49 protein-coding genes and 1 pseudogene are annotated in these 57,671 nt (G+C 52.9%); 27 read left to right on the top strand and 23 right to left on the bottom strand.

The window, feature by feature from the left end; genetic code table 11:
- Window positions 1–165: pseudogene (locus ACUHMQ_RS03830) on the top strand (IS5/IS1182 family transposase); the annotation flags it as partial.
- 228 nt (window positions 166–393) lie between these two features.
- Here ACUHMQ_RS03830 and ACUHMQ_RS03835 read toward each other — a convergent pair.
- Window positions 394–3,210, bottom strand: a complete 2,817-nt coding sequence (locus ACUHMQ_RS03835; RefSeq protein WP_445294129.1) for a valine--tRNA ligase — start codon at window positions 3,208–3,210, stop codon at window positions 394–396.
- Between ACUHMQ_RS03835 and ACUHMQ_RS03840 the strand changes: the two genes are divergently transcribed.
- From ACUHMQ_RS03840 to ACUHMQ_RS03855, 4 genes are all read left to right on the top strand, one after another.
- Window positions 3,209–3,370, top strand: a complete 162-nt coding sequence (locus tag ACUHMQ_RS03840; RefSeq protein ID WP_445294130.1) for a hypothetical protein — start codon at window positions 3,209–3,211, stop codon at window positions 3,368–3,370. The genes ACUHMQ_RS03835 and ACUHMQ_RS03840 overlap by 2 nt on opposite strands.
- Window positions 3,371–3,380: 10 nt before the next feature.
- Window positions 3,381–4,370, top strand: a complete 990-nt coding sequence (locus tag ACUHMQ_RS03845) for a FecCD family ABC transporter permease (protein WP_445294131.1) — start codon at window positions 3,381–3,383, stop codon at window positions 4,368–4,370.
- A 197-nt stretch (window positions 4,371–4,567) separates the two neighbouring features.
- Window positions 4,568–4,873, top strand: coding sequence for a hypothetical protein (locus ACUHMQ_RS03850; RefSeq protein WP_445294132.1), 306 nt, complete (start codon window positions 4,568–4,570; stop codon window positions 4,871–4,873).
- A gap of 2 nt (window positions 4,874–4,875) precedes the next feature.
- On the top strand, window positions 4,876–5,850 hold the full coding sequence (locus ACUHMQ_RS03855) for a CapA family protein (RefSeq protein ID WP_445294133.1): 975 nt from the start codon (window positions 4,876–4,878) through the stop codon (window positions 5,848–5,850).
- Between the two features lie 161 nt (window positions 5,851–6,011).
- Here the strand turns inward: ACUHMQ_RS03855 and ACUHMQ_RS03860 are convergent, their stop codons facing one another.
- Window positions 6,012–7,865, bottom strand: a complete 1,854-nt coding sequence (locus ACUHMQ_RS03860) for a M64 family metallopeptidase (protein ID WP_445294134.1) — start codon at window positions 7,863–7,865, stop codon at window positions 6,012–6,014.
- A gap of 680 nt (window positions 7,866–8,545) precedes the next feature.
- Here ACUHMQ_RS03860 and ACUHMQ_RS03865 point away from each other — a divergent pair.
- The 5 genes from ACUHMQ_RS03865 to ACUHMQ_RS03885 all read left to right on the top strand — a co-directional run bounded on the left by ACUHMQ_RS03865 (window position 8,546) and on the right by ACUHMQ_RS03885 (window position 13,625).
- Window positions 8,546–9,868, top strand: a complete 1,323-nt coding sequence (locus tag ACUHMQ_RS03865) for a sodium-dependent transporter (RefSeq protein ID WP_445294135.1) — start codon at window positions 8,546–8,548, stop codon at window positions 9,866–9,868.
- Window positions 9,869–10,111: 243 nt separating this feature from the next.
- Window positions 10,112–10,975: a hypothetical protein gene (locus ACUHMQ_RS03870; protein ID WP_445294136.1), complete on the top strand. Its 864-nt coding sequence runs from the start codon at window positions 10,112–10,114 to the stop codon at window positions 10,973–10,975.
- 247 nt (window positions 10,976–11,222) lie between these two features.
- Window positions 11,223–11,966 carry a hypothetical protein gene (locus tag ACUHMQ_RS03875; protein ID WP_445294137.1) on the top strand — a complete coding sequence of 248 codons (744 nt, stop codon included), beginning with the start codon at window positions 11,223–11,225 and terminating at the stop codon, window positions 11,964–11,966.
- A 285-nt stretch (window positions 11,967–12,251) separates the two neighbouring features.
- A complete protein-coding gene (locus tag ACUHMQ_RS03880) occupies window positions 12,252–13,031 on the top strand; it encodes a substrate-binding periplasmic protein (RefSeq protein ID WP_445294138.1) in 780 nt (259 codons plus the stop codon).
- Window positions 13,032–13,322: 291 nt separating this feature from the next.
- Window positions 13,323–13,625, top strand: coding sequence for a hypothetical protein (locus ACUHMQ_RS03885; RefSeq protein ID WP_445294139.1), 303 nt, complete (start codon window positions 13,323–13,325; stop codon window positions 13,623–13,625).
- Between the two features lie 496 nt (window positions 13,626–14,121).
- Here the strand turns inward: ACUHMQ_RS03885 and ACUHMQ_RS03890 are convergent, their stop codons facing one another.
- Genes ACUHMQ_RS03890 through ACUHMQ_RS03905 form a run of 4 tightly spaced genes read right to left on the bottom strand, consistent with a single transcriptional unit; the run spans window position 14,122 to window position 19,185 of the window.
- Window positions 14,122–14,634, bottom strand: coding sequence for a hypothetical protein (locus ACUHMQ_RS03890; protein ID WP_445294140.1), 513 nt, complete (start codon window positions 14,632–14,634; stop codon window positions 14,122–14,124).
- 10 nt (window positions 14,635–14,644) lie between these two features.
- Complete coding sequence (locus tag ACUHMQ_RS03895; RefSeq protein WP_445294141.1) at window positions 14,645–14,983, bottom strand: hypothetical protein; 339 nt, start codon at window positions 14,981–14,983, stop codon at window positions 14,645–14,647.
- Window positions 14,884–16,953: an RHS repeat-associated core domain-containing protein gene (locus tag ACUHMQ_RS03900; protein WP_445294142.1), complete on the bottom strand. Its 2,070-nt coding sequence runs from the start codon at window positions 16,951–16,953 to the stop codon at window positions 14,884–14,886. The genes ACUHMQ_RS03895 and ACUHMQ_RS03900 overlap by 100 nt, the downstream gene beginning before the upstream one ends.
- Window positions 16,954–16,956: 3 nt before the next feature.
- Window positions 16,957–19,185, bottom strand: coding sequence for an RHS repeat domain-containing protein (locus ACUHMQ_RS03905; RefSeq protein WP_445294143.1), 2,229 nt, complete (start codon window positions 19,183–19,185; stop codon window positions 16,957–16,959).
- Between the two features lie 462 nt (window positions 19,186–19,647).
- On the opposite strand from ACUHMQ_RS03905, the gene ACUHMQ_RS03910 reads away from it, so the two are divergent.
- The 3 genes from ACUHMQ_RS03910 (at window position 19,648) to ACUHMQ_RS03920 (ending at window position 22,300) form a co-directional block, all read left to right on the top strand.
- The gene (locus tag ACUHMQ_RS03910) at window positions 19,648–20,298 is read left to right on the top strand and encodes an energy transducer TonB (protein WP_445294144.1); all 651 of its coding nucleotides are present in this window, start codon (window positions 19,648–19,650) and stop codon (window positions 20,296–20,298) included.
- 273 nt (window positions 20,299–20,571) lie between these two features.
- The gene (gene hemH / locus ACUHMQ_RS03915; RefSeq protein WP_445294145.1) at window positions 20,572–21,660 is read left to right on the top strand and encodes a ferrochelatase; all 1,089 of its coding nucleotides are present in this window, start codon (window positions 20,572–20,574) and stop codon (window positions 21,658–21,660) included.
- A gap of 163 nt (window positions 21,661–21,823) precedes the next feature.
- Window positions 21,824–22,300: a GyrI-like domain-containing protein gene (locus ACUHMQ_RS03920; RefSeq protein WP_445294146.1), complete on the top strand. Its 477-nt coding sequence runs from the start codon at window positions 21,824–21,826 to the stop codon at window positions 22,298–22,300.
- Window positions 22,301–22,407: 107 nt separating this feature from the next.
- On the opposite strand, the gene ACUHMQ_RS03925 is transcribed toward ACUHMQ_RS03920, so the two are convergent.
- Window positions 22,408–24,414 carry a UvrD-helicase domain-containing protein gene (locus tag ACUHMQ_RS03925; protein ID WP_445294147.1) on the bottom strand — a complete coding sequence of 669 codons (2,007 nt, stop codon included), beginning with the start codon at window positions 24,412–24,414 and terminating at the stop codon, window positions 22,408–22,410.
- Window positions 24,415–24,655: 241 nt separating this feature from the next.
- Here ACUHMQ_RS03925 and rpmB point away from each other — a divergent pair, with 241 nt between their 5' ends.
- From rpmB to acs, 5 genes are all read left to right on the top strand, one after another.
- A complete protein-coding gene (gene rpmB / locus ACUHMQ_RS03930; RefSeq protein WP_445294148.1) occupies window positions 24,656–24,889 on the top strand; it encodes a 50S ribosomal protein L28 in 234 nt (77 codons plus the stop codon).
- A 17-nt stretch (window positions 24,890–24,906) separates the two neighbouring features.
- Entirely contained in the window at window positions 24,907–25,062 is a 156-nt protein-coding gene (gene rpmG, locus ACUHMQ_RS03935; protein WP_144280681.1) for a 50S ribosomal protein L33, read from the top strand.
- A gap of 89 nt (window positions 25,063–25,151) precedes the next feature.
- Window positions 25,152–25,523 carry a sirohydrochlorin chelatase gene (locus tag ACUHMQ_RS03940; protein WP_445294149.1) on the top strand — a complete coding sequence of 124 codons (372 nt, stop codon included), beginning with the start codon at window positions 25,152–25,154 and terminating at the stop codon, window positions 25,521–25,523.
- 498 nt (window positions 25,524–26,021) lie between these two features.
- Entirely contained in the window at window positions 26,022–27,704 is a 1,683-nt protein-coding gene (locus ACUHMQ_RS03945) for an MFS transporter (RefSeq protein ID WP_445294150.1), read from the top strand.
- Window positions 27,705–27,827: 123 nt separating this feature from the next.
- Window positions 27,828–29,798 (top strand): acetate--CoA ligase, encoded by a 1,971-nt coding sequence (gene acs / locus ACUHMQ_RS03950; RefSeq protein WP_445294151.1) that lies wholly within the window; start codon window positions 27,828–27,830, stop codon window positions 29,796–29,798.
- Between the two features lie 76 nt (window positions 29,799–29,874).
- On the opposite strand, the gene pnp is transcribed toward acs, so the two are convergent.
- The 7 genes from pnp to rimP all read right to left on the bottom strand — a co-directional run bounded on the left by pnp (window position 29,875) and on the right by rimP (window position 39,245).
- Window positions 29,875–32,010: a polyribonucleotide nucleotidyltransferase gene (gene pnp / locus ACUHMQ_RS03955; RefSeq protein WP_445294152.1), complete on the bottom strand. Its 2,136-nt coding sequence runs from the start codon at window positions 32,008–32,010 to the stop codon at window positions 29,875–29,877.
- 418 nt (window positions 32,011–32,428) lie between these two features.
- Window positions 32,429–32,698: a 30S ribosomal protein S15 gene (rpsO, locus tag ACUHMQ_RS03960; RefSeq protein WP_445294153.1), complete on the bottom strand. Its 270-nt coding sequence runs from the start codon at window positions 32,696–32,698 to the stop codon at window positions 32,429–32,431.
- 95 nt (window positions 32,699–32,793) lie between these two features.
- Window positions 32,794–33,681, bottom strand: coding sequence for a tRNA pseudouridine(55) synthase TruB (gene truB / locus ACUHMQ_RS03965; protein WP_445294227.1), 888 nt, complete (start codon window positions 33,679–33,681; stop codon window positions 32,794–32,796).
- Window positions 33,682–33,697: 16 nt separating this feature from the next.
- Window positions 33,698–34,084, bottom strand: a complete 387-nt coding sequence (gene rbfA / locus ACUHMQ_RS03970) for a 30S ribosome-binding factor RbfA (RefSeq protein WP_445294154.1) — start codon at window positions 34,082–34,084, stop codon at window positions 33,698–33,700.
- 190 nt (window positions 34,085–34,274) lie between these two features.
- Window positions 34,275–37,055, bottom strand: a complete 2,781-nt coding sequence (gene infB / locus ACUHMQ_RS03975) for a translation initiation factor IF-2 (protein ID WP_445294228.1) — start codon at window positions 37,053–37,055, stop codon at window positions 34,275–34,277.
- Between the two features lie 62 nt (window positions 37,056–37,117).
- A complete protein-coding gene (nusA, locus tag ACUHMQ_RS03980; RefSeq protein WP_445294155.1) occupies window positions 37,118–38,590 on the bottom strand; it encodes a transcription termination factor NusA in 1,473 nt (490 codons plus the stop codon).
- A 226-nt stretch (window positions 38,591–38,816) separates the two neighbouring features.
- Window positions 38,817–39,245, bottom strand: coding sequence for a ribosome maturation factor RimP (gene rimP / locus ACUHMQ_RS03985; protein WP_445294156.1), 429 nt, complete (start codon window positions 39,243–39,245; stop codon window positions 38,817–38,819).
- Between the two features lie 252 nt (window positions 39,246–39,497).
- Between rimP and ACUHMQ_RS03990 the strand changes: the two genes are divergently transcribed.
- From ACUHMQ_RS03990 to ACUHMQ_RS04010, 5 genes are all read left to right on the top strand, one after another.
- Complete coding sequence (locus ACUHMQ_RS03990) at window positions 39,498–41,186, top strand: AMP-binding protein (RefSeq protein ID WP_445294157.1); 1,689 nt, start codon at window positions 39,498–39,500, stop codon at window positions 41,184–41,186.
- 189 nt (window positions 41,187–41,375) lie between these two features.
- Window positions 41,376–42,533, top strand: coding sequence for a PilT/PilU family type 4a pilus ATPase (locus ACUHMQ_RS03995; protein ID WP_445294158.1), 1,158 nt, complete (start codon window positions 41,376–41,378; stop codon window positions 42,531–42,533).
- Window positions 42,534–42,548: 15 nt separating this feature from the next.
- Complete coding sequence (locus tag ACUHMQ_RS04000; RefSeq protein ID WP_445294159.1) at window positions 42,549–42,890, top strand: ArsC family reductase; 342 nt, start codon at window positions 42,549–42,551, stop codon at window positions 42,888–42,890.
- A gap of 110 nt (window positions 42,891–43,000) precedes the next feature.
- Window positions 43,001–44,131: a succinyl-diaminopimelate desuccinylase gene (gene dapE, locus ACUHMQ_RS04005; RefSeq protein ID WP_445294160.1), complete on the top strand. Its 1,131-nt coding sequence runs from the start codon at window positions 43,001–43,003 to the stop codon at window positions 44,129–44,131.
- An 8-nt stretch (window positions 44,132–44,139) separates the two neighbouring features.
- Window positions 44,140–44,904, top strand: a complete 765-nt coding sequence (locus ACUHMQ_RS04010; protein WP_445294161.1) for an SDR family NAD(P)-dependent oxidoreductase — start codon at window positions 44,140–44,142, stop codon at window positions 44,902–44,904.
- A 129-nt stretch (window positions 44,905–45,033) separates the two neighbouring features.
- Here the strand turns inward: ACUHMQ_RS04010 and clpA are convergent, their stop codons facing one another.
- Both clpA and clpS read right to left on the bottom strand, forming a co-directional pair.
- Entirely contained in the window at window positions 45,034–47,307 is a 2,274-nt protein-coding gene (clpA, locus tag ACUHMQ_RS04015; RefSeq protein WP_445294162.1) for an ATP-dependent Clp protease ATP-binding subunit ClpA, read from the bottom strand.
- Window positions 47,307–47,615 carry an ATP-dependent Clp protease adapter ClpS gene (gene clpS, locus ACUHMQ_RS04020; protein ID WP_445294163.1) on the bottom strand — a complete coding sequence of 103 codons (309 nt, stop codon included), beginning with the start codon at window positions 47,613–47,615 and terminating at the stop codon, window positions 47,307–47,309. The genes clpA and clpS overlap by 1 nt, the downstream gene beginning before the upstream one ends.
- A gap of 298 nt (window positions 47,616–47,913) precedes the next feature.
- Here clpS and ACUHMQ_RS04025 point away from each other — a divergent pair, with 298 nt between their 5' ends.
- Entirely contained in the window at window positions 47,914–48,117 is a 204-nt protein-coding gene (locus ACUHMQ_RS04025) for a cold-shock protein (RefSeq protein ID WP_072427644.1), read from the top strand.
- A 117-nt stretch (window positions 48,118–48,234) separates the two neighbouring features.
- Here the strand turns inward: ACUHMQ_RS04025 and icd are convergent, their stop codons facing one another.
- On the bottom strand, window positions 48,235–49,482 hold the full coding sequence (gene icd, locus ACUHMQ_RS04030) for an NADP-dependent isocitrate dehydrogenase (RefSeq protein ID WP_445294164.1): 1,248 nt from the start codon (window positions 49,480–49,482) through the stop codon (window positions 48,235–48,237).
- Window positions 49,483–49,640: 158 nt separating this feature from the next.
- Here icd and ACUHMQ_RS04035 point away from each other — a divergent pair, with 158 nt between their 5' ends.
- Window positions 49,641–50,234 (top strand): rRNA large subunit pseudouridine synthase E, encoded by a 594-nt coding sequence (locus tag ACUHMQ_RS04035; protein WP_445294229.1) that lies wholly within the window; start codon window positions 49,641–49,643, stop codon window positions 50,232–50,234.
- Entirely contained in the window at window positions 50,234–51,997 is a 1,764-nt protein-coding gene (gene aceK / locus ACUHMQ_RS04040) for a bifunctional isocitrate dehydrogenase kinase/phosphatase (RefSeq protein WP_445294165.1), read from the top strand. The genes ACUHMQ_RS04035 and aceK overlap by 1 nt, the downstream gene beginning before the upstream one ends.
- Window positions 51,998–52,020: 23 nt before the next feature.
- Here aceK and ACUHMQ_RS04045 read toward each other — a convergent pair whose 3' ends face one another.
- From ACUHMQ_RS04045 to ffh, 6 genes are all read right to left on the bottom strand, one after another.
- Window positions 52,021–52,980: a site-specific tyrosine recombinase XerD gene (locus tag ACUHMQ_RS04045; protein WP_445294166.1), complete on the bottom strand. Its 960-nt coding sequence runs from the start codon at window positions 52,978–52,980 to the stop codon at window positions 52,021–52,023.
- 147 nt (window positions 52,981–53,127) lie between these two features.
- Complete coding sequence (gene rplS / locus ACUHMQ_RS04050) at window positions 53,128–53,508, bottom strand: 50S ribosomal protein L19 (protein WP_445294167.1); 381 nt, start codon at window positions 53,506–53,508, stop codon at window positions 53,128–53,130.
- Window positions 53,509–53,665: 157 nt separating this feature from the next.
- On the bottom strand, window positions 53,666–54,427 hold the full coding sequence (gene trmD / locus ACUHMQ_RS04055; RefSeq protein WP_445294168.1) for a tRNA (guanosine(37)-N1)-methyltransferase TrmD: 762 nt from the start codon (window positions 54,425–54,427) through the stop codon (window positions 53,666–53,668).
- Window position 54,428: 1 nt separating this feature from the next.
- A complete protein-coding gene (gene rimM / locus ACUHMQ_RS04060; protein WP_445294169.1) occupies window positions 54,429–54,977 on the bottom strand; it encodes a ribosome maturation factor RimM in 549 nt (182 codons plus the stop codon).
- A gap of 24 nt (window positions 54,978–55,001) precedes the next feature.
- Entirely contained in the window at window positions 55,002–55,244 is a 243-nt protein-coding gene (gene rpsP / locus ACUHMQ_RS04065; RefSeq protein ID WP_445294170.1) for a 30S ribosomal protein S16, read from the bottom strand.
- A 91-nt stretch (window positions 55,245–55,335) separates the two neighbouring features.
- Window positions 55,336–56,685: a signal recognition particle protein gene (ffh, locus tag ACUHMQ_RS04070; RefSeq protein ID WP_445294171.1), complete on the bottom strand. Its 1,350-nt coding sequence runs from the start codon at window positions 56,683–56,685 to the stop codon at window positions 55,336–55,338.
- Window positions 56,686–56,761: 76 nt separating this feature from the next.
- Between ffh and ACUHMQ_RS04075 the strand changes: the two genes are divergently transcribed.
- Window positions 56,762–57,592, top strand: coding sequence for a cytochrome C assembly family protein (locus ACUHMQ_RS04075; RefSeq protein ID WP_445294172.1), 831 nt, complete (start codon window positions 56,762–56,764; stop codon window positions 57,590–57,592).
- Window positions 57,593–57,671: the final 79 nt, after the last annotated feature.

Here is a 57,671-nt window from a genome sequence, read left to right on the forward strand (position 1 = left end):
AATGCCGATTTGGATAAGTGGTTGTATCGCTACCGGCATTTGGTCGAGAACGCCTTTGCGAGGCTGAAGCATTACCGTGCAGTGGCGTTCCGGTTCGACAAACTGAAACGGAACTATGAAAGCATGGCTGCCATGGCCTGTGGGTTTCTATGGCTACCTATGTGAAACGTCAACAGACCCTAGGTACATGAGGATTTTGAGCAGCACATAAGCCCTGATCACAGCTACGCAGCACGATCGTGAACAGGTTCTAAGAACCTGTTCAAAGTCTTCTGCGCGTCAGCGATACGGCGTTGAAAACACCCTCTGATTGCTCATTTACCATAAGTAAACTCCGCATCCTCGGCTGTTTTTGCCTTGTCTCGCTCTAGCTCGTAAGACTTTAAACAGGTTCTAAGCCAGCTTGGCTAGCTGCGTCTTCAGCTTACCCACCGTCTCGCTGAAATCGGCAAGCCGCTTCCTCTCCTGCTCCACCACTGCCGCAGGGGCTTTATCGGCAAACGCCGGATTAGCCAACTTGGCGGTAGCCTTGACGATTTCTCCTTCGAGGCGCGTAACTTCCTTGCTTAACCGGATGGTTTCAGCAGCCTTATCGATTTCCACCTTCAGCATCAAACGGGTAGCACCCACAACCTGCACCGGGGCATCGTCTTCGGGTAAGTGGCCAACCACCTGCACTTCTGCCAAGCGACCCAGCAACTGCAGATAAGGGCCGAACTCTGCCAGGTCAGCGGCAGCCCCCTCAAGAAACAACGGCACGCGTTGCGATGGGCCCAAGTTCATTTCAGAACGCAGGGTACGCACCGCCATGGTCAGGGCACGGAAGGTCTCCATGCGTGCATTGGCTGCCGCGTTGATCTTATCGGGCTGGGCAATCGGCCACTGCGCCAGCATCAACGACTCTGTCTTCTTTGCGTTTGCAAGTGGCGCTACTGTCTGCCATAGCTCTTCAGTAATAAACGGTGTAATCGGATGCGCCAGACGCAGCGCCACCTCCAACACACGCACCAACGTTCGGCGAGTAGCCCGCTGCTGTGCTTCATTACCGTTCTGGAGCTGCACCTTGGCCAACTCCACGTACCAATCGCAGTATTCGTTCCACACAAATTCGTAGATGGACTGGGCAGCCAAGTCGAAACGATAGGTATCCAACGCTTCGGTTACTTCCAGCTCGGTCTGTTGCAGACGGCCAATGATCCACTGGTCGATAAAGCTGAACGCCAACGGCAGGCTTTCGTCCTGGCCGCAATCCTTGCCATCGACATTCATCAATACAAAGCGGGTGGCATTCCACAGCTTGTTGCAGAAGTTGCGATAACCCTCTGCACGCTTGAAATCGAAGTTCACATTGCGGCCCAACGTGGCGTAGCTGGCCATGGTGAAGCGCAATGCGTCCGTACCGTAAGCTGGAATGCCCTCTGGCAACTCCTGGCGGGTTTTCTTTTCCACCTTGGGGGCAGTTTCCGGCCGGCGCAGGCCCGTGGTTTTCTTGGCGATCAAGGGTTCAAGCGCGATGCCGTCGATCAGGTCGACGGGGTCGATCACGTTCCCCTCCGACTTCGACATCTTCTTGCCTTCGTTGTCGCGCACCATGCCATGGATGTAGACATCCTTGAACGGTACCTTGCCGGTGAAGTGGGTCGTCATCATGATCATGCGCGCCACCCAGAAGAAGATGATTTCGTAACCGGTTACCAGCACGCTGGAGGGCACGAACATCTTCAATTCCGGCGTCGCTTCCGGCCAGCCCATAGTACTGAAAGGCACCAGGGCCGAACTGAACCAGGTATCAAGCACGTCGGCATCGCGGCGCAAGGTCTTGCCTGGGGCCTTCGCCTGGGCTTCGGCCTCGGAACGGGCGACATAGATATTGCCGTCCTCGTCATACCACGCAGGGATCTGATGTCCCCACCAAAGTTGGCGGCTGATGCACCAGTCCTGGATATTGTTCATCCACTGGTTGTAGGTATTAACCCAATTCTCTGGAATAAAACGCACCTGTCCGCTTTCAACCGCTTCGATGGCCTTTTCGGTAATGCTCTTGCCTGTCGGGTCGCCCTCGCCCACCTTGGTCATGGCCATAAACCACTGGTCGGTCAGCATAGGTTCGATCACCGAACCGGTACGATCGCCACGCGGCACCTGCAGCTTATGCGGCTTAACTTCCACCAGGTAACCCTGTGCCTGCAAATCTGCCACCACCGCCTTACGGGCCGCCTTGGTATCAAGGCCAGCGTACGCGGCTGGTAAAGGAATCGACTCAGCCGGCTTGCCATCAAAGCTAAATACTTCGGCATTGGCCAGCATATTGGCTTGCAAGCTCATGACGTTGATCAGGGCGGTGTTATGGCGCTTACCTACCTGATAGTCGTTGAAATCGTGTGCTGGCGTGATCTTGACGCAACCGGTTCCAAAAGCAGCATCGACATATTCGTCCACGATCAGCGGAATCTGCCGCCCTGTCAGCGGCAATTGCAATTGTTTGCCATGCAGGTGGGTGTAGCGCTCGTCGGATTCACTCACCGCTACCGCTACGTCACCCAGCAGGGTTTCCGGACGAGTGGTCGCCACCACGATGGCTTCTTCACTACCCACCACCGGATAGCGGATATGCCACATCTGGCCGTCTTCTTCTTCGCTTACCACTTCAAGGTCCGACACCGCCGTACCCAGCTTCGGGTCCCAGTTCACCAAGCGCTTGCCGCGGTAGATCAGGCCCTGCTCGAATAGCCGTACGAATACTTCAGCCACAGTCTCCGAACGCACGCTGTCCATGGTGAAATATTCGCGGCCCCAATCAACCGAGCAACCCATGCGACGCATCTGACCAGTGATGGTGCCGCCAGACTTCTCCTTCCATTCCCACACCTTGGTGTTGAAAGCTTCGCGCCCCATATCATGCCGCGATATACCTTGCTCGCCCAATTGGCGCTCCACCACGATCTGAGTAGCGATACCGGCATGGTCGGTACCCGGTACCCACAAAGTGTTGTGGCCTTTCATTCGGTAGTAACGCGTCAGGCCGTCCATAATGGTCTGATTAAAGGCATGGCCCATATGCAGCGTGCCGGTGACATTGGGCGGCGGCAATTGGATGCTGAAGGCGGGAGCTGCTGCGTCCATACTTGGCTTGAAGTAGCCGGACGTTTCCCAGTGGGCATACCAACGGCGCTCGATATCACCGGGTTCGAAGCTTTTGGCGAGTTCCATGATGCAGATCTTGTGTGTTTCGGAAGCTGCGGATTATACGGGGAAAAGCGCCCTAGCCGGGCTGCAAGCGCCGGCTCGAATGCATCGCGAAAAATTGGCAGCAGGTAAGACACAGCAAGACCGGGAATTGGCACACGACTTCAGTACCAACAAGGTGTAAGCACCAGACCATGCGGTACCTGCCCCTACCCCGCCATCAAGTACCCAATGCGTTAAGCTTCATCGCACTGGGCTTGCTGTTGTTGGCACTGCTGGCAGCCAGCAGTGGAGAGATTGCTATCCCCATATGGCGTATTCCTGGCCTGTTGTTGGCAGTACCAGCCGATCAAACCGGCCAGACATTACGTTCTATTCTGGTGGATATCCGGCTGCCAAGGATTGTGCTGGCCCTAGTTTGCGGTGCAGCATTGGCCATAGCCGGCAGCACAATGCAAACCGCATTTCGCAGCCCACTGGCTGAGCCAAGTCTGATCGGCGCTTCATCGGCAGCGGCATTAGCGGCATTGCTTGCCGTACGTGGCGTTCCGGATATGGCTGCCTTGCCCGCCGCCTTCGCGGGCAGCCTGGCCGCCATCTGGTTGGCATGGTCCATCGGCCACAGCCGTGGCAGTGCGCAGCTGTTGCTGACGGGCGTGGCAATCAATGCAATGGCCAGTGGTGGTCTGGCTTTATTGGATGAACATGCCTATGTCCCACGCAATGCAGCCCTTTGGGCATGGGGCAGCCTTACAAATGGCAGCTGGGCCAGCCTTGCTTGGCAGGTACCCGCCCTGTGTGCCTGCAGTTACCTTATCTGGCGTGAATACCGTGCGCTGGATGCCTTGATGCTGGGCGACAGAGAAGCTTACCACCTTGGGTTTGACCTGCTGGGTTTACGCCGCCGGCTGCTGGTGTTGACTGCACTTCTGGTCGCACTCACTGCTTCGGTATGCGGCGCATTAAGTTTCGTTGGTCTTGTCGTTCCCAATTTGGCTCGCTATGTCATGGGACCGGGCCATCGCTACCTTATTCCTGCCGCAGCACTGACCGGAGCAGGTTACCTTCTTTGTGTGGATTGGCTGGCCCGCACCGCTTTACCCACCGAGCTTCCCCTTGCCGCACTGCTCAATCTGATTGGTGCACCGTGTCTGCTTTATCTACTGATTAAAAACCGACACTGAGCGCGTCTTTACACCGCCATCCCACGTCAAGCCATAGGGTTACCGGATAATGGCCAGCCTCCGTTATCAAAACCGTGCACGCCATGCTGACCTTACTGTTGCGCCTTTTTCTTTCAGTTTGCATCTGCTTGGCAAGCCAGATCTGCTACGCAGCTGAAGATGTGCGTTGCCACGTTAGTTATGCGGGGAAAACCCATTTGCTGCAGGCCAAACCAACCCCAATTCCCTATCAGGTAGGCACAACAGCCATCGGCTCTTATTTTTTGTTTCGCATTGTGTTCGAAACCACCCCCAAGGCGCTCGCCGCTATCAAGCTCTATACCTATGCCGATCGTGAACAGGGCGCAACCCCGATTCATCAGGCCACTCATCCTTATCCGATCAAGCGCCAACAAGGACGGTATGGTTTTACAGGCTTGCAAACCGTGTACGAGCCGGTACGGGACGGTGAGTTGCAATACTGGTGTGAACTCGGCACCGGTATCACAAACCGCGGGAGGTAATCATGAGGCTGCGGGAATTGCTATGGCTGACCTGTACACTCACCGCCTTGGCAACACAGGCCAACACGGTACGTCTACTCATCGCTGGCGACATCATGCTTGACGATGGTCCTGGCAAGACGATTGCAGCTGGTGGCGACCCACTCGCACCATTCGACGCTTTCTTGCGTGATGCAGATTACCGGATCGCCAACCTGGAATGCCCAATCGCCACGGTTGGCAAGGGGCTCGAAAATAAGATTTTCACCTTCCGTGCGCATCCAAGAGTCGTCGAGAAACTCAAAGGCCGGTTTGATGCCCTGGCGCTGGCCAATAATCATTCTGGTGACTATGGCCGCGATGCTTTCCAGGAAACTATTCAACACATCAGAGCTGGTGGCATCGCCCACTTCGGTGGCGGACGCAATCTGGCCGAGGCGCATAAGCCACTATGGGTAGAACGTAAGGGCTTGCGTATTGCCCTTCTCAGTTACAACGAATTCAAACCTCGTAGTTTTGAAGCCGGCGCCAATCAACCAGGGATAGCCTGGAGCGAAGACAGCCATGTGGTCCAAGACATCGAAGCTGCCAGGGCTGCAGGCGCCGATATCGTCATCCCCTTCATGCACTGGGGCTGGGAGCACGAGACCGAACCCAACAGCCGTCAACAACAATTGGCTCAATTGATGATCGACGCCGGTGCAGATGCAGTAGTTGGGGGGCATCCGCACGTTACTCAAGGCGCTACCCTATATCGCGGCAAACCCATCATATGGAGCCTGGGGAACTTTGTATTTGATGGCTTCACCGAGGGGCCTGGACGTATCGGCTGGCTATTACGGCTTGAACTCGACAAGCAAGGTGTACAGCGTTGGGACACTATCACAGCTCATATGGATGATGCCGGTACCCCGCGTCCGCTATTGAACCACCCTAGCCCGTGCGGAGAACGTGGCAAAGAAGGCATACAGAACTGTTTGAACACACAAACAGACTGACGTGTCTATTTAACTTGCTGGTAGAAACCCGCTCAAAGCCCAGTTCTATTTGATTATTGGCTAGCCTTTGATTCACAACACATGGGCTGTCGATACTAAAAAATCAAATCCCCTGACCTTGTTCGGGTACAGGGGATAAGAAATTCAATTACGTTAAGTATTTATTGCCAGTAGGCAGATGAACGTCCATCCGTGTTAACCCAAGGCTGAGAATACGTACAACGCGAGGGAGCACAAGTACTACCGTAGATAGGATAATTGCCTGACTGGGCGCCATCGATAATTACGGTAAACGTGTAGCTCTGCCCATTAAACAGAACCTTGTCACCGCCCCGATACTGACGATATTCATCAAAAGTACTTGTGGCTTTCGTACCTCCACCGCCCGAAGTACCTCCACCGCCCGAAGTACCTCCACCGCCAGTGCTACCGCCGCCACTACCCGCACTGGTCCAGTAGGCATTTAACCAGCCACCATGTCTAAATGGGCTGCGCTCCCCGCAGGAGGATGGATCACAGGACCCACCCCAGATCCAGTAAGTGCCGCCGGGCTGATTGTTTACCAACAGCGTGAGTGTGTAGCGTTTGCCACCGACTTCGGCAACGCTACCATGCATGTACTTACCACCACTCTCGTACTTGCTGACGTTACCACCGCCAGTACCAGTACCAGTACCAGTACCAGTACCAGTACCAGTACCACCGCTACCCGGCTTGTAGTAGCTATCGATTACTGCACTGGCAATTCGTTCATTCACAACGTGCCAAGGCTGGCCCAAAGTCCGCATACGGGAATTTTCTGTCGGGCGATACATACCCTGGTCACAATAACGGGCACCAGCGAATAAACCCACCGTACCATTAGGTACGCGATTAGTCGGTGTGGGGACTTGTACATTGGCGGGGATCAGATTGCTCCATTTCGCAGCGTAACGCGAACTCTGCAAGGTTGCATTGCCCTCACTTGGCTCATTGCCTTTGTTACAGGTACCGTAGTCATATTCGTCAGCCAAGCGGAAAAGCGTATGGCCTATTTCATGCAAAGCTAATTCGATAGCACTGTCAGCCATGGTCAAAACCGCAGTTCGACCGCCAGAACCACCGTAACGCGTTGTATTAGCCACCACCACTATCAGGTCACGCGCATCTGCAGCAGTTACTGCCCCAACAATATTGAGCACCTTAGTATTGTCAGCGCAGACTAGGCGCTCTATGCCGCTGCAAGCTGCTTCCACTCCTAGGGCAGTATCCCTGCGAATATTCTTATCCAGCTCAGTCACACCGGAATTGTTACTCACCACGTCGACCCGGCGGATATTCATGCGGTCCTGCTTAGACGCAAACAACGGATCAACCAATAGGCCATCTGCCACCTTCTTTGCATCACTCGCCCACTTACCCATCTCGTTGGCAGTATACCCATCACCAATCAATACGATATCCAGCCGGCTGGCAGAAGACCCCGTGTTATGGAGCATCGTTGTAGTTGCTGGTGCAGCATCCATCATCGCTTGTGGTTTATTGATCAGATTATCAATCAGCTTACGGCTGAACTTCGTAGTGGTAGATGTGCCGACTATACTCGCCTCAGCAGCCATCCCAGTATTCGACACACTGCGGACAGGCTTCGATACAAGTTCGATGCGATCCAATTTTGCCGAGGATGGAACTCGCACCTCGAAAGCGGTCTGGGGTTGCAGAATCGGCTTTACCTGCTCAATCTGCCCAGTACTCGGATCAAAGGCTTCAGCATGCAGAACTGCCGGGTTCTCTACTCTGCTGCGGAATATCTCCTTACCCTTGCTATCACGCCCCACAACGTAGATATCCGACGCACTGGCTTTTGCCGTATCGGGTGTCGTGGAGAAATCGCCAGTCTGAGCATGAGTCAACTCATAATCACTTGCGCCACGATTGTTGGTTTGCGTAACTCGTAGCAGTAAGTTATCGGCTGAATGAGCCACCTGACCTAGCACGGCAACTCCCAACCAAAGCGGGATTGAATAATGTTTCATGATGTCCTTCTATCTTAAAATTAATTCAACAAAAGTTATGAACACAGAACGGTCTAGGCAAACTCATAAAAGCTATACACACTTTTTCCACCTGCTATCGATTACCACAATCCATCAGTATTTCTGGGCATAACATCAGCGTATTGCGCAACCAAGTGACCCACCACTTCAAATTAGTTATTTGCAATGACGTACGCCAAACGATCCGACGTAGCTACATGCAAAATCGCGAGGCAGCATATTTTTGATGACATTTGCATGTCAATGAACAAACTCACCCTACTAATGCCATTCCGTCCCTGGCTTTCGTACAGGCCATTGTTAAGGCATTGAGCTGACGGGGTTTCATGCTTTACTTGCATCCCCTACCGTTCAGCGGCTCTCTTCAGAAAAATTACCTTTGAGAAGAGCCTTATTGCCACCCTGCACGCTCCCCCCAAAAAATATCTTCCGACTTCTGCTCTTCGCCCTGCTGACCGCCACTTGTGACGAATCGTGAACAGTTTCCGGGTTGCTAAGAAGCCAACGTAAGTGGCGCTAGCAAGCACAGAAGAGCAGCCTAAGCCATTAATAAAAAACGTGTTTTTCCACAGATCAACCGACAAAAGCTAGTGTTTTCTCTACTTGTGCCATCTTTGTGAATCTGCACAATCGGGGCATTACTACTAAAAGAGCAAGCGATGTCTTCACGTGCAAGTTGGGGTTCCAAACTAGGATTTATTTTGGCGGCTTCAGGGTCCGCCGTCGGCTTGGGAGCTATTTGGAAATTTCCCTATGTAGCAGGGAAAAATGGCGGTGGTGTATTTCTGCTGGTTTATTTGGCCTGCGTCTTCACTATTGGTATTGCAATGTTGCTGGCTGAAATGGTGATTGGCCGTTCCGCTAAAAAATCTGCAACAACTGCTTACCGCGATTTAAAAGGCGGGGCATGGCCCTGGGCTGGGCGGCTCTCAGTCCTTTGTGTCTTTATTGTTCTGGCATTCTATTCCGTTGTAGGTGGATGGACATTTTCCTACCTATTGCGATCGATTACCGGTGAAATACTGACGCGAGACACTGCAGCATTGGGGAGTTTATTTAACTCATTCATAGCCAGCCCCACCCAGGCTTTAATTTATACAGGTCTATTTTCCATCGTTACCGCAGCAATTGTATTGGGTGGCATTGAAAAAGGCATCGAGCGTGCCAGCAAAATCCTGATGCCCGCATTATTCATCTTGATGCTTATTCTGATTTCACGCTCTTTGACATTGCCCGGTGCTATCCACGGCGTGATGTATTTCATTACGCCTGATTTCACAAAATTCAGTAGTGAAATGGTTATCGAAGCCATGGGCCTCGCTTTATTTTCCCTATCAGTTGGTGGAGGGATGATTATTGCCTACGGTTCTTATATTGCACCGGAAACAAAACTTGTCGGTGCTACCCTCTGGATTACTGTATTGGCAACCTTGGCAAGTTTATTGGCAGGGTTAATGGTTTTACCGGCCGTATTTGCTTTCAATGTCGACCCCGCTGCAGGACCAGGCCTGACATTCATCACGATGCCCGCTTTATTTGCGCAAATGCCGGCAGGGCAATTCTTCGCGATTGGCTTCTTTCTGTTGCTGATATTCGCGGCACTCACATCATCGGTATCCATTCTGGAACCGATTGTTTCGTTCTTGATGGACGAATTTGGCATGCAGCGTAAGCAGGCAACCATCACTACTGCCATCGCGGCATATGGCCTCAGCATACCCGCAGCGTTGTCATTCGGCCCCTTGGCTAACGCTACACTCTTTGGGAAGAACCCGTTTGACCTCATGGACTATGTGGCATCCAACATCATGATGCCCGCAGGTGGCTTGCTGGCAGCCCTCTTTGTTGGCTGGATAATCTGGCCACGTATCCACAATGAGCTCAGTGCCCAAGGTGCGGGCCGCATCTTGCCGGTTTTCCGTGTGCTGTGCGCGGTAGTCGCACCTATCGTCATTTGCGTGGTGTGGTTCCACAACCTTTAACCCGCCTCGCTAAAACGATTCAGGGCACTCGCTGAAGACCAACGCTTTAGTGTGATACAGGATGCGGATAAGTCTTACCGCGCTGTATCACAACAGAGTTGTGGCTTTTAGGTGTGTCCTTGTTCAATTTCTGCGGCAGAAAAGAGCATTAATCGCATATAGGTACACAACCACTTATTAGTTTCGAGATAATTCTGTTGCTTAGCAATTAGCTCCTTTACGCAAATCTAATAAGACCTATTCATGCGACCCTATCCGCTTTACCTCAGCATACTGGCTTTAGCTTTCAGCCTGATCTCCAATTCGGCTTATGCCAGCACCAATACAGATCGCACAGATATTGCTCGTGCTCTCTTAATGAAATTGATACGTGAAGAGGGTGGTGTTGACGCACGCGTTCTTGCTGCGCCACTCGCCTTTCCACGGCAAATGACTTCACGCGAATTTTTACGCAGCCTACAAGCCAGCTGGGTAGATAAGCAAAATCTTCAGCCTATCAATGTTCCAACCGCTGTGAGAAATTGGGGAAGTGGTGGCGGCAATTCACCCTGGCAATTTAGCGATGCGCAAATGCAGCGTTATTTCCAAAATCTGTTCGGTACCACGATTGCCGGACTGCGCAACCAAGGCTATATATTCCAGCTCTCAAAAAACGACTTGTTTCATGGGCATATTTTCTCATTCGAGCACGACGGTATTACCGATTACGGTATCGTATTCCATGCCAAGGAATATCCTAATGATGCCGATATCGTCGAACAGAACGGTGGTAAAGGCGCCGACAGTCATTTTTCCACGGCAGAAAGCGCATACAAATTACGTAATCTGATTTGGATAGCCTCAGTATCCAAAATCTGGGCTATCCATGCCAGCCGACCTACGCTGACCCCGCTTATCACTGCAGAATGGCTCGATCCACAAAGCGACGACCCGTTCATGCAAAACCTATATCGACTACAGCTAAAAGCGCTGACTTTGCAGGACATATACTTCAGCAGCCTAGGCAGGTCTCTAGGCAGCATCAACTATTTCACACGCGAGACTATCTTACAGCTGACCAATCAACCTGTTGGAAGCGCTGTCGCGAAAGACCTTCTGTACTTTTAAATTAGGGGCTATTCCAGCAAGGACGGAAATGAAGAAGCATTCCATCCAATAGCAAACCACTTCAACAACTTACCTCTCTATGGCTGGGCTTAGAGATGAATAGTCCTCACAGATTAGTGACAATGCCCTTCCATTCAACATACCATTGTCATTGAGAAGCCTTTAATTCATCTACGGACCGGGGCAGCTCATATCGCCAAGACGACACCTCAGTTGGTAATTTCAAATGATGTTCAAGAGGAAATTCATGCAGTACATCAAGAAATGCATCGTTGGACTTGTATTATCCATCCCCCCCCTCGCGTATGCCGACGACTCACTTTATTACATGAACTCAGGAGCTATTTGGGATAGTTCTCAGTTTCTAATTGGCGCTGTCATGCAATCCAGTATTAAGCCCGAACCAATCCAGCTTAAGATTGACTTTGAAACTTGGAATGCTAGTACGACATGGCTCAATGGCTCGCTGAAACTGGGGCAAGGTACCGTCAAACTTGCATTCGGCAGCCAACCACTGTCGAGTTCAGGAACTGCGCCAGAACTTGTAAATGTTCCCTGGACAGCTGGTAACGCCAACAATATTGAATACCGTGATGAAATATTTGGTCGTACATTCTTAAAACAAAGCCCCAGCCCAGAGGGAGAACGTTATCTCACCATCTATAGCGACCAACCTTTGATCGGTTTAGCCGCAGTTACCTACAACCGTACAAGCAATACCTGTAACGATGTTCTGTCCGCAAAGCTTTACAGCGGCCATGACTTGGCCACGGCCAAGCTGATGGAAAATAAGATAAAACCATCTCCCATCCCTGCAAACCCAGAGTGCTTAGGGCAAAGTGGCAAAGTGGACGTAGTCATGGCTATCGCTAACAAGCCTCGGGGTTCCAAAGTGAGCGAGACTTTCAACTACGCTGTGATCGACCTGGGCAGCAAGCAAAAGCAAATGTCGCTCGATAACTTGGTGTTCTACTTCGCGCCACAACCTTAACCGGTAAGCGGTACAGCTCTCCCTCACCGGGGAATTAGGGCATGTACCCGGAAAGCCGATGCAGGACTCACTCCATGCATCGGCTTTTCTGTTTTCGGCTCATACTGACTACCCGTTCAAACTCCGTTGATGGCTGGCTAATATCGTCTCAACGGGCGAGAGCCCAGCATACATACATCAAATACCACCGCGCTAACTCATACCTATTCCTCCTACGGGCTATAACCAATTAAAAGACTAGGTGCCGTTTCGAGCACTGCAATTCCATTTTCCCCGGGAGTTGTAATGCGATGTGTCGTCAACCAGCTGCATTGGATAGGTGGTTTGCTGTTCCTATCCGCCACGCAAGTCTATGCAGCTGAGCCGGTGAAAATCACGGTTAGCCCCTGGTGCCCCTATATTTGCGATGACCAAACTGCTCCAGGCGCTTTGGTTGAGATCACCACGGCTGCGCTGCGGAAAGGAGGATTCTCAAGCACGTTTACCAAACTGCCTTGGCTACGCCAAATGGCCAGTACACAGAGCGGGGCTATGGATGCGGTGCTGGGTATCGTCAAGACCGATGCCCCCGATTTGATTTTTCCTACCCGGTCAACAGGCCGCTACCAACCCTGCTTTTACGTCCTCGCTACATCTAACTGGGAATATAACGGTATAGCCTCACTCAAGTCTGTGCGGTTAAGCGTACTTAAAGGACAGACATTTAATAACAAGGAAATGGATAGTTATATTCGTAACGGTGGTACAGGGAAAGGAACCATCGACTTTCTCAGTACCGAAAACTACCTGCCACAACACTTCCAGAAACTGATACTGGGCCGCGTCGATGTCATGCTCGATGACGCAAAGGTGGCCAGTCATTATCTCGAGCAAACCCATCAGACAAGCCATTTCAAGCAAGTAAGCTGCCTTGAAACAACACCTATCTGGATTGGCTTCTCTCCCCTAGGGAAGCACTCCCAAGACTACGCTGCCGCATTTGATGAAGGGCTGGAGGCCATACAAAAGTCAGGCCAGCTTAAAGCGATTATCAAGAAATACGGTATGGACGAAGCCTCGTTTTAACCGGCCTGGAAGTAAATCATCCGCAAAGATAGGTAATAGATTACCGGCTATAGCCACCAAACCCATCGCTGTGCTTTGTCACATCCAGCATTACCCCCTCCAGTAAACCCACCATCCTTTCCCAAGCCATATAAATGCATCCGATGCCAAAAGGATACAACCTCGCCTTGGTAAAACTATGCCAATTGCCGCTCAGGATTCGTTCAGCATAACTCGCCTAATGTGTGCAGCACGGACGGCCGCTGCAGGGTGCAACGGTCGAATCGGAAAACATTTTGAAAGGATCACACCATGAAGAAGTTGTTTACCGCCTTGATCGCCACCTCTTTTGCCGCAGCTTCGTTTGGCGCAATGGCTACAGAAACACCCGCCGCAAAACCCGCTGCTGTACCAACACCAGTCGCTACGCCAGCAGCACCTGCAGCAAAGCAAGTAGACCCAGCCATCAAGCCTGTAGAAGCAACCAAGCCAGTAGAACATGCTGCAAAGTCGACTTCCAAGAAGCACAAGAAGGCAGAAAAAGTAGAGAAGGCGGAAAAGGCTGACGCCACCAAGCACGAAAAAGGTGAAGCCAAGCCCGATGGCAAGCAATAAGCTGCCCGCAACTCACTACTTTTCTTTCAGCTTGGCTGTCGCAGCGCTGAAATACAGAAGTAAAACAACACCGGCCCAAGGCCGGTGTTATTGTTTCTACAAGCTATATCGCTAGTGTTAGACAGGCAACGGCTTGAACAGTCGTTTAGATGAACCTCCGCCCTTTGCTAGGGGTTATTTTGATCACTTTGCCGAATCCGGCCCGCCTGAATGGTGGACCGACCGGGATGAGTGCGTGCATTTAGACGGCAATGCCGACTGGGTGCACTGTGATGATGACTTTTTGCCTCGAATGGTTTGCTTGTAGATGAAGAAAGCCGGGTCGGTTTATCCCAAACCAGCTTTTCCTCAAATAAGCGCATCAAGGGCGCGAGTGTGTTACCACATTGATGATGAATGGGGAAACACGGTTGGTGTTTCATATCCACGAAATACGTCTTTTTTAGGAACGCAAAAGATTTTCAATGGACAAGCTTTATTTCGAAAACCATCTTCCCTATGAAATGGATCTGAATTTATTTTCAGCATCTGCTATTAGTGCCGCAATTTCTTTATCAGCAGCATTGTCAGACCTACGCAGAATGTCCAAACCCAGCAGAATTCCAGAGAGCGCCGCGCGATTTTTTGTTTTGGCCAAAGTTTTCTTTAGCAATCTCAAGGCTCTGACCGGCTCCATGGCTCGAGAAACAAAGTCGAAAAATGCATATGCAAGCGCCTCATCCTGAACCAAATCATAGTGACGCTCAATTCCATCAAACAAGCTATTCAACTGGGCGTCAGAAAATTTTTCCTTGTCGGAATAAAGAGCCATAACCAAGTATTCAAGCCCCGGCCTTGCGAGCAATATCGCATCGGAGAACACTCGACTAATAAATCTGAAATGTTCTTCGGGCATCCTTTCAATGCCGAGAAGTGAATCCTCAAACTCATTCGAAACCTGATGAGCAGGCCCCGGATTTCTTAATTTATCGGGGTCCGATAATCGATGATATGCAGCGTCAAAATCCATATAGTCTCCTTCAAGGCGCGACTGCGTTGGCTGGAATAGTCCACCAAAGCGGCGGCAACAAGGACGGCAACATCCGAGCACACCGATAGGCTACATAGGCTGCGGCGCCGGCTCCTGCGGCCTTGGCTACGGTAGAGCCAGATGGGCACACCTCACATGAGTTTGACGAGGCATTGTCGTCGTCCCCACCACCGCAGTCTTCGTCGTACTTCTTCTCAAGGCGCCTAGTCTGCTGATCGCGGATGTTAACTAGCGTGCGATGCCCACGGCGGGTCGCATAAAACGTCTCGTTTGCTGGGTTTGGTAGTCGCTCCGGAAGCCCGAACTGATCCTGATCGAGTTCCTGCATTCGTTTCGCAACCTCATCGCGTCCTCTCTGAATTTTGTTCCGAAGGTCACGACAATATGCGCTGTTAGGACTTTGCTTTGCCTGTCCAAACGGATCGCTGTAGCTGAGCGGATTACCGTAAACATAGCCGTAGGTATTGATCCCCCCGCCAATCCTATCGAATCACTTTGCAAATACCGTCCAGTTTTCGGATCGTAATCCCGGAAGTAGTTGTAGTGGTTACCGGCTTCCTTATCGAAATACTGCCCCGGGAAGCGCAGGTTGAAGGCGTACTTCGCCCCTGTCCCTTCCGGGTCTTCGTTCGCGTTGGACGCACCAAATGGTTCACCGAGTTCCCACGCCCAGATGGCGCGTTTGGTGGCATCGGTCACCAGCCGTGGTGTGCCCAGGTGATCGGTATGGATGTTACGGACATCGATGCCGTTATCAACAAGTGCAACCGGGGTATCGCCGAAATAGAGGTACTCGCGTTTGAATTTGCCGGTTTGATCCGATTCCGCAATCAACCGGCCCCATTGGTCGTAATGGAACAGGGTGGTGGTACCCTGGTAGGTCTTGGCAACCCGTTCACCAAGTCCATTTATGGTGAATTGCGCCCCCGAGGCTTCGATCAGTCGGCCTCTTGCGTCGTAGCTGTAACTGCCATTGCCGCTGGTACGGCTGCCATTGGCGTCGTATTGGTAAACAGGATTGCTGCCACCATTACCCGAGCTGGCTTTCAGTCGGTTACTGCTTGCATCGATATCTTGTGAGAAGACCGCATCGTCGCTACGTAAGGATTTGCGATTGCCATTGGCGTCATAGCCATACCCCTGGCTGGGCGAGAACGGAAAGCCATTGCGGGTAATAACACGGCCATCTTTCCATTCAGTCAGGCGGTCCAGGTTGTCGTAGCCGTAGCTATGAGTTTGCCCAATCGGTAGCCCCAGGCGTTGCAACAGCCTTTCCCACCACCCGCCGCTGATCTTCTGGCTGGTGATTCGACCAGCAGTGTCGTAACCCAGGGTCAGCGTACTGTCACCGAGGCTCATGCTGGTGAGCTGGTTGAGATTGTCGTAGCTGCTTGTACGGACTTCGCCGTTGCCATAGGTCCAACTTTGCACCTGACCAAATGGCCGATACTTCAGGTTCTGGATAATGATCTTCTCTGCAGCAGTACCTTGCTTGGTGGTGACTTTGCTGACTTGGCCGGCTGCGTCGAAAAAGAAGGTGACAATACGGCCACTGGGGTAGGTCAGCTTGTTCAGCCGTCCTGCTGTGTCGTAGCCATAGCTGGCGGTGTAGTCCTTGTTCCAGGTCGAGCGCTTTTCACTCGCTAGTCTGCCCAGGCTGTCGTAGCTGTAGCCAATCTTGCCGGTGGGGTTGGCAATCTCGGTGATCGAACCCGTATTGCTGCCGCTAGTACCGTAGGTGTAGGTCTGTGTTTTGCCATCGGCGAAGGTGAGCTTCTTGACCCGGCCTGTCGTGTCGTACTCGTACTGGGTCTTCTGGTTCTTGGCATCAGTACGGGTAGCCAGCAGGCCACCATTGAGGCGGCTGTACTGGGTTATCCCGGTATCGGGGCTGGTTTGCTTCAGCAGCTCATCAAAGCCGTTGTACTCGTAGCTGGTAACCAAACCACGAGGGTCAGTGACGCTGACCAGGTTGTCCGCAGCGTCGTAAGCGTAGCGGATGACGCCACGCGCTGGATCGGTAACGGTACTTAGGCGGTTAAGGGCATCGTAGGTATAGGTGGTGACTCGACCGAGGTTGTCACGCATCTCGGTGCGGTTGCCATTGGGGTCATAGCCATAACTGACCCAGCTGCCATCGGGACGGGATTCCTTTTGCAGACGACTGAGGACATCGAACTCACGCTTGACGCTTTGGACGGTGGCGGCGTAAGCCGGTGTCAGGATGATACAGGCGGTAGCCAAGGCAGCGAGTAATGCGCTGGCTTTCAGCGACATAGCGTGAGCATTGAATCGCATGGCTTAGCTCGCTTTGAGAGTAGGCTGAATAGGAGCGCTGCGTTCGGTATCAATGCGTTCAATCAGCGCACTGAGGCCACCATTGGCGTCCTGTACTGTTTCTTCAATACGGTTGCCCGCGGCATCCAACACATAGCGAACCGAATTGCCGAGTTTGTCTCGTATGACAATCAAGCGATGGGCATCGTCGTAGGTATAGGTCAGCTGATTACCGTCTGGGGTCGCAACACTGCTCAGTAGACCGGTGACGGTGTAGCCATAGGTGGTCGTCAGTGTGCCAATCTTCTGGCTGATCAAACGACCCCGTGAGTCATACGCCAAGGTGATGACGGCCCCATTGGGTTGGGTAATGCTGAGTGGCAGACCATCTGGGTTGTACTGGGTATAGCGGGTCGTACCTACTGCATCACCCATGCTGGCGAGATTACCAGCCGCGTCGTAGGTGTAGCGTGTAATTCGGCCTGCCGCATCGGTACTGTCGATCAGTCTGTTCTGTGCGTCATAGCTCCAACGCCAACTGCGGCTGCTGTTATTACTCAGGTCGTTCATCGTCTGGTTAGTCAGATTTCCTGCACCGTCATAGGTGAACTCACGACGGCGAGTGGGCTCGATAATTTTGGTAGGAAGGCGTAGGGTGGGGTGCCATTCGGTGGATATCGTGCGCGCCTGCGGGGCTCCCTCGGCCTCAATGCGCCGGGTTTCCAGTAAACGGGTCAGGTCGCTTTCAATCTTGGTGATGATCCCACGGCGATCGGTTAACTTGGACTGCAACCCACTGGCTTCGACTTCAAACTGCTGAACAGTGGAAGTACAACCAGGACAGCTCTCGGTTTTCGTCAGCAGGACAAGATAGCCTTTAACATTCTGAAACGTATAGGCGGTGGTCAAACCCAATGCACTGGTACTGCTAGCGCTCAAGCCACTGTAGGCAAGAGTGACTTTGTCTAAGCCATTGCCATGTTCGCTGCTGATGGCGCGACCTTGGTCGTCGTAGGTCCAGGTGGCAAACCGTACTCCGTCTTCGCCTTTGATCCCTGTCAGCAGTTTGTTGTCTTTGCCGTTTTCGTACAGGTATTGGCGAGTTTTGCCATCGGGATAGGTAACGGAAGCCAACCAGCCGTTGGGGTTGTAGCCATAGCGCAGGATCTGTGCACTCGGGGTTTTGATCGTCTCGATGCGATTTTGCGCATCATAGGTATACGTCAGGACACGGCCATTGGTATCGGTGATGGTAGTAAGTTTGCCAGCCGCGTTATAGCCATAGGTCAGCGTATAGCCATCGCGCTGCCGTTCACGCAGCAAACGACCGGACAGATCATAGCTTTCCACTGTGTTGTCCGGGGTGGTAAGTTGCACGCCCTCGGCTGAGACCTGCAGGCTGTAGCCGGTACCGTGTGATTCAGTGCCCCCGGCCTGTGGGAAGAGGAGACCCTTACCATCAGCACGTGTTGCCCGCCAGGAAGCATTTTCCTCCAGTAGCTTTTTGATGTCCTTGAAGTTGGCATCACGCCAGCCAGCTGCTTTGCTATTGTAGTGGCGCACCACAGCCAGCCGGTTGGCGCCAACACCCAGATAGTCGACTTCCTGTTGGTATTTATTGCCGGTGGCAGGTTGAATTGGGTTACCACACTGTGCCACGGCAGGGGCGTTGGTGGTGCTTGCGGTACTCGTTGTACTGACGTCAGTGGGCGAAGTTTGAGATGCTTGATCGGTCTGACATCCGAAGTTGATAGGGTCGTGATCGACGGCTTCGTCTATGCATCCGCCCTTACCGTCATCCTTCATCCCTTTGGGACAAACACACCCTTTGCCATTGTCTTCCTTGGGGGCCACGCATTGACCGAGGTGGCGGCAGGCAGTGACGGTCTTACCGTCTACTTCGGGCCAGACCGCTTCCCAACCTTCATCTCTAGGACAGACGCCCACGGCTGCCTGGGTGCCATTGATGACAGTACAGCCCCAAGTGGGTGTACACAGCATGCGGCTAGCATTCCAACCATCATGCGTGAAAGTCCAATCAGACCAAGATTGACCTGGCCCTAATTCGCTCGGTTTGCAAGGAGGGGCTTCCATCGCCGCACTTGGAGAGCCAGCTTGGCAAGGGGGATAACCCGCCGGGTGCCATAGGGTTGGCTTATAGACATAGATATATCGGGGATCGGGTGGGGCGGCGACAGTCTGTGCGCTTAAAAAGGCAACTAAAAGAAATAGAAAGGCAATAGGAAAGCGCATGATGGATAGCCGAATGGAGCGAAAATGGATAATAAGGCGGGAAATAAATCGGCCCACCACAAGATTCACTAGATATAGATGCCGGGCACAAGCCCCCGTTCGTGGCATGCCGAACGGCAGTACGCAAAGATGTGCGAGGGATGACATCAAACCGGCGCGCTGCGTAGCCGGGCATGGCGGACGTGTTTACGCACTGTGAGTGTTGGTAAGTTACTGTAACTTCAGATATTTACCATATCTATTCCGATAGGTCTGAACGGGTGATAGAGGGCACTCCCCCAACCAGACAGGTTATTATAAATTTGAATGTCAACTCATACTGATATACAATGCAAACCATTGTTGCATATGAAATTTTTATAAATCCTTATGAGTAGCGCAGGGTCTTGAACGGCAAAAAGCTGTCAGTACTTGCTGCTTCAGGGCTCGACTATGAATTTTGTATTCCGATGCAAACGGCGCATGTCGTGCGCCCTAAGTCTGTCTGTGTTGCTACATATTGGATTCCTGCTTTTCGCCATGCAGGGAGTCGTTAGCCTGCAATCTGCGAGCCCGCGCAGTACCATCAACGCGCAATTGGACCTCCGTACCCCGCTTACGTTAAGTCCATCCACCATCCTAACGAAGACCGTCCCTGCTGAACCCACACCGGCTGCTGTGTTGGAGTCACCTATAGAAGTACCGGCCGAACTACCCCCACCTGCAGAAGCACCACCAGCTCCTCAAGGCCCGACTGCAGCCACCGACTCCTTGACTGATGAGCAGCCGGTAGTTGGAGAGTTAATGGCGGACAGTGATGCAATCATCCAATGGCAAGACAAGCTACTACTTATTGGGCAAACAAACTTGCCGACTGGCCTCGATGGCGTGCCTTTGCAAGGTGAAGTACGGGTTCGGTTGGAAGTGCGTGCAGACGGCTCTTTGGTCAATGCGGTGCTCATCAATGGATCTGGTCAGGAATTACTCGACGAAGCCGCGTTGAACTTGGTGCGCATGGCTTCACCTTTTGCCCGAGCAGATGGACGAACAGAGCTAAGCCTGCAAGAGTCCAACAAAACCTATGTGTATGAAACGACTTGGGTTTTTCCAGGTTCGGATTCCTCGCACATTTAGAAGCTATCCAACGTCTGCCGTGCGCAGCAATGCGGCGTTAAAAACGCCCTTGGTACGCCCATTTATCATTCGTAAACTCCGCTTTCTCGGGCATTTTTGCTTTGTCTTGCTATAGCTTGCGAGACTGTAAACAGCTTCTTCGAACACTTAGCAAAACTGTGCAAATTCATCAGGCACTATCGCATCAGGTCCCGAATCCATAGTCAGGTTGATCCTTACTTCAAACATCCGGGCTATGATGCCGACTTTCAGTCAGTACGCAGAGACCGCACCATGGGCTACCAAGCAGAACCTGAATTTCGCCATGACCAACCTCGCCGTGTAGGCGTCTTGCTGGTCAATCTTGGTACGCCGGAAGCACCTACCGCGCAGGCAGTACGGCCTTATCTGAAGCAGTTCCTCTCCGATCCACGCGTCGTAGAAATCCCTCGCGCCTTATGGTGGTTCATTCTTAATGGCGTCATTCTCAACACCCGCCCTAAGAAGTCGGCCGCAAAATACGCCACCATCTGGACGAAAGATGGTTCTCCTCTGGCTATTCATACCCGTCGGCAAGCCAAATTATTGCAAGGCTATATGGGTGACCAAGGTCAACCTGTGATGGTGGAATGGGCAATGCGCTACGGACAGCCCAGCATCGCCAGTAAATTGGCAGTGCTAAAGGAGGCAGGCTGTGACCATATCCTGATTGCACCGCTCTACCCCCAGTACGCAGCAAGCAGTACCGGTAGCGTAATGGATGCTGTTGCCGATGCCATCAAGACGCTGCGTAATCCGCCCGAACTACGCTTTATCAAGCACTTTCACGATGCTGTTCCCTATGTTGAAGTGCTGGCAAAGCGCATTGAACAACATTGGGTCCGCCATGGGCGAGGGGACCATTTGCTGATGAGCTTTCACGGTGTGCCACGGTTCACACTGGAGAAAGGTGACCCCTATCATTGTGAATGCCATACAACCGGGCATTTACTTGCAGAAAGACTGGGGTTACAGGTAGGCCAATACAGCATCAGCTTTCAGTCGCGTTTTGGACGGGCCGAATGGCTGCAGCCTTATACAACAACGCTTTTGCACTCGATGGGCAAGAAGAAAGTAGGAAAGCTCGACGTCATTTGCCCTGGCTTCGTTGCAGATTGTCTGGAAACACTGGAAGAAATTGCCATTGAAGGCAAGTCAGATTTCCTGGCTGCCGGTGGTGGCGAGTACCGCTATATACCAGCCTTGAATACCGAGCCGGATTGGATAGTTGCCTTGGCCAAGATCATCACCCCGCATCTTGGCGGCTGGCAATTGCAGCCAGATGATGCTGCTACGCTAAAAGCCAGGAAAACCAGGGCAGCTACACTCGGTGCAAAACGATAAGCCTCGGCCAAACAAGCACGCAACGATTAACACTAACGCGGCTAATATGGTCGCAAATCGTTCCTTATTAAGCACAAAGCCATCTCTAAGCAATGTCTCCTGACAACTCGCTGTCAGGAGACATTGCGCAAAATGACGTCTCCGCAACCCATATGAGACTGTTATGCATAAAGCTCCTTCCATTCTTCTCGCAGCGCCAAGCTTTTGCGTTACCGGCATGCGTGTCCGTACGCTTAACGAAAACGAACTAAAGCCCGAACTGGCCCGTATCCCGGGGTTATGGCATGAGGTGCTGTCATCAGGGTTATTGACCAGCACAAATAGTGAGTCAGTCTTTGCTGTCTATTCAGGATATGAATCTGACCATACTGGCGCTTATGACTTAACAGTGGGTACGCAATCTTTGGCAGCCGATCAGCAGAGTCTGGTTACCACAGAAGTACCAACCAACGACTATTTGCTATTCGAAGCACACGCGGAATCAGCCGAAGCCTTGCATAGTGCGGTATTTACCGCTTGGCAACAGGTCTGGCAATTTTTTAGCACGGATACCGAATGGCGCCGTAGCTATAGCGCTGACTTTGAGCGCTATGACAGCCCACTGCAGGCAACACTGCATATTGCCGTCGAAAAGCTCTAGAACCCGTTTACGATCTTGCTGTGCGCAGGGCTCATGTGCGGCTCTGCGCCCTGCTGAGAGCCGCTCGTGACAGATCGTAAACTGGTTCTAAGGTGATGGTTCGATGGTCAGGCACCAGACTTTGTACCTAAACCTGCCAGCAGGTTCGCAAGCTTGGCCTTACCCTCTTCCTTGGTAACCGCCACGTTCTGCTTGCTGGCAAGGCGCCCACTAATGCGGATTTCATCGGCGGGTAGTTCAAGCAAAAAGCGCGAGGGCTCTGTGATTTGCCACTCTCCTGCCCGCTTACGCTTGCCGCAATAGCTAATGGTGAGCCCTCTCTGCGCACGCGTAATGCCTACATACATCAGCCGCCGCTCCTCTTCGACCATACCGCTTTCGATCGACTGCTGGTGAGGCAAGATGCCTTCCTCGCAACCGACCAGGAAGACATGCGGATATTCCAGTCCTTTGGAAGCATGAAGGGTTGACATACGTACGGCATCTGGCGCTTCGTCCTCGCGCCCCTCCAGCAGCGTGATCAGGGCAATCTTCTGCGCCATGTCGATCAGATTGTCCCCGTGCTCCTGAGCACGCTTGTCGAACCAGGCTGCCAGCTCGAGTACGTTCTTCCACCGCGCTTCGGCGGGACGAGGCTCGTCGCTGTCGTATAACCAGGTTTCGTAATCGATCGCCAATAGCATTTCACGCAGCAGCGTTCCCGCGGGATCACGTGTTGCCCGCCCTTGCATACGTTGGATAAACGAACAGAAGGTTTGCAATGCCTCGTATTGCGCTGGCTGGACCAAGGTTTCGAAACTGGGTACATATACCGCTTCAAACAAGCTGATTTTTCGGTCTGCCGCCAAGCCCCCAAGTTTTTCCAATGTGACGTTACCGACACCCCGCTTCGGCGTGGTCACCGCACGAATAAACGCAGGGTCGTCCTTTTCATTGGCAATAAGACGCAAATAACCCAGTACATCCTTGATTTCAGCCTTATCAAAAAAGCTCTGTCCACCCGACATCTGATAAGGAATCTTATGATTGCGCAGTTGGCCTTCAATAATGCGTGCCTGATGATTACCGCGGTACAGAATCGCGTAATCGCTGAATTTGGTCCGGTTCTCGAACTTGTGGGCAAGTAAGCGCATTGCCACCATTTCGGCTTCGTGCTCTTCATCTTTCGTCTCGATCACAGCAATTGGGTCACCAATACCCAGCTCACTCCACAGTTGCTTCTCAAATAGCTTGGGGTTGTTACCGATTACCGCATTGGCAGCCTTCAGAATGCGCGACGTGGAGCGATAGTTCTGCTCGAGCTTGATCACCTCCAACCTCGGGAAGTCCTGCTTTAGCAGCGCCAAGTTTTCCACATTGGCGCCACGCCATGCATAGATGGATTGGTCATCATCGCCCACCGCCGTGAACTTGCCATGGAAACCGGTCAGCTGCTTTACCAACCTGTACTGGCAGACATTGGTGTCCTGGTATTCATCGATCAACAAATAGCGCAAACGTAATTGCCACTTGGTCAGGATGTCTGTTTCCCGATCAAACAACTCGACAGGGAGACGGATCAGGTCGTCAAAGTCCACAGCCTGATAAGCAAACAAGGTGTTCTGGTATGCGCTATAGACCCTGGCCAAGCGTAACTCACCATCACTTTGCGCATTCATCAATGCAGCATCGGGACTGATGAAATCATTCTTCAGCTTTGAGATAACGCCTACGGTAGCGCGTATCTCATCTTTATCGACAGAACCGATAAGGTCCGAGACGATCTTCATCGCATCCGCTGAATCCAGAATCGAAAACCGCGGCTTATAGCCCAGCGCAGCATGCTCGATACGGATGATTTGCAATCCAAGCGAATGGAAAGTCGAAACAGTCAAACCCTTGGAACGTGCGGGGTCCATGATGCCATGCACCCGTTCCTGCATTTCACGTGCAGCCTTGTTGGTAAAGGTGATAGCGGCGATATGGCGTGCTTCATAACCTGCCTGTTCAACCATATACGCTATCTTCTGCGTAATGACGCGGGTCTTGCCCGAACCTGCACCGGCCAAGACAAGCAAAGGTCCATCCAAGTGCCGTACCGCAGCCTGCTGAGGAGAATTAAGGGTATGCAACATGGTCTTCACAAAGGCAAAACAGCCCGGTACTTTAGCACGCTGCTGTACCAAAATTGCCTCAGCAAATCGGCTAAGCATCTGGCCCACAAACAAAAATCAGCCGGGAAAGAGATTTGACACAGGGCGGTCAAATCGATAACATGCGCCCTCTTTGCGTTTCCACGCGTGTTGTGGCCGGCTGATTTCATCGCTACACAGCAAGCTTTTCGAACACCTTTTTAAGAATCAGTGGGAGTCCAACATGGCTCGTGTATGCAAGATCACCGGCAAGCGCCCGATGGTCGGGAACAATGTTTCCCACGCCAATAACAAAACCAAGCGTCGTTTCTTGCCCAACCTGCAATACCGCAAGTTCTGGGTTGAAAGTGAAAACCGTTGGGTGCGTCTGCGCATCTCCAACGCCGCCCTGCGCACCATCGACAAAGTCGGCATCGACGTTGTGCTGGCCGATCTTCGCGCCCGTGGCGAAGCTTAATTCGGGAGCAATGAATCATGCGTGAAAAGATCAAACTGGAATCGACCGCAGGTACTGGTCACTTTTACACCACTACCAAGAACAAGCGCACCATGCCAGAAAAGATGGAGATCAAGAAGTTTGATCCCGTCGTTCGTAAGCATGTTGCCTACAAAGAAACCAAGCTGAAGTAAGCTACTGGTTACTTGGTAGTATGTAGTCGCAAACCCCCGCTATAAACGGGGGTTTTGTTTTTGGTCTTTCTGCGGCAGCATCATGTGCCATGAGCCAATCCAAACGCGCGATCATCCTATTTGCCCACGGGGCACGCGACCCGCAATGGGCCGAGCCATTCCTGCAGCTTTCGCGACGAGTGCAGCAGAACATGCCTGAATGCACTATCACCCTCGCCTTTCTTGAGCTGATGACTCCCAGCCTCACAGACTGCGCAACCCTACTTGCAGAACAAGGGGCTCACGAAATCACTATCGTCCCAGCCTTTATGGCGCGTGGCGCACATCTGCGGCAAGATCTACCGGTATTGGTAGATGAGTTGGCTCAGCAATTTCCCCATATACAGTTCCGAGTCACCGCTGCATTGGGTGAAGCCGATCCCGTGTTAGCCGCCATGGCTGACTGGATTGCCCTGCAATAACCCTACCCCACATTCCCCACAACACTTCGTATCAATTCTCAAACCAGCTACGGCTCACTGTCTTGATCCAGGACTTGGCAAGACCCTGCCTTGCCCACATCTATGGCCCTAGCCAGTACTGCGCTATGCAGATTTACAACAACCCAGAGCAATTGCCCCACTTCCATGCAGACTTGGCATGGAGAATATTCGCAGCTGTTTAAATTCCCTTTATTCTTCTTTACTCAGCCCTACACGCGGGTTGGTGTAGTCACCACGGTATTCAATCAATTACCCCGTCGCCACTTTCCTGCAAGCCAATACATCCACAGACGTTCTGTTCACTCACAACAACACGGACGCAGCCACTGGTGAAGAGTCTCGCGTTGGCCGAATAGGTATTTCCCAGTAGGACGATTTCTACCTTCTCAAAAGAGACAAGTCACACAGACCCAGCAACCATGCGTATTTAAAGAAATCTAAGGGTGCAAAGCCCGTTCGAGTATGGAGGAAACATTCATGAGTAATTTGGCAAATACCAGCACTGAAATCACCATTTCTGCCAGACCCATGACCAAGGAGGAACGCAAAGTTATCTTTGCCTCCTCTCTTGGTACAGTCTTCGAATGGTATGACTTCTACTTGTATGGCTCACTCGCCGCCATCATAGCGTCGCACTTCTTTGCGGGCGTCAACGACACCACAGCCTTTATCTTTGCCTTGATGGCCTTTGCCGCAGGCTTTGCAGTACGCCCATTTGGCGCACTTGTATTTGGCCGCCTTGGGGACATGATCGGCCGGAAGTACACCTTCCTGGTCACCATACTGATCATGGGACTTTCCACTGCCATCGTCGGTTTGCTGCCCAGTTATGCAACTATCGGGATTGCCGCGCCTATCATCCTGATTGTCCTACGGTTGCTGCAGGGTCTTGCGCTTGGCGGCGAATATGGTGGTGCAGCAACCTATGTGGCCGAACATGCGCCACAAGGCAAAAGAGGCCTCTACACCAGCTTCATTCAAACCACTGCCACGATGGGCTTATTCCTGTCCTTGCTTGTCATCTGGACCTGTCGCAACAGCCTGGGCGCCGATGCCTTCAAAGAATGGGGATGGCGCATACCTTTCCTCCTCTCACTGATCATGCTGGTGGTCTCGGTCTATATCCGAATGCAGCTCAATGAATCGCCAGCGTTCAAGAAAATGAAAGCAGAAGGCAAACACTCCACTGCACCATTAACCGAGTCTTTCTTACGCTGGCCCAATCTGCGCGTTGTGCTGTTATCGCTATTTGGCGGTACCGCCGGCCAGGCTGTGGTCTGGTATACAGGTCAGTTCTACGCTTTGTTCTTCTTGACCAAAACCCTCGGTGTAGAGGCTGACCGCGCCGACTTACTGATTGCCATTTCTTTAGCGCTGGCTACCCCGGGCTTTATTCTGTTCGGCGCATTGTCGGACAAAATTGGCCGTAAGAAGATCATCATGGCGGGCTGCCTGATTGCCGCCATCAGCTACTTTCCGATCTTCAAAGCGCTGACGCACTACGCAAACCCAGCTCTGGAGACCGCTGTCGCCAATGCCCCGGTAAAGGTCATTGCCGACCCAGCCAAATGCGCGTTTCAGTTTGACCCGATTGGTAAAGCCAGCTTCAAACAAAGTTGCGACATCATCAAGTCTGCGCTGGCCAAAAAGGGCATACCCTATAGCAATGTAGTCGCCCCCACTGGTTCCGTTGCATTCGTCAGCGTTGGTAGCGCGGTTATCCCCAGCTTTGAAGGAGAAAAACTGACCAAGGACGACTTCAAGGCGCAAGCCGAAGTCTTCAACAAGTCGCTTGGGGAAGCGCTTAAGCAAGCGGGTTACCCGGCCAAGTCAGAACCGGATCGAATGAATACTCCGATGGTGGTCCTGCTACTGACGATCCTGGTGCTCTTCGTAACCATGGTATACGGCCCCATTGCCGCCTGGCTGGTTGAGCTGTTTCCTACAAAAATTCGCTATACCTCTATGTCCCTGCCCTATCACATCGGCAATGGGTGGTTCGGTGGTTTCCTACCTACCGTGGCTTTTGCGATGGTCGCAGCGACCGGGGACATCTATTACGGCCTCTGGTACCCAATTGGGTTCGCCATTATGACCTTCTTGATAGGTATGCTTTTCGCCCCAGAAACGAAAGACCGAGACATTTACGCCAACGATTGAGCCAAGTAGTGCGCCAGTCTTTCAATCAATGCAACCCCAGACTGGTGCAGACCCTGAACCCAACACAAATACATTTGTTCCGACTCGTACGCACCCAGATAACTTCACAATAAAGGAGCCTTCATGCCCACGATCGATTCCATTCTCAAGGAAACCCGGCAGTTCCCCCCTTCGGAGGACTTTCGTCAACACGCCACTATTTCGGGCATGAATAGTTACAAAGGGCTGTGTGAACAGGCAGATAACCAGTATCTGCCTTACTGGGAAGGCCTTGCTCGTGAGTTGATCACCTGGAAAAAGCCATTCACACGTGTACTGGATGACTCGAATGCGCCGTTTTTCAAATGGTTCGACGATGGTGTACTCAACGTCAGCTACAACTGCCTGGACCGCCATCTGGCCAAGCATGCCGACAAAACCGCCATCATTTTCGAAGCCGATGATGGAACCGTTACCCGGGCAAGCTACGCCGAATTACATCGTCGGGTATGCCAGTTCGCCAATGGTCTTCGGTCGCTCGGTATTGCCAAAGGCCAGCGTGTAATCATCTACATGCCCATGAGCATTGAAGCCGTGATAGCTATGCAGGCCTGCGCCCGCATTGGGGCCATCCATTCCGTCGTATTCGGCGGCTTCTCGGCAAAGTCGGTGCAGGAACGCATTGTCGATGCCGGCGCTGTCGCCGTCATCACCGCTAACGAAGGGATGCGGGGGGGGAAAGCTGTTCCACTGAAAGCGGTAGTAGATGATGCCTATGGTCTGGGTAACTGCAGCTCCGTCAAACATACCATCGTCTATCAGCGTACCCCCAGCACGCCAAACCAATGGCAGGAAGACCGTGACATCTGGTGGCACAAGCTGGTCGAAGGTCAGGCAGACAGCTGCGAACCAGAATGGATGGGAGCGGAAGATCCGCTTTTCATCCTCTATACCTCCGGTTCAACCGGTAAGCCAAAAGGTATTCAGCACTCCAGTGCTGGGTATTTGCTTGGTGCAATGAATTCCTTCCGCTGGGTATTCGATATCAAGCCCAACGACGTATTCTGGTGTACAGCAGATGTAGGTTGGATCACCGGGCATAGCTATGTCTGTTATGGCCCGCTGAGCATGGCCGCCACCCAGGTCATCTTCGAAGGGGTACCCACCTATCCCGATGCACACCGCTTCTGGCAAATGATTGAGCGACACAAGGTCAGCATTTTCTACACAGCCCCCACTGCCATCCGTTCGCTGATCAAACTTGGCAGCGATTTCCCTCGGCAGCACGATCTGTCCAGCCTGCGCTTATTGGGTACTGTCGGCGAACCTATCAACCCCGAAGCCTGGATCTGGTATCACGAAGTAGTCGGCAAAGGTCGCTGTCCTATTGTCGACACCTGGTGGCAAACCGAAACCGGCTCGATCATGATCGCCCCATTGCCAGGAGTCGTGGCTACCAAACCCGGTTCCTGTACCTTACCGTTGCCTGGTGTTATGGCTGATATCGTGGATGAATCAGGTGAAACAGTTGAACCGGGCAAAGGCGGCATGCTGGTCATCAAGAAGCCCTTCCCTAGTCTGGTGCGCACCATCTGGGGCGACCCGGAACGCTTTAAAAAGACTTATTTCCCAGAGGAATTCAAAGGCCAGTATTACTTGGCTGGAGACTCTGCCCACCGCGATGAGCATGGCTACTTCTGGATCATGGGGCGCATTGATGATGTACTGAATGTATCCGGCCATCGCTTGGGTACGATGGAAATCGAGTCCGCGCTTGTGGCCAATTCAATGGTAGCCGAAGCCGCTGTCGTGGGTAGACCGCATGAAATCAAGGGCGAAGCGGTGGTCGCCTTTGTCGTACTGAAAGGTCCACGTCCTGATGGCGAAGAAGCCAGAAAGACAGTGGAGCAGCTGAAGTCATGGGTAGCACAGGAGATCGGCAAGATCGCCCAGCCAGACGATATCCGGTTTGGCGACAATCTACCGAAAACTCGATCAGGCAAAATCATGCGGCGTTTGTTACGCGCCATTGCCCGCGGCGAAGAAATCACCCAAGATACATCTACCTTGGAGAACCCAGCGATCCTGCAGCAGCTGCAAGAACCCGCTGCGTAACCCCCACCCTCTTATCTGTGAAACCGCCAAAGAAAAACCCGGCTTCCGCCGGGTTTTTCTTTGGTTCAACTTACTATCAGGCTTCGCTATCGACTGGTGTGGCCACCGGCGCAACTTCTTCAGCCAATGCCGCCTTGATCGACAAGCGGACACGACCTTTGTCGTCCTGCTCCAACGCCTTCACGCGGACGATCTGGCCTTCCTTCAGGTAATCAGCCACGTTGTTGACGCGTTCGTTGGCAATCTGGCTCACATGCACCAAGCCGTCCTTACCCGGCATGATTTGCACGATTGCACCAACATTCTTATCGAGAATCTTTACAACCGGGCCTTCGTAGATCTTGCCGATTTCGACTTCAGCAGTGATCTCACCGATACGACGCTTGGCTTCATCTGCACCTTCGCTGGAAACCGAAGCGATAGTGATCGTGCCATCTTCGCCGATATCAATCTGCGTACCGGTCTCTTCGGTCAACGCACGGATTACTGCACCACCCTTGCCGATTACGTCACGAATCTTCTCAGGATTGATCTTCATGGTGTAAAGACGTGGCGCGTGCTGCGACACTTCTTCACGGGCATGGTCCAGAGAGCCCTTCATGATCTTCAAAATATGCAGGCGGCCTTCCTTGGCCTGGTCCAGCGCCACACGCATGATTTCCTTGGTGATGCCTTGGATCTTGATATCCATTTGCAAGGCGGTCACGCCGTTCTCGGTACCCGCTACCTTAAAGTCCATATCACCCAGATGATCTTCATCACCCAGAATGTCGGACAGCACAGCAAAGCGGTTGCCTTCCAGAATCAAGCCCATAGCGATACCTGCCACGTGCGACTTCAATGGCACACCGGCATCCATCAGCGCCAAGCTGCCACCGCAGACAGACGCCATCGAGGATGAACCATTCGACTCGGTGATTTCAGACACAACGCGCATCGAGTAGCTGAAGTCTTCCTTCTTCGGCAACACAGCAACCAATGCACGCTTGGCCAGACGGCCATGACCGATTTCGCGGCGCTTTGGCGTACCCACACGGCCAGTCTCGCCGGTTGAATACGGAGGGAAGTTGTAATGCAGCATAAAGCGGTCGGTGTATTCACCGGTCAACGCATCGATCTTCTGCTCATCCAACTTGGTGCCCAAGGTAGCGACAACCAGACCCTGGGTTTCACCACGAGTGAACAGTGCCGAACCGTGGGTACGTGGCAACACACCGGTGCGCACTTCGATTGGACGCACCGTACGGGTATCGCGGCCATCGATACGTGGGTAGCCATCCAGGATCTGGTTACGCACGATCTTGGCTTCCAGACCGTGGAAGATATCCTTGATCTGGTTGGCACGCAGCGTATCGGTATCCTCAGTAATCAACGCGGTCTTAACCTTGTCCCAGGTATCGTTGATTTGCGCCACACGCGCTTGCTTTTGCGGAATGCGGAATGCCATCCTCAGGCCTTCATTGGCCAATCCACCTACTTGGCCGATCAAGTCCTGATCAGCTGCAGGTTCTTGCCAATCCCAAACCTCAGGGTTCACAGCATCAGCCAACTCATTGATGGCGTTGATGGCTGCTTGCATTTGGTCATGACCGAACACCACGGCACCCAACATGACAGTTTCCGACAGCTCCTGAGCTTCTGATTCCACCATCAGCACAGCATTGGCGGTACCCGCCACGACCAAATCCAGTTCGGAAGTAGCCAACTCGGCTTTGGTTGGGTTGAGCAGGTATTCACCATTAGCGTAACCAACACGAGCTGCACCGATCGGGCCTTGGAAAGGCAGACCGGAAATAGCCAGTGCAGCAGAAGCACCGATCACAGATGGAATGTCCGGGTCGATCTCAGGATTGACAGACATCACTGTCGCGACGATCTGAATCTCGTTGTAGAACGCTTCCGGAAACAATGGACGGATCGGACGGTCAATCAGACGCGATGTGAGGATTTCTTTTTCGGAAGGACGGCCTTCACGCTTGAAAAAGCCACCAGGAATCTTACCTGCAGCGTAGGTACGCTCTTGATAATCAACGGTCAGAGGGAAAAAGTCCTGGCCGGGTTTGACATTCTTGGCACCGACTACGGTAACCAGTACTACGGTGTCATCCATCGACACCATCACGGCGCCTGATGCTTGACGGGCAATTTCACCCGTTTCTAGGGTAACAGTGTGCTTGCCATAGGCAAACGATTTGGAGATGCGATTGAACACGCTTTTCTTCCTTTTCAACGGGTCACGCTCAGCTGAATGACCCTTTTCCGCCGACGCGCTGAGCACAGTCCGCAGACCGACGCCGGGGTTCCAGCCAACTTACTAGCCATCGGGCGTGGCCGGAACCACTTCACACCCAACAGAATCCGAATTCTTTACTTGCTTACCTTTGAGGCGGGCCACAACTTATCGTTGACCACCACTAACACGGCACATAAGTCTCATTCACAGCTGGCTACCCAGCAGTAGCCTGAACAGGTTCTTGGCCAGCAAAGAATCACAATAGGACAACTAATCGCAGCTAACAGCTTTAGTCACAGTGAAATCCACGAATAAAGGTATTTCCAGCGACAATGAACATTACAAACCGCCAAAAATGCAAAAAGCCGCTGCATCGCAGCGGCTTTTTTTGAAACGCTTACTTACGCAGACCCAACTTAGCGATCAGATCGCGGTAGCCGTCCAGGTTGGTGCGCTTGTAATAAGCCAGCAACTTACGACGCTGGTTCACCATCTTCAACAAACCGCGACGGCTGTGGTTGTCCTTGGCGTTTGCCTTGAAGTGTTCAGTCAGACCGTTGATACGAGCGGTCAACAACGCCACTTGTACTTCGGTAGAACCAGTGTCACCTGCGGCGCGCTGGTACTGTTTAACGATCTCAGCTTTTTTTTCGACAGAAATTGCCATTTTTACTGCTCCAGATACAAAAGCACCAAATGGTGCAGACAAGCCAAGCGAGTCGATTTGCTAACCAACCCCTCCAGGCTTCCAATAAACACTGCTCAGCTATGAACAACCGTAGAAAGCAGTCTACGCGGATACAAAACATGGTCAGCTAACGCCGCCAAACCTAAAAAGCTTGGCTTGTCCCCACTCATGTCGCCATACACACGCAAGCTTTCGATTATCCCATCCTTGGCGGGAAAACGCACGGACAATCCGTGGGTTAGCTTATTCGTGTCCGTTGCATCGAGCGTCACTGCTGGCAAATCGGCTACCAAACTATCAACAGGCAATAGACACGCATCACGCCCCCCCAACTCCATGGCTTCAAAGTCAGCCAGGGACAATGCATTTTCCAAACGAAAACCTGCCGTCGCGGTACGACGCAACCCAGTCAGGTGGGCGCCACATCCCAGCCGCTCGCCGATGTCTTCAGACAGCGTTCGAATATAGGTGCCTTTACTGCAACGAACATCCAGCACCACGGTCTCACCATCGAAGCTCAGAACTTCGATAGCGTAAATCGTAATCCTACGTGCCTCACGGGGGATGGTTATGCCCGCCCGGGCATATTCGTATAGCGGCTTACCTTCATGCTTCAGCGCCGAATACATTGGCGGTACCTGATCGTATTCGCCAATGAAATGCTGAACGGCTGCATCCAGATCATACCGGGCAACCTGTACCGGACAAGTCGACAAAACTTCGCCTTCCATATCACCCGTGGTAGTGGTCGACCCAAGCTTCAAAGTTGCGGTGTATCGCTTATCTGCATCCAGCATACGCTGGGCAAACTTGGTCGCATCACCAAAACAAAGTGGCAGCAAACCCGTCGCCAATGGATCGAGTACACCAGTGTGTCCACCCTTCTCCGCCTGCAATAGCCATTTACATTTCTGCAGTGCCTGGTTGCTCGATACACCATAAGGTTTGTCAAACAAGAGCACGCCGTGAACGGGACGCTTAATTCTCTTTGTTTGCGTCTGTTTCATCGTCTGCGGGCGCCGTAGTTTGCATTGCCTGATCAATCAACTTATCTAGCGACATGCCATATTCAACCGAGCGGTCGTATACAAAATGCAATTCGGGCATCTTGAACAGCTTGATACGCTTGGAAAGCTCGCTACGCAGCCAGCCTGCCGAACGATTCAAGGTGTATTCAGTTTCCTGTTCATCACCCTTCATCAGGGTGTAGAACACTTTGGCATGGCTCATATCACGCGTCACTTCTACGCCTGTCAACGTCACCATACCAATACGAGGGTCCTTCAACTCAAGCCGAATCAGCTCGGCGAGTTCACGCTGCATTTGCTGAGCAACGCGGTCGGAACGGGTAAAGTCTTTTGCCATGATCTCGTGAGGAGTAAAGCGTGAGCACGCAATTACAGCAACTCACGCATGGTTAAACATAAAGTACAACAGGCGCAAACCCTTGCGGAGTCTGCGCCTGCCGATGTGCTGGAGTGAATGGTACTTTCGCGCCTTCACTCGTCAGAACCGGTTTGCCTGCCTATCGCAGATTTAAACCGGTTCTCACACCTCACAGAGTACGGGCCACTTCAACGATTTCGAAGACTTCCAGCATGTCGCCTTCTTGAATATCGTTGTAGTTCTTCAACTGCAAGCCACACTCGTAGCCAGCCTTAACTTCCTTGACGTCGTCCTTGAAGCGCTTGAGGCTGTCCAGTTCGCCTTGATGGATAACCACGTGGTTACGCAGCAGGCGTACGCCGGCACCGCGTTTGACCACCCCATCATGCACAAAGCAGCCTGCAATCGAGCCAACCTTGGACACCACGAAGACCTGACGGATCTCGACCGAACCAATGATCTGTTCTTTCTTCTCTGGCGCCAACATGCCAGACAACGCAGCACGAACCTCATCTACAGCGTCGTAGATAATGTTGTAGTAACGGATGTCGACACCTTCGTTTTCGGCCAACTTACGCGCCATGGCATCGGCACGCACGTTAAAGCCGATGACGACGGCCTTGGAAGCCAGCGCGAGATTGACGTCGGATTCGGTAATGCCACCCACACCTGAGTGCAGAATATTGACGCGCACTTCGTTGGTCGAAAGCTTCTGCAAGCTTTGCGACAACGCTTCGAACGAACCTTGCACGTCAGCCTTGATGATGATGGGCAGGTTCTGCACTTCGCCCTCGGTCATCGAAGCCATCAGGTTTTCGAGCTTGGCAGCCTGCTGCTTGGCCAGCTTCACATCCCGGAACTTACCCTGACGGAACAAGGCGATTTCACGTGCTTTGCGCTCATCAGCCAGCACCATGGCGTCTTCACCGGCATTTGGCACTTCGGACAAACCGAGAATCTCAACCGGAATCGACGGACCAGCTTCGTTGATGTTCTTGCCATTTTCATCAAGCATGGCGCGAACCTTACCGAACACTGCACCAGCCAACACGGTATCGCCTTTCTTCAGCGTACCGGACTGCACCAGCATTGTCGCAACAGGACCACGGCCTTTATCCAGACGGGCTTCAATGATCAGCCCCTTGGCAGGCACATCAACCGGTGAGGTCAGCTCCAACACTTCTGCTTGCAACAGAATGGCATCCAGCAAGCCATCGATATTGGTCCCCATCTTGGCTGAAACCTCGATGAACTGGGTATCGCCACCCCAATCTTCCGGCACCACTTCATGCGCCACCAGCTCTTGGCGAATACGCTCAATATTGGCACCTTGCTTATCGATCTTGTTCACCGCAACCACGATAGGCACCTTGGCGGCCTTGGCATGGTGGATGGCTTCAATCGTCTGAGGCATCACACCGTCATCTGCTGCCACAACTAGCACCACGATATCGGTAGCACTCGCACCGCGGGCACGCATGGCGGTAAACGCCTCGTGACCCGGGGTATCCAGGAAGGTGATCATGCCCTTGTCAGTCTCGACATGGTAAGCACCGATGTGCTGGGTAATACCACCGGCTTCACCGGCAGCCACTTTTGCACGACGGATGTAGTCCAGCAGCGAAGTCTTACCATGGTCAACGTGACCCATCACCGTCACCACCGGTGCGCGTGGCAGAGCATCGTGCTCTTGCTTCTCATCAACACCCAGATAGGTTTCAGGATCATCGAGCTTGGCAGCCTTGGCTACGTGGCCCATTTCCTCGACGACAATCATGGCCGTTTCCTGGTCAAGCACCTGGTTGATGCTCACCATCATGCCCATCTTCATCAGGGTCTTGATCACCTCAGTGGCCTTCACAGCCATCTTATGGGCCAAGTCCGCTACAGAGATGGTCTCCGGCACATCGATTTCACGGCTGATCGGCTCGGTAGGTGCTTGGAAGCCATGAGCATTCTCATCGCTGGCTCCTTTGCTGCGACCACCTTTTTTGCCACTCTTCCAGGCAGTGGTTGTAGTGGTATCGCCACCACGGGTCTTGAGACCGCCGCGGCGCTTTGCACCATCACCCCAAGCATCCTTAGCGGGCGCTGCTGCGCCACCTTTCTTAGGTTCATTACCCGAAGCTTTGACTTCTTTCTTCGCGTCACTGGACTTGCTGGGCGCACGGTGCAAGGTGTGGTCTGCAGGTGCAGCCGCCTTAGGCGCAGCCGCTTGAGCTGCTGCCTGTTGGGCTTGCAATGCCTGCTGCTCCTGTGCTGCCTTACGGGCTGATTCACGGTCTTGCTTGGCTTTGATATCCGCAGCCTGCCGTTCAAATAACGCCCGCTGACGTGCCGCTTGAATGGCACGCGAGTCCAGCTCAGCTTGGCCCAACACCTCCGCACGCGACAATGGCGGTGCCGGCGCAGCCGCTGGCGCACGCATCTCAGCTACAGCCACCGACTGGCTTTCGGCAACTGTCTCTGCCACCAATTCCTCTTCGCGCTCTTCAACGACTTCTGGAACAACAGGGGCCGGCACTGGCTCCGGTTCCTTCTGTACCACGACAGGCTCAGGTGCCGCCTCAACTACCGGCGCAGCGGCTTCAACCACTTCGACAGGCACTTCTACTTCAATAGGTGCTACCTCAGCCTCTACCTCTGCCTTCACAGGCACAGATTCCGGCGTCAACAGCACACGCTTCTTCTTTACCTCAACCTGAATTGTGCGATTCTTGCCTGTCGCATCTGACTTCTTTATTTCAGTCGTCTGCTTACGCGCCAAGGTCACCTTAGGCTTATCCATAGCCTGGCCATGGACGCTGCGCAGGTACACAAGCAACTTGGTCTTGTCCTGCTCAGTCAGCGGGTCATGCACACCGGCCTTTTGTACGCCAGCAGCGTGCAATTGGTCCAACAAGTGTTGCGGCGGCATCTTCAAATCAGCCGCGAATTGGCTCACGTTCATTTCTGTCATTCTGGGTCCCGTCTCCTTGCCGTGTCCGGCATACTTCTGCTCGAACGCCTGGTTTACTCAAACCAGTGGGCGCGGGCGATCATGATCAATTTCTTGGCAGCCTCGGTTTCGATACCTGTCATCTCGACAAGTTCGTCCACCGAAAGCTCAGCGAGGTCATCGCGCGTTGCGATTGCATGAGCTGCTAGAGCGCGCGCAATCTCAGGGGTAATGCCCTCAAGATGCTGCAACTCTTCAACGTCATGCTCAACCTGCTCCTCCTTCGCAATAGCCTGTGTTAACAGGGAATCGCGAGCACGGCTGCGTAACTCATTCACCAAAGCCTCGTCGAAGCCGTCAATACCGAGCATTTCTTCCACTGGTACATAGGCCACTTCTTCCAGCGAGGAAAAACCTTCCTGCACCAGAATCTCAGCCACTTCCTCATCCACATCAAGCGCAGCCATAAACAGGCTGCGTACCTTGGCGTACTCGACTTCGTGTTTCTGCTCAGCCTGTTCCAAGGTCATGATGTTGATATTCCAGCCGGTAAGCTCACTGGCCAGGCGGACATTCTGCCCACCCCGTCCAATGGCCATAGCCAGATTTTCCTCATCGACAGCAACATCCATGCTGTGACTTTCTTCATCCACCATGATCTTCTGCACTTCAGCCGGTGCAAGCGCCCCCAGCACAAACTGGGCAGGGTCTGCAGACCAAAGTACGATATCAACCCGCTCACCCGCGAGCTCGCCAGTAACTGCCTGGACACGAGAGCCACGCATGCCGATGCAAGTTCCCTGCGGATCAACGCGAGGGTCGTTCGACTTGACAGCAATCTTTGCACGGGCACCAGGATCACGAGCAGCGCCCTTGATCTCAATGAGACCTTCTTCGATCTCGGGCACTTCCAGCTCAAACAACTTGGCGATGAATTCCGGTACGGTACGACTCAAAATCAGCTGAGCACCACGACCATCCCGGTCGATTTTGACCAAATAGGCGCGAACTCTATCCCCAACCCGTAAATTCTCTTTGGGAATCATGTGCTCGCGCGGCAACTTGGCTTCCAGCTTGCCCACTTCCACAATGGCGTTGCCACGCTCAATGCGCTTGATGGTACCGGTAACCAGGTGTTCTTTACGGTCCAGAAAATCATTCAGAATCTGTTCGCGCTCAGCATCACGTATTTTCTGCAAAATCACCTGCTTTGCAGTTTGCGCACCAATACGGCCAAATTCGATCGGCTCAAGCGGCTCTTCATAAAAATCGCCAATTGCAAGTGCAAGGCTTTTTTCTTTTACATCAGTGATGGCGAATTGCCGTGCAGGCTCTTCGTGGTCATTGTCCTCGACCACTTCCCAGCGCCGGAAGCTCTCGTAATCGCCTGTGGCGCGATTGATCGCAACACGTACCTCCACATCATCCGTGTAGCGCTTCTTGGTGGCCGAAGCCAGTGCCATCTCAAGTGCGCTGAACACGATTTCTTGCGCCACGTTTTTTTCACGTGCCAAGGCATCGACCAGCAACAGGATTTCACGACTCATTACTCGATTACCTCCAACCGATATTGCTTCAGGCTTGCGCCAAATCTCTCGAAAACCGTCTTAGAACCTGATCACAGTCTGATTAATGCATAAACTGCTATCGAGACCTATGTGCCGCTCGGAATTCTCATGCACCTAAGCATACTCAGGTTCCTGCGCTCCATTTCGCCCCACTGCAGATACCCATCAAAACTGTCGAACACGCCCCTTAGAGCGACACGCCAACTCAGAACACCGGCACCAATTTCGCCTTGTCAATCTGCATCAACGGCACTGCTACGGTTTGATCCGCACTCACTGCTACAAGCACCGCTCCATCAGCGACACCCTTCAACTCACCCTGGACTGACTTTTTCCCGTCCAGAGGCAAGCGCAGCTTGATCTTCACCTGTTCACCGGCAAACCGGACGAAATCAGCCTCCCGCTTGAGCGGCCTATCCAGTCCTGGCGATGAAATCTCCAGTCGGTCGTAATCAACGTTCTCCACCATGAATACACGGCTCAGATGATTACTAACCGCCACACAGTCGTCGAGCGTGATGCCGCCTTCTTTATCGATGAAGACCCGCATCAAGCCATTACGGGCCAGTTCGAAATCAACCAGCTCGTAACCGAGACCAACAAGCGTTGTGTCGAGAAAATGTTGCAAATCCATGATGCGTCGCGCCAATAAAAAATGGGCCCTTGAAGCCCACCCTGATGAAACTAGAAATGAAATTCCCGCTATTTTAACCACTTAGCGCCGGAAGCGAAACCCCACAAGAGGGGATAAACGTTCTACATGGGGTCCGAATGGTACTTGGCGCAGCATATTCTATTCCGGTACAGTGCCAGCCCGGTCGCGCGTAGGTGGCGCACGGTTCAGACCGCTCATGCGGTGTACAGAATAGAAAACAGGGAGACAGCAATGGAAAAAATCTGGCTGAACCAGTACCAGCAAGGCGTACCCGCGGAAATCGATGTAAATGAATTTCAGTCGGCTGGCGACGTATTCGAACGCAGCGTCAGCAAATTCAAGGATCGACCCGCTTTCAGCAATTCTATCAAATTTGCGCAACGCACCATGAGCTATGGCGAGGTTGATAGCGCATCTCGTGACCTCGGCGCATATCTGCAGCAGGAATTGAAGCTGGGGAAAGGTGAGCGCGTCGCAGTCATGATGCCCAATCTGCTGCAATACCCCGTGTGTGTGTTTGGCGTGCTACGTGCCGGCCTGACCGTAGTCAACGTCAACCCGCTCTATACACCACGTGAACTTGAGCACCAGCTCAAAGATTCCGGTGCGACCACAATCATCATTGTGGCGAATTTCGCCCATGTACTGGCAGAGGTTATTAGTAAGACCCCGATAAAGCATGTCATCGTCACCGAGATGGGCGATATGCTTGGCTTTAAGGGAACCATTATCAGCTTCCTGCTCAAGTACCTTAAGAAGATGGTACCTGCGTACACCCTTCCGAATGCCACCCCCTTTAACAAAGCCTTAAGCGTAGGCAAGCAACACGAACTCAAGAAGGTAGATGTCGGCCACGACGATATTGCCTTTTTGCAATACACCGGCGGCACAACCGGTGTTTCCAAAGGCGCGATGCTGACGCATCGCAATATCATTGCAAACATGCAACAAGCACATGCTTGGCTTCGTCCTTTGATTCAGGAAGGCCAGGAAATTATTGTTTGCGCACTACCGCTCTACCATATCTTTTCGCTGACCGCGAACTGCATGACTTTCACCAAGATTGGTGGGCTGAATGTCTTGATCACCAATCCACGTGATATCCCAGCCTTTATAGAAGAACTGACAAAATTCCCCATCACCTGCATGACAGGGGTAAATACGCTCTTCAACGCCCTGATCAACCATGCCGACTTCAAGAAGGTGAACTTCAGCACATGGAAGTTGGCGCTGGGTGGTGGTATGGCGGTACAAAAAGCGGTAGCCGAGAAATGGACCACCGTTACTGGCGTACCGCTTATTGAAGCTTACGGGCTGACTGAAGCGTCACCTGCTGTCTGTATCAATCCGATGAATCTCAAAGGTTACAACGGTGCAATTGGCCTGCCGATTTCTTCCACAGAGATTCAGATCAGAGACACCGATGGCAAGGAAGTCGGTATCGATATGGCAGGTGAGCTGTGGATGAAAGGCCCGCAAGTCATGAAGGGTTATTGGCAGCGCCCAGAAGAAACCGCCAAGGTACTGGATGCCGACGGCTGGTTAGCAACCGGGGACATGGCCATCGTGCATCCGGATGGCTTTATAAAGCTTGTAGACCGCAAGAAAGACATGATTCTGGTGTCAGGCTTTAACGTCTACCCCAATGAAGTGGAAGACGTAGTCGCCATGCACCCAGGCATTTTGGAAGTAGCGTGCATCGGTGTGCCCGATGACAAGTCCGGCGAAATAGTGAAGATCTTCGTGGTGAAGAAGGATGCAGCACTCACTGAAAGCGCCATCCTCGAGCATTGCAAGAAAAACCTGACTGGCTACAAAGTCCCCAAATCCGTAGAGTTCCGCACTGAGCTGCCTAAAACCAATGTGGGCAAGATTCTCCGTCGGGCGCTGCGTGATGAAGTGGTTGCCCGTGCTAGCTAGTTGAGCCTTCAATCTTTGTAGAACCTGTTCACAGTCGTAGTGGTATCTAAGTCCTCAGAATTGCTACATAGCAAGTTCGTGAACAGCTACAGAGATTCAGATATCCTTAAAACCCGCCCAACGTGCGGGTTTTGCTTTTTCCACGTGCTACACTCGACTTGATACCATGCTCCGGGCATACGACTAGCCATGAACCTATTCCCATTCTTCAAGATGATGGCGGAACGCCAAGCCAGCGACCTCTTTATCACTGCCGGCAGCCCGGTACAGGTGAAGATTCAAGGCGTTCTTTACCCAGTCAACAAGCAAGTTCTCGACTCACAGCAGGTCAAGTCACTGGCTTATGAATTGATGGACGAGGACCAACGCCATACCTTCGAGGCCGAATGGGAAATGAACTTCGGCTACCCTATTGAGGACCTCGGTAATTTCCGGGTGAATGTCTTTCGCCAACGCGGCAATGTCGGCATGGTGGTGCGCTTTATCAAGGCGACCTCCCCCACGATCGACCAGCTACGCCTGCCTGAGTCCCTCAAGTCGCTGGTCATGGAAAAGCGGGGGTTGGTTTTTGTTGTGGGGTCTACCGGCTCAGGGAAGACATCGACCATTACAGCCATGTTGGAGCATCGTAATACCATCGCACCCGGGCACATCCTCACCATCGAGGACCCGATCGAATATATCTATCCAAACCGCCAGAGTATCGTCAATCAGCGTGAGGTCGGCATCGATACGCATAGTTTTTCCGATGCACTCAAGAACGCCATGCGGGAAGCGCCTGACGTACTGATGATTGGCGAAATCCGCGACAAGATGACCATGCAGCATGCTCTGACCTATGCCCAGGCAGGCCATCTGATCATCTCCACCTTGCACGCCAATAACAGTTACCACTCGATGAACCGCATCATCAACTTCTTCCCGCATGAAGCGCGTGAAAGCTTGTTGATGGACTTGTCAGTGGCACTCAGAGCCGTTATTTCGCAACGTTTGGTCAAAAATATGCAAGGTCAGCTTGTACCTGCGGTTGAGGTAATGCTCAATACCAGCCGTATTGCCGATCTAATCAAGAGTGGCGAGATTGATCAAATGAAAGAGGCCATGGAACAAAGCCTCTCGCAAGGGTCTCAGACCTTTGAGCAAGCGCTTTATAAGCTCTACAAGGCGGGTGAGATCACTTACGACGAAGCCCTGACCAATGCCGATTCCGCCTCCAACCTCGCATGGCTGGTCAATAACGCCCAGTCGCTGGAAGAAATGGATGCAGAGAAAGAAAAACGGCGTCAGGAAAGAGAAGCCAATAACACGGCTGAACCCGATGTCAGCTTCAACATTGACCTGCACTGATCAGAAACAAACACGATGAAGCTTTACGGCATTTCCAATTGCGATACCGTCAAGAAAGCACGAAGTTGGCTGAGCGAACACGGTAAAGCACATGAATTTCATGACTTCAAAAAGCAAGGTGTCAGTACCGAACTACTGAGCCAATGGATCAACCAGATTGGCTGGGAAGTTCTGGTCAATAAGCAGGGAACCACCTGGCGCAAACTGGATTCAGACAGCCAAGCCGGTGTCGTTGACGCCGCCAGCGCCATTGCACTGATGCAGGCGCATCCTTCCCTGATTAAAAGACCGGTGCTTGATCACGGCGGGAAGCTACTGGTTGGCTTCAAACCAGAAATCTACGCCGCCCTGTCCTAGTATCTGTTCGTGATCTGTCACAAGCTGTGATCAGTAGCACACGCACCTGATTACAGTTGCTTAGTAAGATCGGGGGCAAGTTCTTAAACCCACGCCAGCATGAATATCCAATGAGCGAGCGAACCTTAGAGCTGGCAAAGCAGCTGATCGGCCTCAATTCCACCACCCCCGTGGATGCTGGTTGCCAGGAAATCCTGATTCAACGACTGGCAGCGCTTGGCTTTGAAATCGAGCGGATGCGCCATGGAGATGTAGACAATCTCTGGGCGCGTCGTGGTCAAGCGGCCCCCCTGATCTGTTTCGCCGGACATACCGACGTGGTACCAACAGGGCCGGTAGACCAATGGCGCAGCGAGCCTTTTACGCCGGAAGTGCGAGATGGATTGCTTTATGGCCGTGGCGCTGCGGATATGAAGGCTTCGCTGGCCAGTTTTGTCGTCGCAACCGAGGACTTTATCGCTGCACACCCCAATCATGCGGGGTCCATCGCCTTCTTGATCACCTCTGACGAGGAAGGTCCTGCTGTTGACGGTACAGTCCGTGTTGTCGAGACGCTATCGGCACGAGGGGAGACGATGGATTACTGCATCGTTGGCGAACCCACCTCTGCACAGCAATTCGGTGACACCATCAAGAATGGCCGACGCGGTTCACTGTCTGGCCGTCTGCGTGTTTATGGTATCCAAGGACATATTGCCTATCCCCACCTGGCGAAAAACCCCGTTCACCTTACTGCACCTGCCATCGCCGAACTCGCGGCAACCGATTGGGATGAAGGCAACGCATACTTTCCGGCAACGACTTGGCAGATATCCAATATCCATGCTGGCACAGGTGCGACCAATGTCATACCTGGCGAATTAGTCATACAGTTCAACTTTCGCTATGGCACTGCCAGTACAGCAGAAAATCTAAAAGACAAAGTAGCCACCATTCTGGATAGTTATTCGCTCGATTACCATATCGATTGGACACTGAGCGGCCGCCCCTTCCTGACCCAACCCGGCCATTTGTCCAGCGCATTGCAAGCCGCGATCAAAGCAGAAACCGGATTGAATGCAGCGTTGTCGACAACGGGCGGCACTTCGGATGGCCGCTTTATTGCTGCGATATGCCCACAGGTTGTCGAGTTCGGGCCGCTCAACGCTACTATCCACAAGCTCAACGAATGTGTCGCGGTTGCTGATCTACCCAAGCTTACCGCCATTTACCGTCGCACCCTGGAAACCCTCTTGTTGTAGGAATTCATATGACTTTACCCGTCGCCCTGATTACCGGCGCCAGCAGCGGTTTTGGCCTTGCCATAGCACAACGCCTGCTGGCACGTGGTTTCCGCGTTATTGCCACTGCACGGCGGCAGGATAGGCTTTCAGCCCTGGCGGAGCAGTATCCAACCCAGGTACTCCCACTCGCCCTGGATATTCGTGATCGCAATACCATCAGGTCCTCCATCGCCGAATTGCCAGCCGACTGGGCCGATATCGACCTTCTGGTAAACAATGCAGGCTTGGCGCTTGGCTTGGCACCAGCCCAGTCCGCCAGTATGGACGATTGGCAGACCATGATCGATACCAACTGCCTGGGCCTTGCCGCCATCACCCATGCTGTACTACCTGGCATGGTGGCCCGAAATCGCGGTCTCATCGTGAATATCGGCTCCATCGCCGGCGACTACGCCTACCCAGGTGGGAATGTTTACGGCGCAACCAAGGCTTTCGTCCACCAATTCAGCTTGAACCTGAAGGCAGACCTTTTAGGTACCGCTGTACGCGTAAGTTGCCTGGAGCCCGGTCTTGCGGGCGGCAGTGAGTTCTCAAAGGTACGCTTTCAAGGCGACGAGACAAAAGCCGCCAGCATTTACCAAGGCACCCAACCGCTGATGCCGGATGACATCGCCTCCGTCGTGGAGTGGCTGGCAACCTTGCCGCCACATATCAACATCAACGTGATGGAAATGATGCCGGTTTGCCAAGCGCCATCAGCACTTACCATCCATCGAAAAAGTCAGGTGTAAAAGCACCAGGCTTGGTTTTATTACCAAATGCAGACGATGGCTTTACACAACAACGCATAGATCCAAGCCCAGACTCTCACAATTAAAAGCACAACGCCCAGCAAAAAGCTGGGCGTTGTGCTGTGTCACCTAAACCGACTCGGCCATCACTTCGCGTATATCGAGTATTACGTGCTCTTCTTCATCGATGTCGATCATCACCTCGCCACCGCCGGCCAGACGGCCAAACAGAAGTTCATCGGCAAGCGCCTTGCGGATCGTGTCCTGAATCAGGCGTGACATAGGTCTTGCCCCCATCATCGGATCAAATCCCTTCTTGGCCAGATAAGCCTTCAAGGCATCGCTAAAGTGGGCTTCAACCTTCTTCTCGTGCAACTGGTTCTCCAATTGCATCAGGAACTTGTCCACCACCTGCAGAATAATGTCCTGATCCAATGGCGCAAAACTGATGGTGGCATCCAGACGGTTACGGAACTCGGGCGTGAACATCCTCTTGATCTCAGCCAACTCATCGCCAGCCGTCTTACTGCTGGTAAAGCCGATGGAAACCTTATTCAACGCTTCAGCACCAGCATTTGTCGTCATGATGATGATGACGTTACGGAAGTCCGCCTTGCGGCCATTGTTGTCGGTCAGCGTCCCATGATCCATGACCTGCAAGAGGACATTGAAAATATCCGGGTGCGCTTTCTCGATCTCATCCAATAACAGCACTGCATAGGGGTGCTTGGTAATGGCTTCCGTCAACAACCCGCCCTGATCGAACCCGACATAACCAGGAGGCGCGCCAATCAACCGGCTGACGGCATGGCGCTCCATGTACTCGGACATATCAAACCGGATCAGCTCGATACCCATTGTATAGGCCAACTGCCGGGCCACCTCAGTCTTACCCACCCCGGTAGGCCCGGAGAACAAGAAGGAACCGATCGGCTTTTGTGGATTACCCAAACCGGCTCGGGCCATCTTGATGGCTGCCGCCAAAGAATCGATCGCCTTGTCCTGGCCAAACACCACGTTTTTCAGATCGCGATCCAAGGTTTTGAGCGCATTACGATCATCAGTCGATACGTTCTTAGGCGGAATCCGGGCGATCTTAGCGACGATCTCTTCAACCTCGCCTTTACCAATAGTCTTCTTCTGCCGCGACTTGGGCAGAATCTTCTGCGCAGCACCCGCTTCATCGATCACATCAATCGCCTTGTCAGGCAAATGACGGTCGTTGATGTACTTGGCCGACAGTTCAGCTGCCGTCGCCAAAGCCGCAGCGGTGTACTTCACGCCGTGGTGCTCTTCAAAACGGCTCTTGAGGCCCTTAAGGATTTCCACCGTCTGCTCAATGGTAGGCTCGGACACATCGATCTTCTGGAAACGCCGGGACAGCGCGTTATCCTTCTCGAAAATGCCGCGGAACTCTGTGTAGGTGGTCGCACCGATGCACTTGAGGGTGCCATTGCTCAAAGAAGGCTTAAGCAGGTTGGAAGCATCCAAGGTGCCGCCAGATGCCGCACCAGCACCAACAACGGTATGGATCTCATCAATGAACAAAATACCGTTGCGTTCGTCCGTCAACTGCTTGATGACAGCCTTTAAGCGCTGCTCGAAATCGCCGCGATACTTGGTACCCGCCAGCAAGGCACCCATATCGAGCGCGTATACCGTCGCATCAACGAGGATATCGGGCACATCGCCATCGACAATACGCTTGGCCAACCCTTCCGCAATCGCAGTCTTACCAACGCCAGCCTCACCCACCAGCAGTGGGTTGTTCTTACGCCGCCGGCACAGCACCTGAATCACCCGCTCGATCTCAGGTTCGCGTCCAATAAGCGGGTCAATCCGCCCCTGACTGGCAGCCTGGTTCAGATTAAGGGTGAAGCTCTCCAATGCACCATGGCCGGACTGCTCGGCTTCATTCTCGTGCTCGGTATCACCCTTAGGCGCAGCATGGTTACCACCACTTTGTGGCGCTACCTTGCTGATACCATGCGAGATGAAGTTGACCACATCCAGCCGGGTAATCCCCTGCTGGTGCAGGAAATACACGGCATGTGAATCCTTCTCGCCAAATATGGCTACCAGCACGTTGGCCCCAGTGACCTCTTTCTTACCAGAGGACTGCACATGCAGAATGGCACGCTGGATCACCCGCTGAAAACCGATAGTCGGCTGGGTCTCCACTTCGCTGCTGCCAGACACCAGTGGGGTATGTTCGGCAACAAAATCCGTTAACTCACGGCGCAATTGATCGATCTTGGCGCCACAGGCGCGCAGGACTTCTGCAGCACTCTGGTTGTCCAACATGGCCAGCAACAAGTGCTCTACCGTAATGTATTCATGGCGCTTCTGGCGTGCCTCCATGAAAGCCGTATGCAGGCTGACTTCCAGTTCTTGGGCAATCATCAGTTTTCCTCCATGACACACTGCAGCGGATGCTGGTGCTGACGAGCAAAGTCCATTACTTGAGATACCTTCGTAGCGGCCACATCCTTAGCGAACACACCACAAACGCCTTTCCCCTCGATATGTACTTTGAGCATCACGCGATTGGCCCGTTCATGATCCATTCCAAAAAACTGCTGCAGCACGATGATGACAAACTCCATCGGGGTGAAATCATCATTCAACAGCAAAACTTTATACAGTGGCGGCGGTTGAACCTTTAAAGGCGACTTGGCGAGCTCGACGCCGTCATTGTGTTGGGTGGACATGTTTACCAGGGCAAGAAGATCAGTTACTACCGTAACTCAATTTTGGCCCGACTGGGCTGCTTTTCAAGTGATGTATTTCACGCACAGCTAAGCGGAGGCATGTCGAGGGTGCTTGACGACAAAATGCCACGGGCGTAAAAGGCGAACGTTTGGATTCAAGTTGGTAGCTAGTACCGGCTGTCGGCTGTACGCGGTTGTCGTAGTACATGGAGTGCCAGTCTTGCGAGCCTTGAACCATAACAACATCCAAGCGGCTCGCCGCTTTTATTCTTCGCAACCGCAATAAGGAATTAGCACCATGGCAACTGGTACCGTTAAATGGTTTAACGACGCTAAAGGTTTTGGCTTTATCACCCCAGACGATGGCGGTGAAGACCTGTTCGCTCACTTCTCGGCGATCAACATGAACGGCTTCAAGACCTTGAAGGAAGGCCAGAAGGTCTCTTTCGACGTGACCCAAGGCCCTAAGGGCAAGCAAGCCTCGAACATCCAGAACGCCTAATTTCCCACAGCGCCAACGCTGTGAGCAATTACGTACTCTGAAGTTCAATAAAAAACCCCGCACATGCGGGGGTTTTTATTTCCTAGACGCCGACAAATGGCGGTGCAGTAGGCAGAATTACATTCGAGCGATCATCGCATCGCCAAAAGCCGAGCAACTGACTTCTGTTGCACCGTCCATCAGACGGGCGAAGTCATAAGTCACCTGCTTATCGGCAATAGCCTTCTCCATGGAGCTGATAATCAGATCAGCGGCTTCAGTCCAGCCCATATGGCGCAACATCATTTCGGCCGACAAGATCAGCGAACCTGGGTTCACCTTGTCCTGACCGGCATACTTTGGCGCCGTACCATGGGTAGCTTCGAACATGGCAACGCTGTCGCTCAAATTGGCGCCCGGTGCAATACCGATACCACCCACTTGAGCAGCCAACGCATCGGAAACGTAATCACCGTTCAAGTTCAAGGTCGCCACCACATCGTACTCAGCCGGACGCAACAGAATCTGCTGCAGGAAGGCATCGGCAATCGCATCCTTGACGATGATCTCACGGCCGGTTTTCGGGTTCTTGAACTTGCACCATGGACCAGCATCGATCGGCTCAGCACCGAACTCGGTCTTAGCAAGCTCATAAGCCCAATCACGGAATCCACCCTCGGTGAACTTCATGATGTTGCCCTTGTGGACAATCGTCACGCTCTTACGGTCGTTATCGATAGCATACTGAATGGCCTTACGTACCAGACGGCGTGTGCCGTCCTTAGAAACCGGCTTGATGCCAATACCGGAAGTTTCCGGGAAACGGATCTTCTTCACACCCATTTCGGTTTGCAGGAAGCCGATAACCTTCTTGGCGCCTTCCGATTCCGCAGCCCATTCAATCCCAGCATAGATGTCTTCAGTGTTCTCGCGGAAGATCACCATGTCGGTCAGCTCAGGCTGCTTCAGTGGCGAAGGTACGCCTTGGAAATAACGCACGGGGCGCAGACAGACATAGAGGTCCAGCTCCTGACGCAACGCCACGTTCAAGGAACGGATGCCACCACCAACAGGCGTAGTCATCGGCCCCTTGATGGAAACTACATAGTCCTTCAAGGCTTTCATGGTTTCTTCCGGCAACCACACATCGGAACCGTAAACCTTGGTCGACTTCTCACCTGCGTAGATTTCCATCCAGTGAATCTTCTTGCTGCCTGCATAGGCCTTAGCCACGGCAGCATCCACCACCTTTTTCATCACCGGCGTGATGTCGACACCAATGCCATCACCCTCGATAAAAGGGATGATGGGATTATTGGGGATGGCTTGGCCAGAAAGAATCTTTTGGCCGCCAGTGGGAACCGTGATGTGCGATTGTGTGCTCATGCCTGCTCCGAAAGAGTTAGCTTGGGGTGGAAATGATGGCCGCTTGTAACGACCGGACCTGATTCGCTTTTTTGGCACAACGTCGCATAGATCGGACAAGCGACGTCATGAGACTTGTTATTATCCGGCAAACCCCCTTTCCCTGCCAGTTACTGCGCATGTCCAAGCTCATCCTTTTCAATAAGCCCTATGGGGTGATCACCCAGTTTTCCGATCACGCCAAACACCAGACCCTGTCCCATTTCATCGAAGCACCGGGTTTTTACCCCGCAGGCAGACTAGATACCGACTCAGAAGGCCTTCTGCTGCTCACCGACGACGGCAAGCTACAAGCCCACATCGCCGATCCACGCCACAAGCTGGCCAAGACCTACTGGGCTCAGGTGGAAGGCATCCCGGATGAAACCGCACTAGCCGCCCTACGTAAGGGGGTAGACCTGGGTGACTTTGTTACCCGCCCGGCCGAGGCCGAACTTATCGAACCGCCAGCGTTATGGCCACGTAACCCTCCCATAAGGGTACGCAAGCAAATTCCAGACAGCTGGATCGCCCTGACGATACGTGAAGGGAAAAATCGTCAGGTACGACGGATGACAGCCAAGGTCGGACTGCCTACCCTACGATTAGTGCGAGTACGTGTCGGCGATTGGACGCTGGACAACATCGCACCCGGAGAATGGCAGCAGCGTGATGTTGTACTACCCGCCGCCAGCCGTCAGTCAAATCAACCGTTCAAGCCCAAGAGGCCCTGATGCTGATCCCTGCCGGCCAACACCCTAAAGCTGTCGCCATAGCCCGAGCGCTTATCGAAGGATTCGATCGCCATTACAACATTTTCCGCGAAGTGAGCCGCACTGCAAAAACCCGCTTTGAGGCCGCAGACTGGCATGCGGTACAGACAGCCTCCCGCGAGCGGATTCGTTTCTATGACGAACGGGTCAATGAATGTGTTGCACGTTTACACGACGAGTTCCATGCAGATTGGCTGGACGACGACATCTGGCAACAAGCCAAACTGCTTTTTATCGGCATGCTGGTCAATCACAAACAACCCGAACTCGCCGAGACATTCTTCAACTCAGTGTGCTGCAAGATTCTGCATCGTCATTATTTTCACAACGACTTTATCTTTGTACGCCCTGCCATTTCGACTGAGTACATCGAGTCCGACCCTCCCACCTATCGCAGCTATTACCCTCGTAATGGTGGTTTTCGCCAAACGCTGCATCAGATTGTGATGGACTTTGGGTGGCAGCGTGGTTTTGCCAATCTGGATCACGATTTCGACTATGTTGTCTCATCAGTACTGGCACACGTTGGAGGCCACTGGCCCGACATTGAAGCCAACTTCCAGATCCAGGTGATGTCTTCTGCCTTCTACCGCAACAAAGCGGCCTACATTATCGGCAAAGCCGTCAATGGCAGTGCGGAGTACCCCTTCGTCGTTCCCGTTCTACACGACGATACCGGCAAGCTTTATCTCGATACCATCCTGTTACAGCCTGCCCGCATTGCTATTTTGTTCTCGCTGAACCGGGCTTACTTCATGGTTGACATGGCCTCCCCCTCGGGCTATGTCGGCTTTTTGCGATCCATGCTGCCCTTCAAGCCCAAGGCTGAGCTCTACACCATGCTGGGCTTGGCCAAGCAAGGCAAAACGGTTTTCTATCGGGACCTGATGTATCACCTGCGCCATTCGCGCGATGATTTCATCGTCGCGCCCGGTATTCGCGGTTTAGTGATGCTGGTATTCACGCTGCCGTCCTTTCCATACGTTTTCAAGCTCATCAAAGATGAAATCGCCCCCACAAAAGAGGTGACCAAGGAAGTTGTGCTGGCGAAATACCTACTCGTGAAGCAACACGACCGAGTTGGCCGAATGGCTGATACGCTGGAATTCAGCAATGTGGCCCTACCCAAAGCACGGTTCACAGAAGAATTGCTCACCGAGCTACGCGCATTGGCACCGAGTCTGCTGGAGGAGAATGACAACGAGGTCGTCATTCGCCACCTTTATATCGAACGGCGCATGGAGCCGCTCAATCTGTTCCTAAACCGCGCCAGCACAGCCCAACTGGAAGCCGCGGTGACAGACTATGGCCACGCCATCCGCGAACTCGCGACTGCCAATATTTTCCCTGGGGATATGTTGTTCAAGAATTTCGGCATTACACGATACGGACGCGTCGTGTTTTATGACTACGACGAAATCGAATATATGACCGACTGCAACTTCCGCGATATTCCGCCAGCACCCTCGCCGGAAATGGAAATGGCCAGTGAACCCTGGTACCCCGTTGCACGTAACGATGTCTTCCCAGAAGAGTTTGCGCGCTTCCTATTAGGCCCGAGCGAAATCCGCCGCGTATTCCTGCAGCACCATCAGGACCTGCTTAGCGCCAGCTTTTGGCGTAACAAGCAGGAACGCATCCAGGCCGGCTACGTAGAGGATTTCTTCCCCTACCCCGTCACACTCCGCTTTTGCCACTTGTATGGCAATAGAGAGGCAAGCTGAACACTAACTAGCCACAATGAGCTTCAGGCACGTGGATGATGCTGGGCATGCAGCGCTTGCAAACGTGTCTGGGCAACGTGGGTATAAATCTGCGTGGTGGTGATATCAGCATGCCCCAGCAATAGTTGCACAACACGCAAATCAGCACCGTGGTTAACCAGATGGGTTGCGAAAGCATGCCGCAATACATGTGGACTGAGCCGATCATCTGCTATGCCAGACAGACTAGCGTAACGTTTAACAATGCACCAAAAGCCCTGACGGGTAAGGGGCTTACCAAACGTGTTCAAAAATGCAGTGGGATGCGCCCGACCAGCTAACAAGATCGGCCGGCCAGCCTGCAAATACTGTGAAACAGCCTGCTGAGCCAGCTCACCCATCGGGATAATTCGCGTTTTTCCTCCCTTACCCTGTTCAATGCGAATCGCTCCCCCCTGCAAGTCAAACGCTGCAAGGGGCAGACTGACGAGTTCCGATACCCGCAGGCCAGTGGCGTACATCAGTTCCAGCATGGCCTGATCGCGCAACCCCAATGGCTTGTCGATATCTGGCGACGCCAAAAGGGCCTCGACTTCGGCCTCACTTAATATTTTTGGCAGAGGCCGAACCAGTTTTGGCCCCTCAAGCTCGGTAGTCGGGTCGGTGACGATCTGCTCCTCTTCAAGCCAATGCCGGTAGTAGCGTCGTAATGCAGACAATAGTCGAGCCCTTGATGCCGCATTCTTGCCGCGCTGTAATACCGGTAACGCACGGCGCTCTTCTGCGCTTATCCCTCGATTAGCCTCATAGAGAACAGTCTGCTCTGCGAGAAAGTCTCGAATCGTCTCGCTACCAGGATTTAAGCCATCAATCTCTCTCACTACCAACCAACTTGACCACTGCAACAGGTCACGACGGTAACTGCTGGCAGTGTGTTCACTCCAACCATCCGCCAGCCAGACCGCATCGACAAAGCTATCAACTCTCTCAATCTCTAACTTCATACGACCTGATGTCATCGTTGCCTCAAACTAACGTCCACGCTCATCCAAACCAACAGATTCACACAATCCGCAGGGATTCGCTCAAACCATAGAAAAAAACGCGAGGCCTTTCGGCACTCGCGTTTCCAGACCAGTACTTCGGTCGACTTAGTTTGCTGCAGATGCAACCTTGCGGGCTGGCAGCTTTTCCTTAATACGTGCGGACTTGCCCGAACGATCGCGGAGGTAATACAGCTTGGCGCGACGAACATCGCCACGGCGCTTAACTTCAACCGAGGCAACCAATGGCGAGTAGGTTTGGAACGTACGTTCCACACCCTCACCCGAGGAAATCTTGCGAACGATGAAGGAGCTGTTCAAGCCACGATTGCGCTTTGCAATCACGACACCTTCATAAGCCTGCAGACGTTCACGGTTACCTTCCTTCACCTTGACCTGTACGACAACAGTGTCGCCAGGAGCGAATTCAGGAATGGTCTTGCCCAAACGGGCGATTTCTTCTTGTTCCAGCTTTGCGATGAGGTTCATCGTAATACTCCGGTTGTGAAACTTGTTCCTTCTCCGGCATCACGCATAAACGGCTATGCACGCCGACCTCGCTCCTGCGATGCTCGCTGTACAGGCGTACAGCTGCGCTTCTCAAAACGACCCCGACCTGCTCGCTCGCTTTCTACGCGATACCTCTCTACGTGTTATCCGGCTGGTGTTCAGCCTGGAACTCACGGAGAAGCCGAGCTTCCTCTTTTGTCAGCTGACGCTGAGCAAGCAACTCGGGACGACGTAACCACGTCCTCCCCAGTGCCTGCTTCAGACGCCAGCGCCTGATATGGGCATGATTACCGGACATCAAGACATCCGGCACCGCCATGCCGCGGTATTCTTCTGGACGGGTGTAATGCGGGCAATCCAGCAACCCGTCCACAAAACTATCTTCCTGCGCCGAGGCAGCATCATTCAGCACACCCGGCAACTGGCGCACAATGCTGTCAATCAGCACCATGGCCGGCAACTCGCCCCCAGAAAGGACATAGTCGCCTATCGAAATCTCTTCATCGACCTGGCGAGCAATCACCCGCTCATCAATGCCTTCATATCGGCCAGCGATAACGATCAGGCCCGGTTCCGCCACCAAACGCATCACTGCGGCATGATCCAACGGTTTGCCTTGAGGTGACATGTAAACCACCTTCGGACGCACTACACCCTCAGACTGCTGTGAGGATCGAGCAGCTTCAATGGCTGCTTCAAGTGGTTCAGGCAGCATAACCATGCCAGGACCACCACCATAAGGCCGATCATCCACGCGCCGATAGTTATCGATCACGTAATCCCGTGGATTCCAGCAGCGCAAACCAAATATGTTCTGGTCACACGCCCGCTGGGTAACCCCATGGTCGGCCAAAGCATCGAACATGCCTGGGAAAATTGTAACGACGTCGAAACGCACGCTAATAGTCCAGACCCCAATCGACCCGGATTACCCGGGACGTCTGGTCAACAGAGTCGACAACCGCGCCAACAAAGGGAACCAGGCGCTCGGTATCGCCATCTCTTACCACCAGCACGTCGTTAGCACCGGTAGCCAGCAGACTCTGGACAATACCTAGGCGCTCTTCCTGCCGATTAATAACCTCAGAGCCAATCAGATCAGCCCAGTAGAATTCATCTTCATCGGTTTCAGGCATTTCACTGCGAGGCACAGCAACAGTCGTACCTTTCAGTGCTGCAGCAACGTCCCGATCATCCACGCCTTCTAACTGGGCATTGATGTTCTTGGGCTGAGCACTGCTATTCAATACCTTATAGGCGCGCCACTGGCCATTACGGCCCAACCACCACACAGGGTATTCAAACAGGCTATCCACATACTCGGTATCGGAAACAACCTTTACCCAACCCCGAATACCAAATGCACCAGCGATAAAACCCATCGGCACCAAATCAGCCGGGATACCGGCCGCAGATGCAGCGATGGGTTGTTGCTTAGCCGGCTTCATGTCGGCGTCAATCACTTCAGGCCATTAAGCCGGGAGACTCTTGACCAGCTTCTTAACGCTGTCAGCCAACTGGGCGCCATTGGCGATCCAATGGTTCAGACGGTCTGCAGCAATACGCACACCCTCTTCACCATCCTTGGCGACTGGGTTAAAGAAACCAATACGCTCAATGAAGCGGCCGTCGCGGCGGCAACGCTTGTCAGCCACGATCACATTGAAGAACGGGCGATTCTTGGCGCCACCACGGGCAAGACGGATCACAACCATTTGTGTTTCCTAAATTCAGTTAGGCGGAAAAAGCCGCGGATTTTACAACCACGGCATGCGTTCCCGCAAGAACATCTTTCAACTCAAGTGATTACATGCCGGGCAGCATACCCTTCATGCCCTTCATCATCTTGAACATATTCTTGCCGGAAAATTGCTTCATCATTTTTTGCATCTGCTCAAACTGATTCAGCAAACGATTTACTTCCTGTACCGAAACTCCAGAACCGGCTGCAATCCTGCGTTTGCGGCTGGCCTTCAGCAACTCGGGCTTACGCCGCTCTTCCATCGTCATCGAATTGATAATCCCTTCGACTCGGCGCATCGCTTTATCTGCATCAGGTCCCTGCATCGCAGCACCGAGCTGCCCCATGCCGGGGAGCTTGTCGATCAGGCCTGCCATCCCCCCCATTTTCTTCATTTGTTGAATTTGCGCTTTGAAGTCTTCAAGGTCGAAACCCTTGCCTGTCTTCATCTTCTTGGCAAGTTTTTGGGCTTCTTCCACATCAACTGTCTGCTGAACCTGCTCAATCAGCGAGAGAACATCCCCCATCCCGAGAATCCGGGACGCCATCCGTTCCGGGTGAAATGGTTCAAGCCCAGTGACCTTCTCGCCCACGCCCACAAACTTGATGGGCTTACCGGTTACATGGCGCACCGATAAAGCAGCACCACCACGGGCATCACCGTCCAGCTTCGTCAAAACCACACCGGTCAATGGCAGCGCTTCGCTAAATGCCTTGGCGGTATTGACCGCATCCTGACCTTGCATCGCATCAACCACAAACAAGGTTTCAATGGGATTCAAGGTTGCGTGCAAGATTTTGATCTCAGCCATCATGGCCTCATCAATAGCCAATCGCCCCGCCGTATCTACAATCAACACATCAAAGAAGTGTCGCTTGGCATGGTCCAATGCCGCCCGGGCTATCTCAACAGGCAATTGCCGAGGATCAGATGGGAACCATTCCACACCGATCTGCCCAGCCAAGGTTTTCAGCTGCTCGATAGCTGCAGGGCGATAGACATCAGCAGATACCACCAATACTTTCTTCTTGGATTCATCCTTTAGGCGCTTGGCAAGCTTACCGGTTGTGGTGGTTTTACCCGCTCCCTGCAAACCAGCCATTAACACTACGGCGGGAGGGACCGCTGCAAGATTGAGAGCGTCATTGTGTGCACCCATCAGCTTTTTCAGCTCATCATGCACTACTCCAATCACCGCTTGCCCCGGTGTAAGGCTACCCATTACCTCTTCACCAACAGCGCGAGCCTTTACATCCGCGACAAATGCCTTTACCACAGGCAAGGCCACATCAGCTTCCAGCAACGCCATGCGTACTTCACGCATGGCATCGGAAATGTTGTCTTCGGTCAGACGGGCATGACCACGAAGATTCTTTACGACGGAGGAAAGGCGACTTTGGAGGCTATCGAACATGGTACGACTCTCAATCGGCGCGGCTTAGCCAACGCTCTGTTAAACTCGAACGCGTAAGTTTACCCGAGTTAAGCGCTTGAATCCTTTTACCTCTGCCACTATGAATTGGTACTCGCCCGCCATTTGGCTCGGGTACTTGCTACTGACCAGCTGGATTATGTGGGCACGGCGAGAAACCACAACGCCGCCAAGCACACAACAACAGCAATATGAGCATGCCTTGTTGGGTACGCTTCTGTTGCTACATACGCTTCCTGCTTTCGCACCACTAGCTCAGACACTACCCCACTTTGGCGCTCGCGAAGCCCTTGGCCTGCTGACGTGGCTATCTGTCCTCATCTACTGGACTGCGGCCTTCCTTATTCGACTGGAAGGCTTACAAACCGTGTTGCTGCCGGTCGCAACTGCAATGCTAGCCATCAGTCATCTATTGCCTCCAGGGCACCCAACTCCGTGGCTGGCCGCAACGCTTATGCAAGCGCATTTCGCGATAGCCATGCTGTCTTATGGTTTCTTCTCTGTTGCAGCAGGTCTTGCAGCCTTAATGCGCCTCGCTGATCGAGATTTACATCATCCAGCCAAAGGATTATTACGCCAGCTCCCCCCCCTACTGGCGCTTGAAAAGTTACTTTTCTCAACCCTGGCGCTTGGTTTCACCCTCTTAACGGCCACCCTTGTCACCGGCACCGTATTTTCCGAAGAACTATTCGGACGGACAATTACCTGGAATCACAAGACCATTTTTTCTTTTTGCGCCTGGTTGGTGTTCGGTGTGTTGATTTGGGGGCGCCACACTCGAGGCTGGCGAGGCAGAACTGCAATAAATTGGACACTGATTGGTTTCGCACTTTTACTTCTGGCCTATATTGGTAATCGTTTCGTACTGGATAGCTTGCTCAAACGATAACCATGGCGCCACTTATTTGGCATGCCGATGACCCTACACCCAAGCCTGCCAATATGCGGATTAAAAATACTGAGTTTTT

The organism is Chitinimonas violaceus (genome assembly GCF_052601015.1).

Bases quoted from the DNA above. Each gene is read 5' to 3' on its own strand.
- ACUHMQ_RS03840 (WP_445294130.1), top strand. From the start codon at position 3,209: ATGATGCAGATCTTGTGTGTTTCGGAAGCTGCGGATTATACGGGGAAA.
- ACUHMQ_RS03835 (WP_445294129.1), bottom strand. From the start codon at position 3,210: ATGGAACTCGCCAAAAGCTTCGAACCCGGTGATATCGAGCGCCGTTGG.
- ACUHMQ_RS03845 (WP_445294131.1), top strand. From the start codon at position 3,381: ATGCGGTACCTGCCCCTACCCCGCCATCAAGTACCCAATGCGTTAAGC.
- ACUHMQ_RS03855 (WP_445294133.1), top strand. From the start codon at position 4,876: ATGAGGCTGCGGGAATTGCTATGGCTGACCTGTACACTCACCGCCTTG.
- ACUHMQ_RS03860 (WP_445294134.1), bottom strand. From the start codon at position 7,865: ATGAAACATTATTCAATCCCGCTTTGGTTGGGAGTTGCCGTGCTAGGT.
- ACUHMQ_RS03865 (WP_445294135.1), top strand. From the start codon at position 8,546: ATGTCTTCACGTGCAAGTTGGGGTTCCAAACTAGGATTTATTTTGGCG.
- ACUHMQ_RS03870 (WP_445294136.1), top strand. From the start codon at position 10,112: ATGCGACCCTATCCGCTTTACCTCAGCATACTGGCTTTAGCTTTCAGC.
- ACUHMQ_RS03875 (WP_445294137.1), top strand. From the start codon at position 11,223: ATGCAGTACATCAAGAAATGCATCGTTGGACTTGTATTATCCATCCCC.
- ACUHMQ_RS03880 (WP_445294138.1), top strand. From the start codon at position 12,252: ATGCGATGTGTCGTCAACCAGCTGCATTGGATAGGTGGTTTGCTGTTC.
- ACUHMQ_RS03885 (WP_445294139.1), top strand. From the start codon at position 13,323: ATGAAGAAGTTGTTTACCGCCTTGATCGCCACCTCTTTTGCCGCAGCT.
- ACUHMQ_RS03890 (WP_445294140.1), bottom strand. From the start codon at position 14,634: ATGGATTTTGACGCTGCATATCATCGATTATCGGACCCCGATAAATTA.
- ACUHMQ_RS03895 (WP_445294141.1), bottom strand. From the start codon at position 14,983: ATGCAGGAACTCGATCAGGATCAGTTCGGGCTTCCGGAGCGACTACCA.
- ACUHMQ_RS03900 (WP_445294142.1), bottom strand. From the start codon at position 16,953: ATGCGATTCAATGCTCACGCTATGTCGCTGAAAGCCAGCGCATTACTC.
- ACUHMQ_RS03905 (WP_445294143.1), bottom strand. From the start codon at position 19,185: ATGCGCTTTCCTATTGCCTTTCTATTTCTTTTAGTTGCCTTTTTAAGC.
- ACUHMQ_RS03910 (WP_445294144.1), top strand. From the start codon at position 19,648: ATGTCGTGCGCCCTAAGTCTGTCTGTGTTGCTACATATTGGATTCCTG.
- hemH (WP_445294145.1), top strand. From the start codon at position 20,572: ATGGGCTACCAAGCAGAACCTGAATTTCGCCATGACCAACCTCGCCGT.
- ACUHMQ_RS03920 (WP_445294146.1), top strand. From the start codon at position 21,824: ATGCATAAAGCTCCTTCCATTCTTCTCGCAGCGCCAAGCTTTTGCGTT.
- ACUHMQ_RS03925 (WP_445294147.1), bottom strand. From the start codon at position 24,414: ATGTTGCATACCCTTAATTCTCCTCAGCAGGCTGCGGTACGGCACTTG.
- rpmB (WP_445294148.1), top strand. From the start codon at position 24,656: ATGGCTCGTGTATGCAAGATCACCGGCAAGCGCCCGATGGTCGGGAAC.
- rpmG (WP_144280681.1), top strand. From the start codon at position 24,907: ATGCGTGAAAAGATCAAACTGGAATCGACCGCAGGTACTGGTCACTTT.
- ACUHMQ_RS03940 (WP_445294149.1), top strand. From the start codon at position 25,152: ATGAGCCAATCCAAACGCGCGATCATCCTATTTGCCCACGGGGCACGC.
- ACUHMQ_RS03945 (WP_445294150.1), top strand. From the start codon at position 26,022: ATGAGTAATTTGGCAAATACCAGCACTGAAATCACCATTTCTGCCAGA.
- acs (WP_445294151.1), top strand. From the start codon at position 27,828: ATGCCCACGATCGATTCCATTCTCAAGGAAACCCGGCAGTTCCCCCCT.
- rpsO (WP_445294153.1), bottom strand. From the start codon at position 32,698: ATGGCAATTTCTGTCGAAAAAAAAGCTGAGATCGTTAAACAGTACCAG.
- rbfA (WP_445294154.1), bottom strand. From the start codon at position 34,084: ATGGCAAAAGACTTTACCCGTTCCGACCGCGTTGCTCAGCAAATGCAG.
- infB (WP_445294228.1), bottom strand. From the start codon at position 37,055: ATGAACGTGAGCCAATTCGCGGCTGATTTGAAGATGCCGCCGCAACAC.
- nusA (WP_445294155.1), bottom strand. From the start codon at position 38,590: ATGAGTCGTGAAATCCTGTTGCTGGTCGATGCCTTGGCACGTGAAAAA.
- rimP (WP_445294156.1), bottom strand. From the start codon at position 39,245: ATGGATTTGCAACATTTTCTCGACACAACGCTTGTTGGTCTCGGTTAC.
- ACUHMQ_RS03990 (WP_445294157.1), top strand. From the start codon at position 39,498: ATGGAAAAAATCTGGCTGAACCAGTACCAGCAAGGCGTACCCGCGGAA.
- ACUHMQ_RS03995 (WP_445294158.1), top strand. From the start codon at position 41,376: ATGAACCTATTCCCATTCTTCAAGATGATGGCGGAACGCCAAGCCAGC.
- ACUHMQ_RS04000 (WP_445294159.1), top strand. From the start codon at position 42,549: ATGAAGCTTTACGGCATTTCCAATTGCGATACCGTCAAGAAAGCACGA.
- dapE (WP_445294160.1), top strand. From the start codon at position 43,001: ATGAGCGAGCGAACCTTAGAGCTGGCAAAGCAGCTGATCGGCCTCAAT.
- ACUHMQ_RS04010 (WP_445294161.1), top strand. From the start codon at position 44,140: ATGACTTTACCCGTCGCCCTGATTACCGGCGCCAGCAGCGGTTTTGGC.
- clpA (WP_445294162.1), bottom strand. From the start codon at position 47,307: ATGATTGCCCAAGAACTGGAAGTCAGCCTGCATACGGCTTTCATGGAG.
- clpS (WP_445294163.1), bottom strand. From the start codon at position 47,615: ATGTCCACCCAACACAATGACGGCGTCGAGCTCGCCAAGTCGCCTTTA.
- ACUHMQ_RS04025 (WP_072427644.1), top strand. From the start codon at position 47,914: ATGGCAACTGGTACCGTTAAATGGTTTAACGACGCTAAAGGTTTTGGC.
- icd (WP_445294164.1), bottom strand. From the start codon at position 49,482: ATGAGCACACAATCGCACATCACGGTTCCCACTGGCGGCCAAAAGATT.
- ACUHMQ_RS04035 (WP_445294229.1), top strand. From the start codon at position 49,641: ATGTCCAAGCTCATCCTTTTCAATAAGCCCTATGGGGTGATCACCCAG.
- aceK (WP_445294165.1), top strand. From the start codon at position 50,234: ATGCTGATCCCTGCCGGCCAACACCCTAAAGCTGTCGCCATAGCCCGA.
- ACUHMQ_RS04045 (WP_445294166.1), bottom strand. From the start codon at position 52,980: ATGAAGTTAGAGATTGAGAGAGTTGATAGCTTTGTCGATGCGGTCTGG.
- rplS (WP_445294167.1), bottom strand. From the start codon at position 53,508: ATGAACCTCATCGCAAAGCTGGAACAAGAAGAAATCGCCCGTTTGGGC.
- rimM (WP_445294169.1), bottom strand. From the start codon at position 54,977: ATGAAGCCGGCTAAGCAACAACCCATCGCTGCATCTGCGGCCGGTATC.
- rpsP (WP_445294170.1), bottom strand. From the start codon at position 55,244: ATGGTTGTGATCCGTCTTGCCCGTGGTGGCGCCAAGAATCGCCCGTTC.
- ffh (WP_445294171.1), bottom strand. From the start codon at position 56,685: ATGTTCGATAGCCTCCAAAGTCGCCTTTCCTCCGTCGTAAAGAATCTT.